Genomic DNA, 57,671 nt, shown 5'->3' on the forward strand with positions numbered 1-57,671 from the left:
GCCAAGCAGAAGCAGCAGAAAAACGCCAAGCGGAAGCAGAAAAACGCCAAGCAGAGTTCGACGCAAAATTAGAAAAACAACGAGCAGAGTTTGAAGAAGAAATGAAAAAAAGTAGAGAAGCAGCAGAAAAAAGCACTCAAGAACTTAATAAAAAGATTGCTGGTGTTACTGATACCTTAGGGAACTTTGCTGTTGAAATGGTAGAGCCGAAACTTATGGAATTATTGAGAGCAAAAGGAATACCAATAGAAACTATTTACGAGAGCATAAAGGGTTTTAAGAATGACCAACGGTATTATGAAGTGGACTTACTGATGGTAAATACCAATATCTTTGTGGCTGTAGAAGTAAAAACTACTTTAAAGCCAGAAGACGTTGACGAACATATAGAGCGATTAGAAAAGATAAAAGCAGTGGGACCAAAAGGAATGGACTTGAGTGGGATGAGCTTTTATGGTGCTATTGCAGGAATGGTCGTAAAAAATGATGCCGATATATATGCCTGCAAAAAAGGTTTGTATGTGCTATGTCAGAATGGAGAGAATGTAAAAGTTGTAAATGATAGTAAATTTCAACCAAGAACATGGAAAACGGATTATTAGAAAAAAAGGGTTATTTTAGGAACGGATCATTTAAAAATAAAATAGGATGAATACTCGTGAGCAAATTTATAAAGCATTACAAAAGGTAGAAGATCCTGATTTGAAAAAGGACTTGGTAAGCCTGAATATGGTAAAAAAAGTAGAAGTAAAAAATAAACACATATCTATAGAGATAGTACTTACTACACCCGCCTGCCCCCTTAAAGAGTTTATAAAAGGAAAAATTATAGATGCGGTAACAGAAGAAATAGGAAATGATTACGAATTAGAAATAGAAATGGGTTCCTCTGTAGTTGGAGGAGCCCCTTCGGCAATGCTTACTTCCTGTAAAAATATTATTGCTATAGCTTCGGGAAAAGGAGGCGTCGGGAAAAGCACTGTTACTGCCAATCTTGCTATCTGCTTAGCCCGCACGGGAGCAAAAGTAGGGCTTATAGATGCGGATATATTTGGACCGTCTATCCCTACCTTATTTCATTGCGAGTATGAACAGCCAGGTATCATCCAAAAAAATGGAAAAAATATGATTGTCCCTATAGAGCAATACGGAATAAAACTTATATCCATAGGTTTTTTATCTTCCCCTGAAAATGCAGTTGTATGGAGAGGACCTATGGCAAGCTCCGCATTAAAACAATTTTTTGGAGATACCGATTGGGGTGAATTGGATTATCTTTTTATAGACCTTCCTCCGGGGACCAGCGATATTCACATTACTTTAGTGCAAACCGTCTCTGTAACAGGAGCAGTTATTGTTACTACTCCTCAAAAAGTAGCAATTACCGATGCAAATAAAGCCGTAGCAATGTTTCAACAGCCACAAATACAAGTTCCTATATTAGGAATTATTGAAAATATGGCTTATTTTACCCCCGAAGAACTCCCTGATAACAAATATTATATTTTTGGAAAAAATGGAGGAAAACAATTAGCAGAAAAACATAAAATCCCTTTTTTAGGGGAAATCCCATTAGTCCAATCACTCCGCGAATCTGCCGATAGCGGTTATCCTCTTAGTATGAAAGAAGGGTTCATTTCAGATTGTTTTATGGAAATAGCAAAAAAAATTGCTCAAAATATATCTATTAAAAATACTACTCACAATAAATATAAACCTTAAGATAACAAATATGTGCGGAATAGTTGGATACGTAGGAAAAAGAAAAACATTTCCTATTCTGTTAAAAGGATTAAAACGATTAGAATACAGAGGTTATGACAGTGCCGGAATAGGAATATACGATGCAGAAAAAGAAGAATTGCTTTTATATAAAAAAAAAGGAAAAGTTTCGGACTTAGAGACATTTCTCATCGGAAAAAATACCAATGGGACCATTGGTATAGGACATACTCGTTGGGCTACACACGGGGAACCAAACGACGTGAATGCGCATCCGCATATTTCCCGTTCTGGCTCTATGCTTATCGTACATAATGGGATTATTGAAAATTATTATTCTATAAAACAAAATCTTACATCAAAAGGTTTTGTCTTTCAAAGTGACACAGACACAGAGGTTTTGATTCATTTTATAGAAGACATAAAATCAACCGAAAAATGTAACCTCTACGAAGCCGTCCGCCTTGCTCTTTGTCAGGTAGCAGGAGCATACGCCATAGTAGTTTTAGATAAAAACGAACCCGACACTTTAATAGCCGCCAGAAAAGGAAGCCCACTTCTGATAGGAGTTGGAAAAGATGAGTTTTTTATCGCATCCGATGCCTCCCCCATAATAGAATATACCAAAGAAATTGTCTATTTAGACGATGAAGAAGTCGCAGAAATAAAAAACAATATCTTGACTATAAAAAATTTAAAAAATGAAATACACACTCCTTATATAAATACCATAGAACTCTCCCTAGAAGCATTAGAAAAAGGGGGGTATGAGCATTTTATGCTCAAAGAAATTTTTGAACAACCCATTTCTATTGCTAACTGTATGAGAGGAAGATTAAAAATAGAAGAAGCAAGTTTATTTTTAGGAGGCATAAGAGAATATGCAGACCAAATTACCCAATCAGAAAAACTCACTATTGTAGCCTGTGGAACTTCTTGGCATGCAGGTCTCATCGCTGAGTATATTATAGAAGAATATTGTCGTATATGCGTAGAAGTAGAATACGCATCAGAATTTAGATACCGAAACCCTATCATCAAAGAAGGTGATATCATTATTGCTATATCACAAAGCGGGGAAACAGCAGACACCCTTGCCGCATTAGAATTAGCAAAATCAAAAGGTGCTATTATTCTCGGAGTAGTAAACGCAGTAGGCTCCTCCATAGCTCGTATTACTAATGAAGGGGTATATCTTCATGCGGGTCCAGAAATAGGAGTCGCCTCTACAAAAGCATTTACAGCGCAGGTACTAGTTTTAATAATGATAGCATTGAGAATCGCACACAGAAAAGGAACTCTTTTGGATAGTAAATACAGAGAGCTTTTGTATGAATTACACACTCTTCCCGATAAAATAAAAAACGTTTTACAAAATAATGATGCCATACAACATATTGCAAAACAATTTTATAATGCAAAAAACTTTATCTACTTAGGGAGAGGAACAAATTTTCCTGTTGCCTTAGAGGGAGCTTTAAAATTAAAAGAAATATCCTACATACACGCTGAGGGGTATCCCGCTGCAGAAATGAAACACGGACCTATTGCTCTTATTGATACAGAGATGCCCGTAGTTTTTATCGCACCAAAAGATTCTTCCTATCAAAAAATACTTTCCAACATTCAAGAAGTAAAAGCACGAAAAGGAAAGGTTATTGCCATAATAACAGAAAATGACAAAAATTTAGATACTATTGCCGACTATACCATAGAAATCCCAAAAGTACACGAAATATTCTCTCCCATCATATCCGTAATACCCCTCCAACTCCTTGCTTATCATATTGCTATTTTACGGGGTTGTAATGTAGACCAACCGAGAAATCTTGCCAAGTCAGTCACCGTAGAATAGCCTAAATAGTGTCTGCAAGCAAACTCTTCATTGTTAGTTTTCAGTCATTTTTGTTTTGTAGAGGTTTCTTAGTAATTTTTATATAAAGTATAATAAATGAGGGTATCCGAAAAGTTCTTTTTACACAAATATTTAATTTTAAACCTACTGATAATCAAAGGGTTACAAAACTACAAACGTACTAAAAGCAACTTTTCGGACACTCTCATTTTTCACCTAAATTATTTTCGTTTTCAAAAATATTTGTGATTATAGAGTATACTTTATATAAATAATAATATACATCTTATCTTTTTAATTTCATAATTAAAAAAAATCTAATCAACCTGTGTTTCGCATTGCTCCTGCAATAGCGTTGATACTGATAAGTATTTCTAAGAGGGTATTTTCTGCTTGCGGATTTCCTTCTTTTTTCTCCTGCCTCCATTTTTTGAGCAAAAGTATCTGCTTTGTATGGATAGGTTTCATAAGAGAAGCACGGAGTTGGCTGGAGTAATAGTGTTGTTCTCGTCTTTCTTTCATATCACGGTCTAACAATTCCTTTAATGCCTGTTTGGTTTTACTCAGTTCTTCTAAGAAAAGAGAAATAAATTTGTCTTTGATAAATATATCGGTAACCAAAGATGCGTATTGTTGCATAATGGTCTCATCACTTGCCGCCAAACTGGTATCTACGTTCGTAAATATATAACGGATAAAGTTATCTGTTTTGGCAGCATTTTTTAAAGTAGTGTATTCCGATGTGTTATTTATTTTCATATTATGAAGGGTAGTGCCTATGCCATACCAACTAGTCATGTTGAATCTTGCTTGATTCCAAGCGAACACCCATGGAATAGCTCGCAAGTCTTGGAGCGAGGCAGTACCTGTTCTTCTAGAGGGTCGGGAACCTATGCGAGACATTTCTATGGCATCTATGGGGGTAACTTCTCTAAAAAAATTAATAAATCCTTCTTCTTGGATGAGTTTTTGATAGTGTGCTTGGCTTTCTCTTGATATGATGTCTAATAGGGAAGCGAGTGGGTGCATTTTTTTTGGAGAATAGGTATCTAATATACTTTGGGCTACGGCACTGGATACTAATAATTCCATATTATACTCGGCATTGACTTTATTTGCATATTTTTGAGCGATGGTTTCCCCTTGTTCTGTCAACCGCACATCTCCGTTGAGAGTGCTATGAGGAAGGGCGTATATAAAATAATGAGTAGGTCCCGCACCTCTACTAATAGAGCCACCTTTTCCGTGAAAAAAGCGAATGGATACTTCTGTTTCTTGGGCTACTTGATGAAGGAGGAACTGTGCTTTGTATAGATTCCATTGACTAGCAATAATTCCTCCGTCTTTGTTGCTATCGCTATATCCTACCATAACTTGTTGCACAGGGCGAGTTTCTTTTTTTTGTTTTTGTATATAACGAATACTTCTTTGGGTAAAAGGGTGCTCCAAAAACTCTTTCAAGATACGGGGTCCGTTAGCAAGGTCTTCTATTGTTTCTAATAAAGGAACAACGGGGATGATACATACGGCACCTTCCTCGGTGTGAATAGTTAATCCCGCTTCTCGAGCTAGGATATACACTATGAGTAGGTCGGAGACACTTCTTGTCATACTCACAATAAAACTTCCTATTCCTGCGGTTCCGTATTTTTTTATGTGTTTTTCAACAACATTGTAAGAAGAGATGACCGCCTTGGAATGTTCTTGCAAAAGGGCGTTTTTATAAATAAAAGGGCGGAGAGTACTCAATTCATCGTTTATGAAAGCGATTCTTTTGGCTTCATTCCATGTCAAAAAGCTATTTCCGTTCAGTCCTGCTATGTTCATTATTTGAGCCATTGCGTTATCATGAAAGGTGCTATTTTGCCGAATATCTAACTCCGCGAGATGAAACCCAAATGTATCTACACATCTGATAACATTGGTCACTTCATCGTGAGCAGAAGATTTCGCTCCAAAATGGATCATGCTTTTTTTCAAAAGAAGGAGGTCATTATGGAGTTCATCGGCGTTGGTATATGCTCCTTTGAAGTCAGCAAGTTCTGTGGCATGGTCTCGTTTTGTATCTAAGGGGAGTTTAGCAATCATAAGATATATAAACTGTCGAAATGCTTCTCCATTATTTTGATAGATAAAGGTATGTGTTTTGTCTAAAGATTGCAGCATTTCCGTTACTCTTGCTTGCATTGGATGATAAGAATGTTCTAAACTACAGGCATAACTGGAATGCTTCAAAAGGGTGACCAATTTTCTTCTTATAACTACTAAGGCATTGAGTCGTAAAGTATACAGAGTTTCTTCGGTAACCTCATCGGTGACTAATGGGTGACCGTCTCTATCTCCTCCTACCCAATTACCAAAAGATATTTTAGGAAAGGCAAATGAATCATGGATAAGGGAGGTCTTATACCCTAAATATTTCCATGCTTGGAGCATTCTTCGGTCTAACATTGGGAGAATTTCAGGAAAAACATTGGTGAGATAATGAATAATATTACTAAGCTCTGATTTTACATCAGGTTTTATAATAAATATCTCCCCTGTTTTCCATAGACGGTAGAGAGTTAATTTAATATTATGTCTGATATTACCTCGTTCCCATGCATTATACATAGAGTTTTCTAAATCTACTATTAAGAGGTATAGTTCTCGATGATGTTCTAATACAGTAGAACGTTTTGCTTCCGTAGGATGTGCTGTTAACACAGGTGAAACTCGTACCTGAGCTATTTTATCTACTATTTCAGTGAGATCTATCCCCGATTCTTTTAATTTTACAAAATTACTTGCCCATAATCCTTTTATGCTGGAAAGAGAATCGCCTTCTTTTTGTCTTCTGGTTTGAACAGCACTATTTACCTCTACCATGTTTATTATTTCAAATACAAGAGAGTAGAGTTGTATGTGTTTCTCGGTTATATTATCATCTATTATTTCCACATTATGTATCAATGGGATATATTTGGCAATGGTTTCCTCTCCATTCTCTTCTAATACTTCTTGTAATGCGAGTAATATAAATTCTAAATCTTTATAGGGTTTCCCTAATTTTTTTTGTAAAGTAGATAACATTGTATGTATAAATCTTAATAATTATTAAAAAAATTTATTTTATTATTTTTATATCGGTATTCTCTTTCATTTCTATAGAGGAAGTGAGTATAGGAATCCAATTATCTAATGTATGAACGTGGAATGTTTGTATTCCTAATACTTGTGCGGCGTTGAGGTTTTCTAATTTATCATCAAAAAATAAGACAGATTCGGGGGAAAGATTATGTTCATTTAAGATGAGTTTATAAATCTCTTTTTCGGGTTTTCTAAATCCTGTGTGATGGGATAAATATACTGTATCAAAAAAAGAACGGAGGTCATTTTTTTGGAATGTATTGAAAACAATACGATTAAACGCTTGTTCATGAATAGAATTGGTGTTGCTGAGAACAAAGGTTTTAAAATACTTGCGGGATTTTTGAACAGTTTCTATTCTGTATGGTGGTATTTTTCCTAACATTGCGTTCCATGCGGTGTCAATTTCTGCATCGGTAGCACTTTGTTCTATTATATTTCTTATATTTTCTCGAAAAACAGCATCTTCCACAAGTCCTTTTTCATAGCGTAAGAAACACTCATCTGAATCCATTATTTTTTTCCAAAAATCTATGCTGTGTCGATGCTTTCCTAATTGCTGAAAAGAATGGAGGGTCGCATCTATATGCAAATCTATAATAACTCCTCCCAAATCAAATACTAATGCCTCTATTTTGTGTAAATCATTCATACAATCTGTGTTTATATAGGGTTTTTAGGCAGGGTATAAAGAGTAGTTTATATTCTTGTAGGTTTTTTTTATTGGTATAACAACATCTAAGAATATCTCAAAGTCCTCTGCTATTTCGGTAAGTGTAAGTTTTCCTCTTTTGATATCTTTTATGATTCTCTCTCTTTTCTCTTTTATTTTTCCATCTATTCTTGTAGTTCTCATGGCATCTTGGTTACGCACTCTGTTTATTATATTTTTTGTATTCTACCTCTGTGATGTTTATCTCTTCCAGTTTTTGTTTTAATTTTTCTATACTTTTAGAAGTAGACCTTTCTGCCATCTCACTATTTTTGAAAATATAAATCCACTCATCTCTTTTTTTTGGATAACGTTTTATCCCTATATCCTATTATATAATGATATTCAAGGAATATATTTTTTCTTTAAAATTATGTTTAGGAGATACGTTTGCTGTTAGTTCTGCTTTTTCTTTATCATTAATCGCTCATCATTATTTATTCCTGTAACCTTTGTTATATCTTTGTATAAGTAATCACTGCCGCTCCCAAATTAAAATATTAAAATACTAATTAGATATTACTTTACTAATATTTGTAAAATTATTTCTTAATTTTTGATGGTATACAATTATTTTAGAGGGAGTATATAATAAGCTTCTTAAAAAATCCATCTCAAGGGTGTTTTGCATTTCAATATATCTTTTGGTGTGGCTCTCTTCTACCAATAAATCCACTCGAATACATGTATCATTCTCATCTGTTTGGTTCATTTCATTATCTCATTTAGAACTTTCCTTATTCTAAACGTATTTTGGAAACGGATTCGCCTGAGGGAACCATTGGAAATACATTTTCTTCTTTTTCTACCACTATTTCAAGTAGGTAAGGGTTATTCGTTTGTAAGAGAGTGTCTAAGGCATCTGATATTTCTTCTCTTTTGGTTATTTTATTACAAGGTATTCCATAGCCTTGTGAGATGAGTTGGAAGTTTGGGTTTACTAATTCTGTGAAGGAATATCTTTTTTCAAAAAATAATTGTTGCCATTGGCGGACCATACCTAAAAAATTATTATTAAGGATTATTATTTTTACGGGAATATTATTTTGAAAAATAGTTCCGAGTTCTTGTATGGTCATTTGAAATCCTCCGTCTCCGATGATTGCGATTACTTCTTTTTCGGGTTTTCCGAGTTTTGCTCCTATTGCTGCGGGTAGAGCAAATCCCATAGTTCCTAAGCCGCCAGAGGTTACATTTGTTTTGGTATCAGCAAATTGGTAATAGCGGACTGCTACCATTTGGTGTTGCCCTACATCTGTGACGATAATTGCTTTTCCTTTTGTTTTTTCGGATAGTTGTTGTATAACTTCTGCCATTTTTATGTCTCCTTTTTTGGGAAAAACATCTTTTTCTATCACTTTTTGATGTTCTATTTCATAGCATTTTTTAAATTCTTGGAGCCAATTTTTATGCTCATTGGACATAACTAATTGTGTAAGAGGGACGAGAGCCGTTTTTATGTCTGAGTTGATAGCTACGGTTGTTTTTACGTTTTTATCTATTTCACTTTCGTCTATTTCTATATGAATAATTTTTGCTTGTTTTGCGTATTCTTTGAGGTTACCCGTTACCCTATCGTCAAACCGCATCCCTATAGCAATGAGTACATCGCATTCATTTGTTTTTATATTAGGAGCGTAATTTCCATGCATCCCTAAATATCCTACATACAGAGGATGATGAGTAGAGATAGCTGATAATCCCAAGAGAGTAGATGCAACGGGAATGCCTGTTTTTTCGATAAAAGCTTTGAGTTCTTCTTGGGCGTTTGAAATAAGGACACCTTGTCCTACTAAACAAAATGGTTTTTTAGCTGCGTTTATGATATTTGCGGCTTCTTCAATTTTAGAAATATTAATGAGAGGATAGGGGTGATAACTTCTAATTTTACTTATTTTTTTATAAGAAAATGCAAGCATTCCGAATTGGGCATTTTTAGTAATGTCTATAACTACGGGACCGGGTCTTCCACTTTTTGCAATGTAAAAAGCACGAGCTAAGGCATGTGGAATTTCAGATGGGATGGTTACTTGATAATTCCATTTTGTGACAGGCATAGAAATACCGATTACGTCTGTTTCTTGAAAGGCATCTGTTCCTAATAGATGAGACGGAACTTGCCCTGTTATACATACTAATGGTGTAGAATCTATTTGAGCGTCAGCAATACCTGTTATGAGATTTGTTGCACCTGGACCTGAGGTAGCAATGCAAACTCCGACTTTTCCACTTACTCTTGCATATCCTTGAGCCGCATGCACCGCTCCTTGTTCATGTCTGGTTAAATAGTGTTTTATTTTATCTGTATATTGATAGAGTGCATCATAAATAGGCATTATAGCGCCTCCTGGATATCCAAAAATGACATCTATGTTTTCTTCTATGAAGCATTTTAATACGGCTTCGCTCCCGCTTATTTTTTCCTCTGTGTTTTCCGCTTCTTTTATTTCTATTTCGAGTGTAGATGAATTTATATTCATAATGAGATATAATAATTTAAAATATGGATTAATTAAAATGTATGTATCTATTGAGTTACTTTTTTTAAGTCGGTTCTATAAAGGTGCGTCCTAAAATTGATTTTATTATTTTGAAATATACTCATTTATCTTAATAATATGGTACCACGTCGTAATTATTAATGCAAATGGGTATATAAAAAAATACTATAACCAACGATAAAATTATATACTTTAATGAGTACGGTGGGTAAAGATATAAAATATTGTTCTAAATAAAACAACTATTTAAGAACGTTACACTTACTAATCTCTTTTAACAATACTTTTAATAAAATTATGCCGTTATTTCCAAAAGCACGGGGCAGTGGTCAGAATGTTTTGCATCTGGGAGGATAGTAACTTTTTGAATCTGTTCTTTCATATTTTCAGTTACAAAATGATAGTCAATTCTCCATCCTAAATTTTTCTCTCTAGAGTTTGCTCTAAAGCTCCACCAAGTATATTGGTGAGGAGAAGGGTTCAGAACTCTCAGGGCATCTACAAAGCCAGTTGTAAGAAATTTTGTGAGCCATTCTCTTTCTTCGGGTAAAAATCCCGAAGAGTTTTTGTTAGATATGGGATTATGAATATCTATTTCTTTATGGCAGATATTAAAATCCCCGCAGATAATAAGATTGGGATATTTTTTTTTGAAATCAGCAATATAACGAAAAAAGTCATCTAACCAAGCCATTTTAAAATCTTGTCTTATATCGCCTGTTGTTCCGGATGGAGCATACACGCTCATAAGGGTAAAATTATGAAAATGAGCAGTTATCACACGCCCTTCCTCATCCGATAATGGTATTTGACATCCATATACGATTTGTGTTGGTTTTATTTTTGATAGTATTGCGACCCCGCTGTATCCTTTTTTTTGAGCGGAGAAAGTATAAGAATCGTATCCCAATTCTTGAAAACTTTGTATATCTATTTGTTCTTTGAGAGCTTTTATTTCCTGGAGGCAAATTATATCGGGATTTATTTCTTTTATCCAATGAATAAGCCCTTTCTCCATTGCTGCCCGTATTCCATTCACATTATAGGTGATTATTGTAGTACTACTCATTTTATGTGTTTTTGTGATACCTGTATTATAATTGCTGTTGTTTTTTTATTTTGTTCCTTTTTTGTTTAATCTCCAGTCATAGTTTAAATAGGATATTTTCGTCTTATCATGTATTGTATGGAAAGAATAGAGATTGAGAAACTGGTAAAGGGATCCTTTTCTTGTAAAGTCTTCAGCGAACCATTGAAATAATTCAGATATTTGTGCTTCTGTCTTGTTTATTTTATTTCTTTTCGGATCATTGATGAAAGAAACGGCTTGTTCTTGAAGTTGTGTCTCTAATGTAGCTGCGATAAATGCTTCATTACGAAGAGCAGGACATGAATAAGAAGCACAGTTGATGGCAAAATGTATTCGGGGTTCTTGAAATTTTTTTCGGAGTATAGAATGTTCTATAAAATTGAGGGTAATTTCTTGATTTCCTATTTTAATAGGAATATCCCATGCGGTGTTTATGAGAGGAATTTTTATAATACTACCAATATCTTTGATAGATTCTATGGGATAATAGTCCAATACAATATCAAGAGTGATGGCATTATAGGCATTTATCCAGTATGCCAATTGTTCATTTTTTGACCAATGGGTATCGTTTGGCGGATTTTTTTGAATACTGTTTATATAGTTTTTCAATATATCCCTCTGTTTTTTCAATCCGTCATAATCTACCCATCCTTCTGTATCTACGTATTTTAGAAGGAGAGAGTTATATTGCTCGTGACTTATGGGTTTTGTATTTTCCTGTTGTGGAATTTGCTGAAAAGACCCACAGAGTTCAAAAAGAGCGAGTGCAAAAGTGTATATATTCATAAAAGTAATGAGTAAGTAATTATTTGTTCATTGTAAAAGTATTTATTCTTCCACTAATCCTGTTTCTGATATTCTGCTGGATTCTTGGTATTCGTAATCTGTATTTATATTCCAAAGGTTATGATTTTCATTTTTGAGTATATTTTCGGATGCTAATATTCCCATAAGAATGGAATGGTCCTGGTTATTATATTTAAAAGATCCGTATCTTCCTATGAGTTGCAAGTTTGGAAGAGTGTTAAGATATTCTATTATAATATGTAAGTGTGGTTTATAATCATGAGAGTATACGGGATAACATTTAGGGATATTATATTTTTTGAAATCGGTTATATCTTCTTGTTTCTGTATGAATCCACAATGTATAAGGTCTTTTGTGGCAATATGTAATAAATCATGTTCATTCATTTTCCATATCTCATCTGATTCGAAGCACCAATATTCCATTGCGAGTATTGTTCCTTCACTCTTTTGAACGATTTCAGGAATCCAGTTATTAAAATTGGTTATTCTTCCTGTTTTAATAGATTCATCTTGTATGTAAAGCCATTGGTCTTGGAATATGTTTTTTTGTTTTATTTTTACATACAAAATAATAGTATTTCTAAATACTAATGATGTGGCTGCTTTTAGAACATTTTGAGGGGTATGTATATGTATTTTTAAAAAATCTGTTATGGGCATACTACTGATAAGGTGGTGAAATGTTTTTGTTTCACCGTTCTGAAAAGTTACTTGTATGTTTTGTTTGATGGATATTTGTGTTGCAAAAGTGTTTTTTAGAAATATTGATCCATTTTGAATAGATTTTTCTACCATTTTAGTATAAGGATAACCACTTCCCCCGATGGGATAAGCAAATTCATCTACCAATGTTTTATGTTTTTTTTTTGATAGTTTAAATGCAGATATAATTGCTTCGCCAAGAGAAAATTTTTTTATTCTCTGCTGTGCAAATTCTGCATTCAGCTCCGAGCAAGGTATACCCCACAATTTCTCAGTATAAGATTTAAAAAAAATAGAATATAATTTTTTTCCGAACCTATTGCTTACCCATCCTTCAAAAGTATGAATTGCCGCATGAGGAAATATTCTCGCATATATATAACTGATAACACATTGAATAGTAGTAAGTATTCCAAGTTTTAGGAGAGCATCAAAGGGCTTGAGAGGATAGTCAAAAAATTTATTTTTATAAAAAATTCTTGTCTTTCTGTTCACCATCTTATATTTTTTTTCCACTATTTCTAACCATAACTTATTCACTCGGGTATCAGTAGAAAAAAATCTATGTGGTCCCACATCTACTATTTGTTCAAACAACTCAAAAGATTGTGCCATACCCCCTATAGCGGAGGATTTTTCTATAAGAGTTACTTCTATATTGATGTCTTTTGATAAAAGGTATGCGGCAGTAGCACCCGCAGGACCAGCACCTATAACTAACACTTTACGTTTCATTTCGGGGAAAATCATAATACGATATCTTTTTATTTTTTGAAAACTTGTTTTGGTAAATTGTAAAATAGTATTTTTTAGAAAATACAATAATTTAAAGATAAATATCTCTTTTTTTACTTTCGTTTTTCTTAAAATATAAAAATATAATGGGATATGTATATCTTATTATTTTTTAATTAACCACCATTATAAAAGAGTGAGAAAAAACATACACCCATACGTGCAACTTTTCTCAATCTCCGATTGTCATTACATATAAATATATTTTTTTAACTTATTACATAAATAAAAAACCGATGAAAATAAATAAAACACGGATGGGAAGAAAAATTTTGTTTTTGCTCTTCTATTATTCCATTTCTTTTTGTATTACTGCAAGAGAAAACAAAATAGAAAGCACTTTCTTAGTAGATAGCATAAAATTATTGATTCCGGAACCAGTTCATAGTAACCAAGCGGTTATTATATCCCAACTCATGGCAGATAATCATTATAGAAAAACCTCATTAGATGATTCCCTTTCCAAAAAAATTTTTGAAATGTATTTAGATAATTTGGATAACCAAAAAAGTTACTTCTTAGAGTCCGATGTTCATTTTTATCAAAGATTTCAGTTTGCATTTGATGATTATATAAAAACAGGCAATTTAGACCTTCCCTTTGAAATGTTCCGTCTCTATCAACAAAGAGTATTAGAAAGAATAGAATATGTAAAAAAAGAACTGTTAGAAAAAGAACCTGATTTTACCATACAAGAAAATGTTCCCTTAGACCGTTCAAAAGAAAATTGGGCTAAAACAAACTCCGAACTTGATGAAATATGGAGAAAAACTATTAAAAATCAAATGTTAGGGATGAAATTAGAAGGCAAGGATTGGGCAGGCACAAAAAAAGTATTAGATGATAGATATTCTCGCATCAGAAAAAATATAACACAGTATAATAACGAAGATGCTTTTCAAATATTTATGAACGCTTTCACAGAAAACTTTGACCCCCATAGTAACTATTTTTCTCCCGCAAACTCAGATAATTTTAACATGGCACTCAATCAATCCTTAGAGGGTATAGGTGCCCGTCTTACACAACAAGCGGACCATACAGTCATTTATGAAATAGTAACCGGTGGCCCCGCTTATAAAAGCAAAATGATACACAAAGACGATAAAGTTATTGCTGTTGCACAAGGTGATACAGGAAAATTTATAGATGTAATAGGATGGCGTTTAGACGAAGTAGTGCAGCTTATCCGCGGTCCTAAAGGCACTAAAGTTCGTCTCAAAACAATACCCGTATCTAATCCTACTACTACAACAGAAATAGAACTTATCCGAGAGAAAATTACCCTAGAAGACGAATCCGCAACAAAAAAAATAATACCCTACACAGAAAATAATACCCATTATAAAATAGGAGTGGTATCTATTCCTTCTTTTTATATTGATTTTGAAGATTATAGAAACGGTGTTCCCAATTATAAAAGTGTAACCAACGATGTAAAAAGAATTCTCACAGAATTAGAATCTGAAAAAGTAGATGGCATAGTCATAGATCTACGATTCAACGGGGGAGGAGCTCTATTCGAAGCCGTCAATCTCACCGGTTTATTTATCCCCCAAGGACCTGTCGTTCAAGTAAAAGATAGCTATGGGAACATAGACATAAATAAAGACAAGGATAATAAAGTATACTATGATGGACCTCTTTGCGTTCTCATAAACAGATTCAGTGCATCAGCAAGTGAGATTTTTGCAGGTGCAATACAAGATTATAAAAGAGGAATAGTTTTGGGAGAAAATACATACGGAAAAGGAACAGTACAACAAATTATCGGATTAGAAGAATATATCCCCGAGGAAACAAAAAAACAAATAGCCCAAATGTCTCATATACAATTCAATAATAGAGTAAAATTTGGACAAATAAAACTCACCCTTTCTAAATTTTATAGGGTAACCGGAAGTAGTACTCAACACAGGGGTGTAAAACCAGACATAGAATTTTTATCCCCTTATGACGCAGAGACAAATGGCGAAAGTGCTCAAAAAACAGCACTTCCATGGGATCAAATTCAAAGTACCACATTTACCCCTCAAAATAAATTAAACGGACAAATGATTCAAAAATTGCAAAAAATTTACGCATCAGATGAAAAAAAAGACCCTCTCTTCCAAGAATTAAAATATGATATAGATATATCAGAAAAAGAAAAAAATAAAAATTATCAATCTCTTCACTACGAAATTAGAAAACAAGAAAAAGATAAAATAAATAAAGAAAAACAAAACTTGAAAGACCTAACAAATTCTCTGAAAAAGAAAGAAACAAAAGAAGTCATCACCCCCGAAACAACAGAAAACCCTATAGAAAAAGATGCCTACCTCAAAGAAAGTGTAAAGCTTCTCTCTCTCTATCTCCAATGGATGAAAAAACAATAAAATTAGTAACTCATTGATATCATAGAAATTAATCTTTACTCCATTTTACATAAGCGGCCCCCCATGTAAATCCTCCTCCAAAAGAAGCAAATATAAGATTATCACCTTTTTGCAAGTGTTTTTCGTAATCCCATAAACAAAGAGGTATAGTTCCGCTGGTTGTGTTCCCATATTTATAAATATTGAGCATTACTTTTTCCATCCCGATACCCATTTTTTCTGCTGTTGCGTCTATAATTCTTTTATTTGCTTGATGAGGAACCAGCCATGCAATATCTGATGAGGAAAGGTTATTTTTTTGCATAATCCGAGATGCCACATCTGCCATATTATAAACAGCATGTTTAAAGACAGCCGTACCATCTTGGTATACAAAATGCTCTTTGTTATTTACTGTTTCCAAACTAGCGGGTCTTCTACTACCACCTGCTTTCATATGTAAATACTGTTCACCCGCACCATCGGAATGTAAAATAAAATCTTGTAATCCCGTCCCATCTGTCACGGGCTCTAATAACACTGCTCCGCCACCATCTCCAAAAATAATACAGGTTTTTCTATCTGTATAATCAATAATAGAAGACATTTTATCAACACCCACTACTATTATTTTTTTATACCTCCCTGTTTCTATAAATTGAGATGCGGTAACAAAAGCATATAAAAAACCTGAGCATGCCGCTTGAATATCATAACTAAAAGCGTTTTTTAATCCCGTAGCATGAGATATGATATTAGCTGTAGCCGGAAAAAGCATATCAGGGGTTGTAGTTGCACATAAAAGAACATCTACTTCCAAAGGATTTGTATTTGTCTTCTCTAATAAACCCTTTACTGCTTCTATTCCCATAACAGAACTTCCTTTATTCTCTCCTTTTAATATTCTTCTTTCTTGAATTCCCGTTCGGGATACTATCCATTCATCCTTAGTATTTACTAAAGTTTCTAATTCAGAATTAGTAAGAATATAATCGGGAACGTATCCATTTATCCCTGTAATACCGGCATAGATTTTATTCATATCTTTTTTTCTTTTTTTGAGAGAAAAAATCTATGCTTTATTTTTGTCTATAACTACTTTCCCTTTATAATAAAGCTTATTGTCTTGCCAAAAAGCTCTGTGAGATAGATGGGCTGTTTTAGTAGTAGGACAAATAACAAACTGCATTTCTTTTGCTTTATAATGAGTCCTTCTTTTATCTCTTCTGGTACTAGAATGTCTTCGTTTAGGATTAGCCATTGTATTGTTTTTTGAGTATGAGTGTATAATTTATTAAGTATTTCCCATTGGGAATTTTATTTTTTCTTTAAAAGTATTTGTTGTATACACAAGCGTTACTTCTTCAGCGGAAGAATCTTCTTCTAATTTATAACGAGGGTGTATTTTTTTTAATGGAACAGCCAAGACCATATAATAGTATATATATTGAGCAATATTAATTTTATAAGTACTATGTAAAATGGTAATAGAATCGTCTTCTAATTCTTTTTCTTCTTCACCAAAATATATGAACATATATTCATTAATATCTATAGGATATAAAAATGATTCCAAACTTCTATCACAAGTAAATGGTAGGTTTCCTCTTATGAAAAAAGAAGATTTTATGTAGTCATTTGTTTTATGAAGCACTACTTCTACACTTGCGTCTGCTTTATGAAGAATACCATTTTCAAAGTGCTCAAAAAAAGAGTTTTGTATGGTATATGAAAAGGTATTATCTCCTCTATGGAGTTTTCTTATGTCAATATCAAAGGTGTTTAAAAAATGTAATTCCACTTATTATTTTTGGTTTTTACTTTGAATGTATATTCTTATTTTTTTGAATGCTATTATTATTTGATTTTCTACTGTTTTAATAGATATATTAAGTTCTTTTGCTACCAGTGCGTATGTCATATATTCTTCTCTACTCAAAAGAAATATTATTTTACATTTTGGTGGTAGTGTTTCTATGGCTTCTTGCACTATTTCGTATGTATTTTGTAATTCATTTTGCTTTAATATATCGGATATATCTTCTGATATATTCATGTTTTCATATATTTTTTCTTTTTTTTGCTCTCGTTGAAATAGAAGCTTTAATTGGTTTATGGATCTGTTTCTGACCGAAGTATAAAGATATGATTTTATAGAAATAGCTATATCTATTTTATTTCTTTTTTCCCACAGATTCACAAAAACTTCTTGCACCACATCTTCGGCTAGTTCTTCTTTTCTTACTATTTTAAGAGCATATCTACATAATGCGGGATAATACTCTTGAAATATATCTGAAAATTCTTTTTCTAGATCCATATTATCTTTTGAAAGAAATAAGTAAAAAGCAAGTTATGTAGTTTTTTAAATTTGATCCCTCTCTGAAAACTCTTTTTTATATACCTATAAATTAAGATATGTTTGCCCTAAAAATGTATAATTTATTTATACTGTTTATTTTTGTTCTTAAAATTACTTCAAAATTAGTTTTAAATAAGAATAAAAAGCATTTTTTATAAATTTTTCTAATCCGAGAATGGGTTTTTCAACTTTTTCGGCATTTCATGTTTTACTAATCTTTTATTATACATGCTCTTAGAGTTTGAATACCGGTAGGATAGTTAAAAATTGTTGCTTCTACATTATTTTGTTTCTGTAAAATTTCGAATTGTGCTTTTTTGATTTCTTATCTTATCAAATAAATATTCTATTCTTATAATATATCCTAATCCGAACACTTTTGTCTCTTATCTGAAAACAAATGAACAATTGCTCCTTAACAAGGATATATAAATATTAATGTTGCTCATTATAATACTCATTTTGCTAATTGCCAATATAGAAAAATAAGCAACTATTTAGTATCTTATAAAAAAATTGTTATAAACAAAATAATAATTTAGTTATATTTTAGTATATTTGTAATAAAATATTCAAAAAATGGAATTGCCTGAAAATATAGTGAGATAAAAAGCATTGAGCACTCACCTTTGTAGTAATAAAAAAATATTAAATCAAAACGAACGAGCGTATACTGCTCATTTTCATGTGAATAAAATAAATAAACACACAATGATAATAAAAATTGGAAAAAATACTTTCTCAACCACACTCTATAAAAATGAAACAACCAAAGCTCTCAAAGCACAGTTACCTCTCGTATTATATATGATAGAATTACATAGTAATGAAAAATATGCTCAGCTACCAACTCCCTTACCAACAAACACAGAAGCAGTAAGAACTATTCACATAGGGGATATAATGCTATGGGAAACGAATACTCTGGTTATTTTCTATAAAACTTTTGAAACGACATACCAATATACACAAATCGGACATATTGATAATCCTCGTCATCTTGTTCAAGCACTCGGTAAGGGAAATGTAACGATATCCTTTTATGAAGAATAAAAAATACCAAAGAGAGTATTTATAAAAAAATAATCTGTTTTTTATTTTTTTATTCCATAAAAAACATCAAAAAATAAAATAAATAGTATGTGTTTCTATTCATAAATACATATTTTTGAAAACAAAAGTATTTTATCGCTTGTATGCTATTCCATTATCATACTATAAGTTAATTTTCAAAATTCAAATGGTAACCATACATCCATTATGATTGGTTTCCTCATTCTTATTTTATATGTATATAATAAAAACAAAAGGAACTCATAAAATACCCGATTGTGTGCAGATAAGAAATGATGATATGAGTATTCTTGTCTATTTTAGAGCGGATAGAATTATTGACAATTTAGGGAAGTATGGTTTTTCAGGGAAAGAAAAACAATTGAAAGAGATTATAGACACTATGCCTTTTGGCAAACTACAAAAACTTACTATTTAAAGAAATGATTTTTTCAGATGCACCTGTTGTTTCAGTATCCCATGTAAATATCTATCAAAATGAAAAAAATATTTTGGAAGATGTTTCTTTTGAAATACAAAAAGGAGAATTTGTATATCTTATAGGGAGAACGGGATCGGGGAAAACTTCCCTTCTAAAAACATTATATGCGGACTTGCGTTTAAAAAGTGGCCAAGTAAAAGTAGCTGATTTTTCGCTTCATAACATAAAAAAGTCTCAAATACCTTTTTTACGAAGAAAAGTAGGGATAGTATTTCAAGATTTTCAACTTCTATACGATAGAACTGTTTCAGATAATCTTGTTTTCGTAATGAAAGCAAGCGGTTGGGAGGATACTCAAAAAATAAAACAGAGGGAGCAAGAAGTACTTCACGAAGTAGGATTAGGTAACGTAGGGAATAAATACCCACATCAACTTTCGGGAGGAGAACAACAAAGAGTAGTAATAGCAAGAGCTTTACTTAACGAACCATCTATACTTTTTGCAGACGAGCCGACAGGAAACTTAGATCCATACGTATCAGAATCCATCTTTAACCTTTTTATAGATATAAATAATAGAGGAACTGCTATTTTTATGGCAACTCATAATTATCAGATTATTAAAAAATATGCTTTTAGAGTGCTTCAATGCGAAGGAAAAACATTGAAAGATTCTCATAAAGAACCAATAGATATGTTTTTTTTTTAAGAGGGTTTCTAAAAATTCAAATCCTAAAAACTGTATCCTTTAAAAATCAATAGTTACCAACACTTTTTTTGAATAAATCAATTTTTAGAACCCACCTTTAAGTATATGACAAAGATTTCTCTATGCGAATAGTAGAAAAATAAAAAATGTTTCTCTTTTTTAATATATGAATAATTACAAAAAAATCAATAATACTTATACTTTCATATGAACAACATATCAACGGAGAAGAAATTTTTAGGACACCCTTGGGGTTTATTTTATTTGTTTTTTGCAGAATTATGGGAGAGGTTTAGTTTTTATGGGATGAGAGCATTGCTTACACTGTATATGGTGGAGCAAATGTTCGTAGCTTTAGAAAAAAGAGATTCTATAGCCATCATTATTTATGCCTCGTATGGCTCGTTAGTATATGCGGTTACTGTTTTGGGCGGAAAGATTTCAGATTCTCTCTATGGATATAGAAATTCTATTATTTTGGGAGGTATTTTCATTGCGATAGGGCATTTTATCCTTGTTTTCAATGCGGAATGGACATTTTTTATCGGTTTATCTTTCATTGTTGTTGGTACGGGTTATTTTAAATCCAATATTTCTACTTTTGTAAGCACTCTGTATTCTAAGGGGGATATTCGTCAGGACAGCGGTTTTACCATTTTTTATATGGGTATAAATATTGGGGGATTTATAGCTCCCCTTCTCTGTGCTTACCTTGCAGTTAACTACGGTTGGCATTACGGATTTGGAGCAGCAGGAGTAGGTATGATTTTAGGTCTTTTTTGTTTTCTTTTTGGTTTAAAATCAGGGGTATTCGGGGACAAAGGTCTCCCTCACTATCCGGAAAAACTCCAAAAAAAATATATTGGTATACCAATGAGAGTATGGATACCCCTTCTTTCTCTCTGTATAGTTCCTTTTATAACGATGCTTATCTCCAATTATGAAATATATACCATCGGAAATATATTTGAAGGGTCTGTAGTAAAGCTTTTATTCTTTGTTCTCCTTGCGTCTATTTTACTCTATCTGTTCTTTCTTATAAGAAAACAAACGAAGGAATATAGAAATAAGCTCATAGTAGCCGTTTTACTCACTTGTTTTATGTCTTTTTTTTGGGCATTTCACGAGCTATCGGGGAGTATAATAACTCTTTTTGTGGGAAGAAATGTAAATACTTCGGGATGGATGAGTGCCGCCTCTTCTAATGCCTTAAATCCATTTTTTATTATTCTTCTGAGTTTTACAGCACCGTTTTTCTGGGGATGGCTTTCAAAATACGGAAAAAATCCTCGAACACCTTATAAATTTGTAGGAGGACTAGCACTCATCGGCTTCGCTTTTCTCCTCATAAGCACCTCTCGTTATTTTGCAGATGAACAAGGATACGTGCCTTTTGTTTTTGTCATCATTATGTATTTTTTTATATCAGCAGGAGAAATTTTTATGTCCCCTGTTGGCCTCTCTAAAATAAACGATCTTTCTCCAATACGTATCCGCTCCTTTATGATGGGAGTATGGTTTTTATCCTCCTCATTCGCTTTTATGATAGGGGGTATCATTGGAAAATATTTTACCATAGAGCATTCTCCTGATACTAACAATACAAACGGAATATATACCTTAGATATATATCTCAATGGGTTCGAAAAAATAGGATATGCATCACTCGGATTTGCCGCTCTTATATTTATTCTCTCCCCTGTTATGAAAAAATGGATGAAAGAAATACATTAGCAAGAGATTCCGAAAGAGTAAATAAAGAAGCAACAATAAAATGGAAATAAAAAATTTGGACCATTTGATACCTTACAGTTTCACATCAATAAAGACTTGCACCTTATCTACAGACAAAATGCCATAGTTACAAATTTAGAACATTGAATATTTAAGATTTTTTTATCTCATTTTTGCAAGGAATGCTGAGGTCTCTTAAACATCAAAGTATTTTCCAAAAGATGTCCCCATGCTCAAATGGGAACACAACAAAAAAAATATCCCACAATTTCAATCATTGCCTCTTTGGAAAATATATTTCTCAAAAATACGCAGAAAAATAAGAAAAAAATAGAGGAAATGAGAAAAATGTATTGCTTTGTATTATCATTGTGAAAAAGAGTAAAAGATTTCTTGTATTCTTTTCAAAATCATACACATTAATTTTTAGACCCTACCATTATACTAAAACAAAAGAGATATTTATGGCAATAATGATAACAGATGACTGTATTAACTGCGGAGCATGCGAACCCGAATGTCCCAATACTGCAATCTATGAAGGAGGATCGGAATGGGCTTGGTCAGACGGAACAAGTCTTCAAGAGGTAACCCTTCCCGACGGAAGCATTATAAATGGAAAAACCAATCAATCCCCTGTTTCCAAAGAATTTTATTATATAGTCCACGAAAAGTGTACCGAATGTACAGGTTTTCATGAAGAACCACAGTGTGCAGCTGTTTGCCCTGTGGATTGTTGTATTCCTGATCCCGAACACGTGGAAACGAAAGGGGATCTTCTTGCAAAGAAAATATGGATGCATGGTTCTTGATTTAATTTACGAACGCAAAAAATTTGCACACATACAAAACTGAACGAATATACATGCAAACATTACCATTGATGGAGTCATTTTATTCTATTCAGGGAGAGGGTGAATTTCAGGGAGAAGCCGCTTATTTTATTCGTTTAGGGGGCTGTGATGTAGGATGCTTTTGGTGCGATGTAAAAGATTCGTGGGAAGCAAAAAAACATCCGCTTACATCTATAGAAAGCATTCTCAAGAAAGGAGAAGCATTTCCTACAAAACTATCTATTATCACGGGAGGTGAGCCGCTTATGTACGATATGCTACCGCTCACCACTGCTCTTCAAACTTTACGATATAGAACACATATAGAGACCTCAGGTAGTTACCCTCTCACAGGAATATGGGACTGGATATGCCTTTCGCCAAAAAAATTCAAAAAACCTCTCCCCGAAATTACTAAAAAAGCAAACGAACTCAAAATAATACTCTACAATAAGTCCGACTTTCAATGGGCAGAAGAATACAAGAAATTGGTGAATCCACAATGCAAACTCTTTCTCCAACCCGAATGGTCTGCGAAAGAAAAAATGCTCCCCCTACTCATCGAATATGTCAAGCAAAACCCACAATGGAAAATTTCCATTCAGATTCATAAATATATTAACGTAGAATAAGATATGAAAACCTATTACTCCGAGGACTTAAAAGGATTCCTGTTTTTCCAAGTAGCCCCTATATTTTCTAAAAACCAACTACTCAAAAAGTTAAAAGTAATACGTGCTAATCCAATTCTTATCCATATATAATTATATTTCTCAACAGGCACCGCTCCTAAACTTGCTTTTGCTTCCAGAGCAGTTCTTCCTAATTCCACTATTCTATAATTCTTATGAATGGCTGTTTTCAAACCGTCGAATAATATCGCAAAATACAGGGAATGTGTATTATTTACCTCCTCGCTATATCCAATATAATGTATCTCCATTTTTTGTTTTTCGGGATAATAAATATGTGAGGCGAAACCAATCAAAGTATTATCCAAAAAATAACCATATATACAAAAATTCTCTCGTAATAAATACTTCATCTGAATGAAATATGTCTCATTCAAAATTCCTAAAGTAATAGTTTGCTTTCTTACTATATGAAGATACATTTCATATATTTGTTTTTGATAAAAGATAATTTCTTGTTCGCTCATATCTCTCAACAATACAGGTGCAGAATCTTTTAGAATTTTTGTGGCTCTTTGTCTATATTTTCTTGATAATTTTTGCAAATACAATTCAAAAGTTTTCCACTCTTCGGAAACGTGTAGTTCCATAGAGATGTCTTGTTGAAATGGTTTATATTGGGATGGAATTGTGGATTGAGAAAAACTAAATCCATACGAGCAATCTTTCACTAATATGCCTGAAAAATTTTTTTTCCTTCGATGGTCCATCCTGTAGAGAGACAAAAAATCAAATAATTTTTCTTCGTCTGTTTTATTTTTAAAATAAAATCCCTGAAAATTTACTCGAAACAAATTTCCACAAATGAGTAAATTATGATTTTGTCCTTCTATGAAACATTGGAACATCCGAACGTATTTTTTCTCAAATACCCTTTTATTATAGTGTTTTTGACTAAAAACAAATTCTTGTAAATAGAGAATCCCTATACATTCTTTGTCTTCGTAAAGATTCAAATACTTATATTGAATATCATCTATATTGCTTTTTTCTAAAACTAACAAATCATCATTGCGTAAATGATGTGCTTGCGGTAGTAGTTCCTCCCACTTTTCTCGCACTTCATCAAAACGAGAAAAGACCTCGTAGCTTCTTTTATTTTTTTCCAATCTTAATGCTGTGTTATAATTTCATTTGTTAATTTTATTGATTGTACACCAAATAAAATCTCTCCCATAAAGATATTTTTATGAGAGAGATTTGTTTGTCTTGATGAGTAAGAATTATTTATTAACAATTATTTCTTTGTTAATACCTTATAAACTTTATCTCCAAGCACTCAAAATTCCACACATAAGCATTACTGTAATACTCCAGTATCCCCAATTAACAAATACCCATGCCCATTTTCTCATTTCAAAAATTTTCATAGTAATAAATATTGGTAATAATACTGTGATAGAAAAAATAATACCATGTGCTACCCCATGCTTGAAAGTTACGTAGCTATGTCCATCTATTGGGTCAACGACTTGTAATTGCTCTTGACCACCAACCCCTGTAGTCCAAGCCCATAAAAAAGAGGTAAACAGACAAGATACTAATAGTGCCAATAAATAAAGCACAGGTTTAGGACCATTCCCTAAACTCTCTTTTGTAAAACCATTCGCTTTCATCCATACATTTCCTAATAAAGCGGGATGATAATAAATATACCCCATAACTAAGGGAACAAACACTGAAATAAAAAAAGATATATAATTCATTTTTTTGATTAGATAAATAATTAATTTGTAGGTTGTAATGTATTGTCTGTAAATATAGATTTTAATTCACAGTGACGCAAAAGCAAAAATATAATAAAAATTTTATACCTTTCCCTTTTACATTGTGAATACACTTTTTGAATATAATGTTTGCATAAGCTGAGAGCGTTATTCTCGGTGTTAATGGTGAATTATAATTTCCATCGGTACTCATTTTAAGTATTTTGAAAATGTATGGGAAGCAATAGAATAAATTTTTTTGGAAAAAAAGAGAGTATTGATAGTATGCTCTCTTTGAGTATTCCAAATTATTCTCCCTCTGCTAATAAAATATCGGGGTGATATAGTTTTTTGTTATGGGAGTTAAATTCATATTTCACATCGCATTCTAAATAACAAGCATCTATTATCATCCATCTCTTTACTTTATAGAGATTTTGAGATTCTATTTGCTTTTCTACAAATACTTCAAAACTTATAATAAAATGTAATGCATCATAATTTACTTTAAAATTATTTGAAGGGGAAAGAAAAAAAGATCTTTGAGTAGAATGAATATTTTCTTTATTGTAGGTTTTACATTCTATATAACAAAAAGAATTTTTTGCATATTGAAGTTCTATATCAGGGTATCCTGCTGATTGATGTATACTCCTGATGTTTTTGGAACTTGAGAATGAAAGGAATCTATTTGATTGAGAGAATTTTTAAGAAACGGTTCTATTTTATTTCCTACTTCGTTAGGTCTTTTTTCTATAATTCCTTTTTCATTTATGGATTGAAAAGCAGATTCTACTGCAATAATAATGTTTTTTAAAAGATGTATATGAATTTGGTTTTTTTTATCAAATGTTATAACCTCCTTTTTACTGATAGCTTCTATAATAAGCTTGAGAGGAATATTTTTTACAGGAGTTAACATTTGTTTTATAATGTTTTCTAATGTATGTATGTAATGCTCGTTCATTTTTTTAGTATAACAATTCTGTTAGAGTTCGTGCCTTTATTATTATTATCTACGCCCCAAATGTTTGATGTCTTGGTAAATACTTGCTCATTTATCAGTATCCCTAAACATATAAATCCCGCCTTTATACCTATATCTACTATATGTTCATCTAATTTTATAGTGCCATTCCTTACTTCGCCTACCTCAAATGCTACATATCCTTCCTGTTTTGTAATGCGATAAAGCTCTTTAAATACCTTCGTCATAATAATAATCCAGTCACTTAATTTTTTAGTAATGGTAATATGTTTGGCAATTTCTTCTGTGTCAATACCATTAAACCAGCATCGTAACCAATTATCATCCGTATACTGAACTACATCTAAAAATGGAGGCGAGGTTACCGTGAGTTGGATAGATTCATTTGGTATTTCGGGGGTATCAGAGGCATCTTTTGTTAAGAATAATGATGCCTCCGCTTTGTTTTTGAGAATTTGTATTTGAGGGGTAGTAATGTCTCTGAGCAGTTGCTTCGATTTCTTAAAAATAATTTCTTTCGTATTTCTATATTCGGGGATTTGGTTCTTTTGTTCATTTATTTTCAATTGCCTCTTAGGGCTTACCGCTTGATTAGGGGGGAGAGTATAAACAGAAAAGAACCCTTTGGAATGCCCCGTCAATCTATTGGTAGCAACCATTTGTATCCAAAAATCCAGAGCATCTGCTTTTGCGTTTATAATTCTTTCTTGAATAGAGTGCTTCAAAGAAAGTATCTCTTTCATCGTTTCTGTATGATAAAACATAGAAAGGTCTCTATCGGGCAGTATATTTTTATATATAGGTATGGAAAAAAGCCGTTCTTTCAATTCAAAAACATGGGGGATATGGAGCCGTCCCCTACAGAATATCTTGCTGATGGGATTTATATCATTAGAAATAATGTTTCTATTGAGCAAAGCCGCTTCTATAATAGTAGTTCCCCTGCCTGTAAAAGGATCGTAAACAATATCGTTTTCTTTTGTAAATCTTTGTATAAAAAATCGTGGAAGCTGTGGCTTAAAGCAAGCCCTGTAAGATATTTCGTGGAGAGAGTGTGCCTGCCTTTGCTGAGAAGTCCAAAACTCATTGATAATCTTTTTGATAGTATGCCCATTTATCAATATACTTTCTTCCCTTGTTTCTTTGGGGTAGAAATTGGATTGGTTTGTATTCAGAAAAGAATTGTTTTCTAATAAAATATTTGTGAGCATATGGGATTCGGTTTTTTTTTAGTAAGAACCCTGATAATAAAAAATGAAACTATACAATAATACATATTGTAACCATTTGAAAACTATCAGGAGCAAAAAACAAATTTACTACTTTTTTCATTCTTACTAATATCGTAATAATTATCTGCAAATTATTCTCAATTTCTATTCCTTTTTTTGTAATAATACATAGAAAAAGAGAGAGCTGCTTTTTACAGCCGCTCTCTTTATTGGGCTGACCAAAAAGTATTCCTAAAAAATTATGAGAATATATTTAGAAACTATATTAAAACACAAAGCAATTCATTACTACTATTCTATTATATTTTTCGCTCTTAATAGAATTTAGACTGGTAAAAAAATAAAAATAATAACATAAGAGGGGTTCTAAAAATTCAAATCCTAAAAACTGTATCTCTTAAAAATGAATAGTTACCGACACTTTTTTTTTGAATACATCCATTTTTAGAACCCTTCTATTGATATTTATTTACAGTGGCTGTAGATGTAGCTTCTCTTATTCGGGTAGATACTACGCATATTTTTGTGTTTAACACTTGAATTCAAGCGAAGAGTATCTGAGTAGTTAGGAATAATTATAAGGTTTTACCAATGTAAGTTTTTTTTGTTCGGCTATTGTAAGCATAAAGTTATAGGCATCGTGAAAGTTATTTTGGATTATTCCTTCTAATATGGCTTCTTTTATGGCTTCTTTTATTTCGCCGATGATTTTAGAGGGTGGTAAATTATATACTTGCATAATAATTTCTCCTGATATAGGGGGTTGGAAGTTACGTATATGGTCTTTTGCTTCTACCTCGATAATTTTTTGTTCTACGTATTGAAAATTTGCAAGGTATTTTTGAACTTTGTTATGGTCTTTGCTGGTAATATCTGCTTTGCAAAGTTTCATAAGGTCATCTATGTCTTCGCCTGCTTCGAATAAGAGTCGTCTGATAGCAGATTCTGTTACTTCTTTTTTTACGAGAGCTATCGGGCGGAGGTGAAGGCGGACTAGTTTTTGGACGTATTGCATTTTAGAATCCATGGGTAATCTCATTCTGTGAAATAATTTTGGTACCATTCTTGCTCCTTTTTCTTCGTGTCCATGGAATGTCCATCCGATTCCGGGATAGAATTTTTTAGTGAGAGGTTTTGCAATATCGTGTAATAAGGCAGCCCATCGGAGCCATATACCATCACTTACTTTTGATATATTTTCTACCACTTTGAGGGTATGGTAAAAATTATCTTTATGTCCTTTTCCTTCTACTTCTTCTACTCCTTGGAGGTTTGCCATTTCAGGAAATATAATTTGTAAAACACCGGCGCTGTATAATAGTTTGAATCCTAATGATATTTGGGGTGATAGAATGATTTTATTGAGTTCTTCTGTTATTCTTTCAGCAGATACAATTTTTAATCGTTCTTTATTATGAATGATACCGTTCATAGTTTCGTGGGATATATCAAAATTGAGTTGTGAGGCAAATCTTATAGCACGCATTATTCTGAGAGGATCATCGGAAAAAGTGATATTAGGGTCGAGGGGTGTTTTTAATATTTTTTTTTGTATATCTTCTATTCCGTTGAAAGGATCTATAACCTCTCCGAGTGTTTTTTTTTGTAGGCTGATAGAAAGAGCATTTATAGTAAAATCGCGTCTTTTTTGGTCATCTTCTAATGTTCCAATTTCTACTGTTGGTTTTCGGGAGTTTTTTTGGTAGCTTTCTTTTCGGGCGGTTACGATTTCTAATTGGTATTCTTTCCATTTTATTTGTGCTGTTCCGAAGTTTTTAAATATAGAAATATGGACATCTTTTCCTAATTGTTTTGCTATATTTTCTGCTATTTTTATACTGTTTTCGGTGCATACCAAATCAATATCTTTAGATCCTTTATTAAGGAATATATCTCTTACATATCCGCCTATTATGAAACATTCTTCTTCGTCTATAGCATTTGTTATAATTTCAAATATGGGGTCTTGTTGTATTCGTTCTCTCAGGTTCATTGAGTATTTTTTATTTTTTATTAAGCATTTTTATTTTTTCTGCTTCTTTAAAAAATTGATTTGCTTTTTCGGATTCTCCTTTTTCTAAATAAATATTTCCGATGTTCTTATGAGGGTCGGGATAATTTTTTTTTATTTGGATAGATTTATTAAAACATTCTATTGCGTTATAGTATTCTTTTTTTTTATGGTAAATAAGTCCTAATTGGTTATATGATTCCGCAGATTTAGGATCTGTTTCTAATATTTTTTTATAACATTTTATTGCTTTATCATATTCTCCTTTATAAAAATGTATTAACCCTATATTAAATATAGGGAGTATAAGGTTTTGTTGGTTGTGGGATACTTTTTTAAGGTACTCCATAGATTTATCATATTCTTTCGTAAGTAAAAGAATATTTCCCATTTTTAGTGTGATGGATTCGGAGTTTGGAAATAGTTCCATGCCTTGTGTGTAATATTTTATTGCATTATCATAGTCGGATATAGTTTCGTATATTTCTCCTATTTTTTCTAATATTTCGTAGAAAGTAGGGTCTAATTCTATTGTTTTTTTATAATACAAGAGAGCTTTATGTGGTTCTTTTTTCTGTTCGTATGTTTTTGCAATTTGAAAAATGGATTCTTTATGATTTGGATTTATGGATACTATTTTTGTAAAAAACTCTATTGCTTTATCGTATTCAGATTTTTCTAGATGTATTACTCCTAATGCAAAAAGTGTATCTACATTTTTAGGATCTATTATAATGCTTCTTTTGCAATACCTCATAGCATTAACATAATCTTGTCTTTTAAAGTAAGCGATTCCTATTTTACTTATGGCGGAAATATTATCGGGAGATATATCTAATATTTTTTTATAAAAGTTTATTGCATTGCTTGGGTCGGACATTTGAAACATATACATATTTCCTATTTCTTGTAGTATTGTTATATTTTTAGGTTCTAATACTATTATTTTTTTATAAGCAATAGTAGCTTTCTCATACTGTTTTTGTTGGGTGTATATAAAGGCAATATCTTTGAGTACTTCTTTTGCATCGGGTCTTCGTTCTACGTAGTTTTCTAGATATTCTATGGATTTTTCATAATCTTGTTTTTTAAGATAGAGTTTACCAACGTGGCAGTATGTTTCGTGAAGATTAGGGTTAAGAGATATTATTTTGAGGTAGTATTCTATTGCTTCGTCTATTTTATCATTTTGAGAATATATCTGTGCTATAGAATATAAAATATCATATTTATAGGTGTTGAACTCTAAAAGTTTTTCGTAAAAAAAGAGTGCTTTTTCTTGTGTTTCTTTATCTTGTGAAAAGACGAGAGCAAGTTTTTGATATACTTCGTGTAATATTGTTTCCTTTGAAGTAGGGGGTATGCTTATATCTGTATCTTTTGGGGATTCTGATAGTTCATAAAAGTATTCTCCGAAGCCAAGAGTAGTATTTCCTATTTTTTTATAGTATCCTAATGCTTTTTGTTTGTATCCTTTTTCAAAAAATATGTTTCCTAGATAAAAAAGTGCTTCGGTGTTTTCAGGTTCTATTTCTAATGATTTTTCAAAGAATTCTATTGCTTTATCATACGACTTAGATCTATAATAAATAAACCCAATTTTATTATAGGCATCGTAAAAATTGTTTTTTTGCTGAATAGATGTTTCATAAGAGGCAATGGCTTTTTCAAATTCTTTTTCTTTTAAGAAAATACTTCCTATATTAAAAGAAAGTATGTGCAATTCGGCGTGCATTTTAATATGAGTGATATACTCTATTGCGTGAGCATAATCTTGTTTTTCTGCGTATACAATGCCTATTGTATTCCATATAAAAATATTTTGTGGGTTTGTGGATAAGTACTTTACATAGCATTCGATGGATTTTTCGTGGTTTTTAGACAAAAAAGCCATCTTTCCTATCTTTCGGAGAGTGTTCGAATGATTATTTGTGATATAGTATTTTTCCATCCATTCTATTGCTTGTTTATATTCTGCTTTTTCCCAATATACTAAAGATATATAGTAGTAAGATTCGGTCAAGGAAGGGTCTAATAAGTAGCTTTGTTCTAAATTTTTGTAGGCATCTTCATACATTTTTTTATAAAAATAGATAGTGCCTATTTGAAAAAAAACAAAAGGAGATATTTTTGATTCTTTTATTTGCTCATAGAAATATAATGATTCTTCGTATTGATTGAGCTTGTAGTAACAAAGTGCTATTTGTATTTTTGCATCTATGTGGTCTGATTTTTGCTCTAGTATGGTTTTATAATAATCTATTGCTTCATTATATGTTTCTTTATGAAAGCATATCATTCCCATATAGTACGCAGCGGAATAAAAAGTATTATTTAAACGAAAAGTTTCTTGAAAATAAAAAAACGCTTTATCATATTGATTTTTTTTATAATAAAGTAATCCGATGTAAAAAAAAGCACTGTAGAAAGTGTCATTGAGAGATATAATTTTTTTAAACTTTTCTAATGCCTGGTCATTCATTCCTTTTCTAAAAAAAGAAAAACCCATATAGTAGAGGCAATCCACGCTGTTAGATTTTATTTCTAGAGCTTTTTTATAATAAATAAGTGCATTATCGTCATCTTCTTTTTTAAAATATATAAGCCCAATGCTATAAAGAGCATCGTAGTTATTAGGTACAATATCTATAACTTTTTTGAAACATTCTAAAGATTCCTCATAATTATTTTGATTGAGGTGTGCGAGTCCCTTTTGAAAATACGCGGAATAAAAAACAGGGCTTATCTCTATCACTTTATCAAAATAGTATATCGATTTTGAATATTCGTTCAATTTTATATAGGAAGTTCCTAAATGATAGTATGCTGGGTAGTGTCTTGGTTTATGGCTTATGACTGTTTGGTAGTATTGTATAGATTTATCATATTCTTGTTTTTTAGAGTATACTAATCCTATTTGGTAGAGAGTATCTATGTTTTTAGAAATATCATATGATTTTTGAAAATATTCTATCGCTCGGTCATAATCTTTTTTTTGAAAATAAGTACTGCCAATGTGGTAAATTGCTTCAGATTCTTCAGGCGAATAGTGGAGGATTTTTATATATATATCCATTGCTTCATCTAATTTGTACATATCAAAATAGATAAGCCCTATTGCATAGAGAGCTGGTAAAAAATTAGGAGTATTTTTAACAATGGTATGGAGTACATCTAAGCTTTTATTTGTTTGTCTAAGTTCAAAAAGACATATACCTATACCATAGCATGCTGATGGAGAATGAGGATAATCTTTTATTATTACCTCAAAACAACCCATAGCTTTTTCATACTCTCGCTTACGCATAAGATCCATTCCTTGATTATATTTTGGGTCAAATATACGCAGCTCAGATTCTAAACCCTGTTCGTTTTTTTCTAAATATAATGCAGGCATTTTTGGAAAATATACTTTTCTATTTTTATTTTTTTTGAAGGAAGTGTCTTCAAAAGACATTGTTTTTTCATTCCCTATAGATTTAATAGAAGCATCTTCTAGTTTGTCAGTTTTTGTTATATCGTTTTTTTTAGAGTATGTTTGGTATTTTGAAGTAACGACTGTTGTATTACTCTTTACTCTTTTTAATACATTTTTTTCTTCTTTTTCTGCAAAGGGAGTATCAGAACTATTAGTAGGATATTGATTATTATTTGTAGAAATTTGTTTTGCATCATTTTCTTTGATAGAGTTTTTCCTAAAAAAGAAATGATAGAGCATAATAAGCGCTATGCATAAAATTCCGGATATTATTATAGTTGTCATCTGTTGTTATTTTATTAAAAAATTAAATGTATAGAGATATGGTTATTTTGTTAAAAAAAAGTTTTTTACTCTTTTATGTTCTCATGCGTGAAATGAAAACATGGATTTGATGCTATAAGTTTTTAGATTCAATGGAATATAATTAAAAATTGACCGAGAGTATATTTTTCAGAGAAAATATAATTGAGCCACCCCGAAAAGTCAATTTTACAGAAATAATATTGAGTTTTAAAACTATTGATAATCAAACAGTTACAAAATTATAAATGTGTCAAAATTGACTTTTCGGGGTGGACTCATAATTAATAAGCTATTTACAGCTAAATATTCTTACTCCTTAGAATTTTCAAAATGTATACTCTCGGTCAAACTTATGGGTTTAAAACAAAAAAGAATCTAAAAGTGAGATGGTATCATGACTACCTTATTTTTTATATATTTTGGTAAATTATTTTTCTAAAATTACTTTGTTAGCAATAATTCTATTTATTGCATTTGCATTTTTTATTGATAAATTGCAAAATATATAAAAATAATATTTTTTCTCATTATTATGCTATTTACTTGCATAAAATCATAAAATTTATCAAAATACTATTAAAATAGATCTAAGAAAAAAATGAATTTTAGAAAAATAATTCTTATCACAGGGGGGGCGGGATTTATCGGATCGCATGTAGTTCGTCATTTTGTCAAAAAGTACCCTGACTACCTTATTATAAATGTAGATGCATTAACATACGCAGGAAATTTAGAAAACCTAAAAGATATAGAAAATGAACCACATTATAAATTTATAAAAGCAGATGTAAGAGATGAAGAGAAAATAAATCAAATATTTGAGATTTTTGAAATAGACGGCATTATACATTTAGCCGCAGAAAGTCACGTAGATAGATCTATTTCTGACCCTCTTATTTTTATAAATACGAACATTATTGGAACCGTTACCCTCTTAAATATCGCTAAAAAACATTGGACGCATTCTTCAAAAAAAAAACTTTTTTATCATATTTCTACAGACGAGGTCTTTGGTTCCTTAGGAAATGAGGGTTTTTTTACAGAAGAAACCCCCTACAATCCTCAATCGCCTTACTCTGCTTCCAAAGCAGCTTCCGACCATTTTGTAACATCATACTATAATACTTATAAAATACCTGTTGTTATATCCCATTGCTCTAATAACTACGGACCGCATCATTTTCCCGAAAAACTTATCCCCCTTTGCATTCATAATATTAAAAATATGAAGCCCATCCCTATTTATGGAAATGGAAAAAACATCAGAGATTGGTTATTTGTAGAAGACCATGCGAAAGCAATAGATATTATTTTTCATTTTGGAAAAATAGGAAGTTCTTACAATATAGGTGGAAATAACGAATGGACAAATATAGATGTAGTGCGTCTGCTCTGCTCTATTATGAATAAAAAATTGGGAAGGGCAGAAGGAATATCAGAATCTCTGATTACTTTTGTGAAAGACAGAGCAGGACATGATTTACGATATGCAATAGATTCTTCTAAAATTCAACAAGAATTAGGATGGGAACCACAAGTACCTTTTGAAGAAGGCATAGAAAAAACAGTAAATTGGTACTTACAAAATGATGAGTGGCTCAAAAATGTAACATCAGGAGAATATCAAAAATATTATAACGAATACTATCAGAAATAAAAAACATACAACCATGTTCAACGGAAAAAAAATTGTAGTAGTAATGCCCGCTTATAATGCTGAAAAAACACTCAAGAAAACTTATGAAGAGATTCCATTCGATATAGTAGACGATGTCATATTAGTAAATGATGCCAGTAAAGACAGCACCGATGAAGAAGCACGAAAAATAGGAATAAAACACATTATTAATCACGCTGAAAATAAAGGATACGGAGGAAATCAAAAAACCTGCTATAAAAAAGCTTTAGAAATCAATGCCGATGTCATCATAATGCTTCATCCTGATTATCAATATACCCCGCTTCTTATACACGCTATGGCAAGTATTATAGCCACAGGTTTATACCCCGTAGTTTTTGGATCCCGCATACTAGGAAAAGGTGCTTTACGAGGAGGAATGCCTCTTTACAAATATATTTTTAATAGGTTTCTTACCCTTACTCAAAACATCCTTATGAATGAAAAACTCAGTGAATATCATACAGGTTATAGAGCGTTCCACAGAGACGTTCTATTAAAAGTAAATTATGAAAATAATAGTAACGACTTTGTCTTCGATAACGAAATGGTAGCACAGATATTTGCTGCGGGATATAATATTGCAGAAGTAACTTGTCCCACTAAATACTTTGAAGATGCCTCCTCCATCAGCTTTCAAAGAAGCATAAAATATGGAATGGGTGTATTAAATGTTTCTTTTGGGTATTTTCTCAAAAGATTGAGAATATACACTCCCGCCATTTATAAACCTGCCCACTCTCAAAAGTAAGTGGGGAGTATTTATCGTTTATTACAAAAAAAGCCCGCAGAGTAACCCGAAAACAACTATAAAATATATGCGGACTTTTGTGTATTTAAGGAGTATAAAAGTAGAAACTATAATACAAGGATCATACCATACAAATAAAAAAGGATTTTTGAGTAAAAAAATAGAGCTAATGAGAATCCCCGTACTGGTAGCATTAATTCCCTCTATAGAAGCACGGACGAATCTATATTTTTTTAATTGTTCCCAAAAGGAATAGATAAAAAAAATAAAAAAAGTACCTGGCAAAAATATCCCCATAGATGCCATAAAACCTCCTACTATCTGCCAATATATGTTTTCTCCTCTCATAGAGAGCGTTCCTATAAAAGCACTAAATGAAAAAAAAGGTCCAGGAAAAATTTGTTGAAGAGCATATCCCGTTAAAAACTCATCCGATGTTATATATTTTTTTAATTCTACAAATTCAGAGAATAAAAAAGGTATAAGTACGTGCCCTCCTCCAAAAACCATACTTCCATTTCTGTAAAAGTTTTCAAACAAAAGTATCGGTAATGAATTCGTTGCATTTCCAGTAATTGCCACAATTATTAACACTACTACCCATAGGATAAAGTTTTTCCAAGAAATATGTACGTGCTCTTTTATCTGTTTTTCATAATTTTTATACTTCAAACCTGTAAAAGCACCTCCTAATAATAATAAAACGGGAAAAACATACGGCGAACCGAAGAAAAAAGATATGAGAATAGATACCAGAGCAAGACAGAAAGATGACTTTGTGGTAATAGTTTTTTTTGATATTTCTACAGCAGTGTAGGATACCATCCCAATGGCTATTGGTTGCACAAACCGAGTAAAATGCAGAGCATCTGCCGTTTTTATTTGAATAAAGGTAATGCAGATTGCCGAACAAATCATCAAAAATACCGCAGGAAAACACCAGATGAGCAAGCAGAGGTAAGAAAGTTTTGCTTTCCCAATTTTATATGCTATTAATACGAGAGTTTGTGTGGAAGTGGGACCGGGGACAAGCTGACAGAGAGCATTTATTTCTAACAATTCTTTTTCAGTCAGATATTTTTTTTTTATAACTAATTGATTGAGAAATAAAGAAAGATGGGAAGAAGCCCCGCCAAAAGAAAAAATAGATAGATACAAAATATCCTTTAAAAAAGAAAGAGATTTTATCGGGATGGGAAGCATACATTAAAAATATCGAGAGAGAACCTCTCCTACGTAATATGCTATTGCAGCAGCTAAGCCCCCTAATAATAAGGTCTGCATAACACATATAAATCTATTTGTTTTAGTAGCTATGCCCCGTAAATAACCCACAAATAAAAGAGCGAAGCCCGTAGATACACATGATAAAGAGAATAAAAAAGAACTCTCTTTCATATCCATTAACCACGCTCCAAGATACGCCAACAAAGGAATCAACCCTACTATATTGAAAGAAAAAAAGGTCATAAGTGCGTTCTTAATCGGAGTCTTTGATTCCTGTGTCATCTGTAGTTCTTCCTTCATCATAGTATCCACCCAAACTTTTTTATTGGAAATAATAACTTCCACCACCTGCTCTAATAATTTCCCCGAAAACCCTTTGTTTTCATAAATTTCCCTGATTTCTTGTATTTCTTTCTCTCGCAGATGCTCCACTTCCCAATATTCAATATCCTCATGCTTTTTGTAGTTATCAATATCCGATTTGGTAGAAAAAAAACTCCCCACAGACATAGAAAAACCGTCTGCTATCAAATTAGCAAAACCAAATATCAGCACCCATCTGATATCCGCTCCAGCTCCTGCCGCACCCGCCACTACCGCAAAGGTTGTAACCGCTCCGTCTACTCCACCATATACGAACTCTGAAATATACTCTTTATCAAAAAAGAATACCTTTGTAGAATGTAGTTTTTGCTCTATCATTATTAAAAAAAATTATTTGAAATATGAATCCTCCCCGAAAAATCGTTTTTACAGAAATATTGAGTTTTAAAACCATTTATAACCAACTATTCACAAAATTATAAATGTATCAAAAGTATTTTTTGGGTGGACTCACCATTGTATTCAAAAATAACATTTAAAATTACCAACACGCATTTAAAACACATTTTTAAAAGCGAAATCTTTTGTTTTATAAACAGTAAAAATTAAAAATCATACGTATCAATCAAAACCAGAATATTTATAAAATGGTTACAAAAAAAATATCATTTTAGGACAACCCCTTTTTTGGTATTCTTTCTCGCACAAAAAATCATTTTTTAGAATCAACTTTTAAATACGTATTTTGTTGTTCTACCCACGATAATTTTTTTAAAAAATAAATAAGAGATGCTACCATAAGAATACTCCCGATGAAAGATAAAACATATCCCGATGAAATAAAAAAATGTAACCAGCTCGTATTTCTCTGTCCGAATTGTTTATAAAAAAGAACATTCACACTTGCTAAATATCCAAAAGCATCTGCAAGGTATATCAAAAAACCCACATTACTTACATAACGAAATGCTGCTATTATTCTTTCAAAAAAGATACTGTTAAAAGGAACGTATCCCATATAAAGTCCCATCCCTATGAGTGTCATCCACCAAAATGAATTTATTACACCATATTCAAAAGCAACATTAGAAATCCCTACCAAAAAAATCCCAAAAATAACAATAAGATGGTTTATTATCATTGCATTCTTATTATTTTTTATGAACATAACACTTCCGCAGATAATAAGAGTTCCTATAGCAATTATAGTTTCTGTATATGCAAAGAGAGAAGTATCATTTTCTCCTAATTCTTTCCATATCTCTGCCATAAAATTATCTCTAAATTCTCTAAAAGCTGTTAGAAGCATATATGCTATTATCAAAAGGATAAGCCCATGTGAGAGAGAAACGAAAAAATCTTTTCGGCTTTTTTTGTTCATCGGGATCCTTTTAGTTCTTTCTTTTTCGTCTAACTCATCGGGTGGCGGCAACAAATTCAACATGAATAAAAAAACACAAAGTGGCGCCATAAACAAAAGCGCTACGACAAAAGGCATCCAGAATTCATCCACACCCCAATTTACTATTACAAATTTTCCGATACTTTTTGCCAGCCCTGATCCAAATATAAAACTTGCAGAAACCCCCGCTCCTAATATTTCAGTACTTCGTCTTCCTTCTAAATATCCAAATACTAATCCCCATACCATTCCAAGGGGTAATCCATTAAAATACATAAAAATAATATTATACGGAGGTGGGGTAATAGCAAACAAAAAGAGAGATAACATTGCTATTATCATCATAAAAAGAATGGTAAATGCTCTTTTTTCAGGGGGAGACTCGGATACGTATTTTATTCCTAAAAACTTAGAAGTCATATAACCAACTACTTGAAAAGTAATCAGCCATACTTTATAATCAATATTCCAATACATGAGGCCTTCATACGTAGAAACAGAAAATGCTTTTCTAAAAGCAAAAGCACAAGAATATAAACAAAAAGAAGAAATCACTGCATATATAATAAACCATACGCCGCGGTCTTTCCCTATGTATTTGGTTATATCTATTTTCATTTTCTAATATATGGTTATGCTTGTTTCATTTTCTAATATATGGTTATGCTTGCATCTTTAGTATTGTTAAAATACACTTGCATGAAAATAAAAAGGTATTGTTAATGTAATATAGATTTTATAAAATTAGTGTTTTTTATGTTTTAAAAAGTTTGGTTTTCAATTGTTTAAACAATGGAAGCTCTACTAAGAATTTACTAAAACTATATCAAATTAAGAATACCAAATAAAAAAGTATTTTGTAATTATAATCTAAAGTGGGAGAAAGCTTTATTGGCTTCCGCCATTTTATGAACATCGTCTCGTTTTTTGACAGATGCTCCTTCTTTTTTAGAAGCAGCTATTATTTCAGCTGCAAGTTTATCGGTCATGGTTTTTTCACCGCGGGACCTTGCGTATTTAATAAGCCATTTTATGCTCAGGGATATTTTTCTTTCGGCTCTTACTTCCACTGGTACTTGAAAGGTAGCTCCTCCTATTCTTCTGCTTTTTACTTCTACAGAGGGTGTTACATTATTGAGAGCTTTTTTCCATACCTCTATTCCATTTTCATTTGTTTTTTTTTCTATTATACTGATAGCATCGTAAAAAATGGAGTAAGAGATGCTTTTTTTTCCATCATACATAAGGTTATTTACAAATTTTGTAATCAGTGTATCACCAAACTTAGGGTCTGGTAGTACGTATCTTTTTTTTGGTTTTGTTTTTCTCATGGTTTATTTTTTAGTTTTTTTATTATCTTTAGTTTTAGTGTCCGGTGTGTTTTTTTTTGCTTTAGGTTTTTTAGCACCATATTTAGAACGGCTTTTGTATCGTTTTTCTACACCTGCTGTATCTAAGGTTCCTCTAATGATGTGATATCTTACACCTGGTAAATCTTTTACTCTTCCTCCTCTTATGAGAACTATAGAGTGCTCTTGCAAATTATGTCCTTCACCTGGTATATAAGCATTTACTTCTTTTTTATTTGTTAAACGAACTCTTGCAACTTTTCTCATTGCAGAATTTGGTTTTTTAGGAGTAGTAGTATAAACTCTGGTACATACTCCTTTTCTTTGCGGGCAAGATGTTAATGCAGGGGATTTTGATTTCCATTTTAATCCTGCTCTTCCTTTACGAACTAATTGTTGAATAGTAGGCATTTAGTATTTATTTAGTATTATTTTATCTATAAATTATGCTTCGGCTATTTCCCCGCCGAAATGAAAAGGTATCTTTGATATGTCTTCTGTATTGTCTATTTCTCCAAATGTATATTCATATTTTTTGATGTTCTCTTGGAGAGCATGTAAAAGTCTTTTTGCATGTTCTGGTGTAACTATTATTCTAGATTTTACTTTTGCTTTAGTAACACCTGGCAAAAGAGAAATAAAATCTATTACAAACTCTGTTTGAGAATGGGATATCATAACAAGGTTAGAATATATGCCACCAGCAATGTCTTCACTTAATTCAATAGTTATTTGCTGTGATTGATTTATTTTTTTTTTATTTTCTTCCATTGTTTATTGTAAGTTATGTGTTTTTGTATTATATTCTTTGTTATAGAGGTAGAGATAAGTACTGTTAGAGCCAACGGCGTATTCGTTAAATTTTTTAACTCCTGTTCCTGCAGGGATGAGATGTCCAATCAACACATTTTCTTTTAACCCATTTAAAGTATCTGTTTTAGATTTTATAGCGGCTTCACTTAATACTTTAGTAGTTTCTTGAAAAGATGCGGCAGATAAGAAGCTTTCTGTATCTAAAGAAGCTTGGGTTATTCCTTGTAGTATTGGTCTAGAAACAGCAGCATTAACATTTCTTACTGTAACAGGTTCGAGTTCTTTACTTTTAAGAAAAGTGTTTTCATTTCGTAACATTTTTAATGAAATTATTTGTCCCGCTTTTAAATTTGTAGAATCTCCCGTATCTACTACTATTTTTTTATCCATAATAGATTCATTTTCTTTTCTAAAAAGTATTTTATCTATAATTTGGTTTGGTAAAAGTGTAGTATCTCCAGAATCTACTATTACAACTTTTTGCATCATCTGTCTAACAATAACCTCTATGTGTTTATCATTTATCTTTACTCCTTGTAATCTATATACTTCTTGGATTTCATTTACTAAGTATTCTTGAACAGCTGTAGTGCCTTTTATTGCTAAAATATCCGCCAAACTAATAACTCCGTCTGTAAGCGATCCTCCAGCTTTTACAAAATCATTATCTTGAACTATTATGTGTTTTGTAAGAGGAACCATGTATTTTTTCTTGTACCCATCCTTAGATTCTACAATTATTTCTCTGTTTCCCTTTCTGAGTTGTCCATAAGATATTACTCCATCTATTTCGCTTACTACTGCAACGTTAGATGTATTTCTGGCTTCGAATAGTTCTGTTACACGTGGAAGTCCTCCGGTTATATCTCTGTATTTAGAAGTAACACGAGGTATTTTGGCTATAATTTCTCCTTTGTATATGATTTGTCCATCTTCAACTGTAAGATGGGCACCCACTGGCAAACTGTATTCTTTTGTGACCTGTTCTTCTTTTAATATGAGTATTGTAGGAGTTTTATTTTTATCTTTTGATTCCGTTATTATTTTTTCGGTTCTTCCGGTCTGCTCATCATAATCTTCTTTAAAAGTTATTCCTTCTTCTATGTGGATCAGTTGTACCTTTCCATTATATTCTGAGAGAATGACAGCATTGTACGGATCCCAGTAACAAAGTTCTTGCCCTTTTTCTACTTTTTCGTTTTCATTTACTCGTAATATAGTACCGTAAGGTACATTTTGACTTATGAGTATTTTACCCGTTTTTTCATCTTTAATTTTTATTTCACCTGAACGTCCTAATACTACTGTATTTTTTTGATTCCCTTTATCTAACACGACAGATCTCAGTTCTTCAAATTCTACAATACCAGGGAATTTTGCTTTAATAGTATTTTCTACAGCTATATTGGATGCAGCTCCTCCCACGTGAAATGTTCTTAGTGTAAGCTGAGTACCTGGTTCCCCTATAGATTGTGCGGCGATTACTCCAACAGGTTCTCCTATTTCTACCATTCTTCCACTTGAAAAATTTCTTCCATAGCATTTACTACATACTCCTTTTTCACTTTCACAAGTAAGAACAGATCTTGTTTCCACTTCTTCTATATTAGATTTTTCTATTTGCATAGCAATATCTTCTCTTATTTCTTGTCCTGCAGATATTATAAGTTTACCTGTTAATGGTTCGTAAATATCATGGAGAGATACTCTTCCTAAAATTCTATCTGAAAGTGATTCTATAACTTCGTCATTTGTTTTATCTACCACTGCAGAAATAGTGATACCCCTCAGTGTGTCACAATCTACTTCATTTATAATAACATCTTGAGTTACATCTATAAGACGGCGTGTAAGATAACCCGCATCCGCTGTTTTTAAAGCAGTATCGGCTAATCCCTTTCTTGCTCCATGTGTAGAAATAAAATATTCCCAAACTTCCAATCCTTCTTTAAAATTAGATATGATAGGGTTTTCTATAATTTCTCCTATGGCTCCTTGTATATTTTTTTGAGGTTTTGCCATTAATCCTCGCATTCCTGCTAATTGTCTTACTTGTTCTTTACTTCCACGAGCTCCGGAGTGCATCATCATATATATGGAGTTGAATCCTTGGTTATCTTCTTCTAAATTTTTTAAAAGTTTTGCCGTAAGATCAACATTTACCCGTGTCCATATATCTATAACTTTATTATATTTTTCATTCTCACCAATAAGACCTCCATAATAATTGGTTAAAACATTTTCTATTTGTTTTTGAGCATTTTCTATAAAATCTTTTTTCTCATTTGGAATATTAATGTCACTCAATCCTATAGATAAGCCACCTTGGTATGCATACTTAAATCCTAACTCTTTTATATCATCTAAAAACTGTGAGGTGCGAGACATTCCACATACCTTGAACACTAAGCTAATAATTTGTTGGAGTTTCTTTTTTGTTAATAATTCATCTAAAAAACCAACTTCTTCGGGGATGCATAAATTAAATAATACTCTTCCAGCAACTGTTTCTATAATACTTGTTTTGAGTTCTTCATTTTCATCTCTCACTTTTACCCGTACTTTTATATAAGCGTGCTTAGATAATTTTTTCTCGTTAAAAGCTATAACAACTTCTTCGGGGGAATAGAAAGTTATTCCTTCCCCTAAAATTTTTTCATTGGGAGTACTTTTACGCCCTTTTGTCATGTAGTACAGCCCTAGTACCATATCTTGCGATGGAACACAAATGGGAGCACCATTAGCCGGATTTAAAATATTATTAGAAGCTATCATTAAAAGAGATGCTTCTAATATAGCTTCTTGCCCTAATGGTACGTGAACAGCCATTTGATCCCCATCAAAATCAGCATTAAAAGCGGTACAAACCAGGGGATGTAATTGAATAGCCTTGTGTTCTATAAGTTTTGGTTGAAATGCTTGGATTCCCATTCTATGAAGCGTGGGAGCGCGATTGAGTAAAATTGGATGTCCCTTTAGTATATTTTCTAATATATCCCAAATACGAGGATCTTTTAAATCTATGATTCTTTTAGCATCTTTTACTGTAGTAGTTATTCCTCGTTCTATTAATCTTCTTATAATAAAAGGTTTAAATAATTCAGCAGCCATTTCTTTTGGTAATCCACATTCATGTATTTTGAGCTCCGGACCTACTACTATAACAGATCTACCTGAATAGTCGACTCTTTTTCCAAGTAGGTTTTTTCTAAATCTTCCTTGTTTTCCTTTCAGCATATCTGAAAGTGATTTTGTTGTACCTCCTCCTTCTGATCTGCCCGAGGTTCCTACTTTTCTAGAATTATCTAATAACGCATCTACTGCCTCTTGGAGCATTCTTTTTTCGTTTCTTAAAACAACTTCTGGAGCTTTTATATCTATAAGTTTTTTTAATCTATTATTACGAATAATAACTCTTCTGTAAAAATCATTCAAATCAGATGTTGCGAATCTACCACCGTCCAAAGCTACCAAAGGCCTCAGCTCAGGTGGAATAACCGGAATAACTTTTAGTATCATCCATTCTGGTTTATTTTGTCTTTTCCCTTTGGAAGTACGAAATGCTTCTATAACTCGTAATCTTTTTAGAGATTCTATTTTTTTTTGCTGTGATGATTCAGAATGTATACTTTGCCTTAATGTATAAGAAACACTATCTAAATCAACTTTTTTTAAGAGAGTTTCTATTGCATCAGATCCTGTCTTAGCAATAAATTTATGAGGATTAGAATCATCAAAGGTCTGGTTATCAGTTGGAATATTTTCCATTATATTTATATACTCATTTTCGGTTAAAAAATCTAGTTCATTTAATCCATTTTGAGCACATACACCTGGTTGTATGACTACATATTTTTCGTAATAGATAATTTGATCTAATTTTTTAGAGGGTATTCCTAAAATATAGCCTATTTTGTTTGGAAGACATTTAAAATACCAAATATGAGCTACAGGGACTACCAACTCTATGTGTCCCATTCTTTCTCTACGAACTTTTTTTTCCGTAACCTCTACCCCACACCTATCACACGTTACTCCTTTATATCTTATTCTTTTATATTTTCCACAGTGGCATTCCCAATCTTTTATAGGTCCAAAAATCCGTTCACAAAAAAGACCATCTGTTTCAGGTTTATAAGTTCTATAATTAATAGTTTCGGCTTCTTTCACTTCTCCAAAAGAATTTTCTAAAATAGATTCTGGGGAAGCAATGCCTATCGATATTTTTGTAAAATCGGTATTTATACTTTTATTTCTTTTGAATATCATAACAAATAATTTATTTTTGAAATTATATTATTTTTATTTCTCTAAATTTATTTCTAATCCCAATCCTCTTAATTCTTGAATAAGAACATTGAAAGACTCAGGGATTCCAGGAGTACGTAAACTTTCACCTTTTACAATGGATTCGTATGCTTTAGCACGGCCTACCACATCATCAGATTTTATAGTTAATATTTCTTGGAGTATATGTGATGCTCCAAAAGCTTCTATAGCCCATACTTCCATTTCTCCAAAACGTTGCCCCCCGAATTGTGCTTTACCACCTAAAGGTTGTTGTGTAATAAGTGAGTAGGGACCTATAGATCTTGCATGCATTTTATCATCAACTAAATGTCCTAATTTAAGCATATAGATAACACCCACTGTAACAGGTTGTTCAAACTTTTCCCCGGTCAGTCCATCATATAGATAATCTCTCCCAAAGGGAGGTAACCCTGCTTTTTTTAATTCATTTGACACTTCTTGCAATGTTGCTCCGTCAAATATATGGGTTGTATATTTTATTCCTAATTTCAATCCGGCCCATCCCAAAACAGTCTCGTATATTTGACCTATATTCATACGAGATGGAACACCAAGTGGATTTAAAACTACATCTACAGGGGTCCCATCTTCCATAAAAGGCATATCTTCCTGTCTTACTATTTTTGCTACTACGCCTTTATTTCCGTGTCTTCCTGCCATTTTATCTCCTACTTTTAATTTCCGCTTTTTGGCAACATATACTTTTGCTAATTTTACTATTTCCGTGGGAAGTTCGTCTCCTGTTTCTAAAATATATTTATTTTTTTTAAAATTTGCAGATATTTCAGCCCATTTTTTAGAATAATTATTTAGTAGCGTAACTATTGCTTTGTTTGTTTCTATATCATCTGTCCAATTTTCAAAAACAACATCTGCTATAAGATTTGTTTCCTCAGGAACAGAATAACCGCTTTCATCTCTATAATTATTTTTATTAGGGAATAGCATTTCTGTTATTAGATTTCCATTCAATTTTACACCATGTGAAATCACATCATTACTATATCTATGTTTTATTCCTTGGCAAATTTTACCATCAAGCAATAATGTTAATTTTTCTATGCATGCACGTTTTAACTTCGATAGATTTTGACTGTACTTATCTTTCAATAAATCCATATCTTTTTTTATCTTAGTTTTATTATCTTTCTTTATACGTGAAAAAAGTTGAGTATTTATCACCACTCCTCTTAAAGAAGCAGGGGCTCTAAATGAAGCATCTTTCACATCTCCTGCTTTATTGCCAAAAATAGCTTTTAGTAATTTTTCTTCCGGAGAAGGATCAGATTCTCCTTTTGGGGTTATTTTTCCTATAAGTATATCACCTTCTTTTACAGGGGAACCAACCCTTACTATTCCGTTTTCGTCTAAATTTTTTATAACCTCATCGCTCATATTCGGTATCTCAGAAGTTAATTCTTCTTCTCCTCTTTTCATATCTTTTACTCCTAATCTAAATTCTTCTATATGAACAGAAGTAAAAATGTCTTCTGAAACAACTTTTTCTGATATAACAATAGCATCCTCAAAATTATAACCTTGCCATGGCATAAACGCAACTTTTAGATTGCGTCCTAAAGCAAGCTCTCCTTTTTCGGTAGCAAAACCTTCGCATAAAATTTGTCCTTGTTTCACTTCATCTCCTTTAAAAACAATAGGTCTCATATTTAAGACAGTATCTTGGTTAGTCCGTCTATATTTAGGTAGAGAATAAACCTGTTCATCATCATCAAAAGAAACTTGTTTTTCGAAATCAGTTCTATAATTTTCTATAATAATTTTCGTAGAATCTACATATTTTACAATTCCATCTTTTTCAGATATTATAAAATTTTTAGAATCCATGATAAGCTTATGTTCAAAACCGGTAGCAACAATAGGGGCTTCTGGTAATATTAAAGGAACTGCTTGCCTTTGCATGTTAGACCCCATAAGTGCTCTATTTGCATCGTCATGTTCTAAAAATGGAATAAGAGACGCACCTATAGAGACTATTTGATCGGGAGCAATATCCATATAAGAAATTTTATCTGGGGATACTAATGGAAAATCCGCACCGTATCGTGATTTGATTTTCCCATCTAAAAAGAACCCTTTATTATCTAATTTCATGTGGGACTGGGCAATATAACAATTTTCTTCTTCTTCTGCAGATAAATAAACTATATCATCCGTGACCTTACCATTTTTTACCTTTCTATATGGGGTTTCTATAAATCCCATAGGATTAATTTTTGCATAAACACAAAGAGAAGAGATGAGTCCTATGTTAGGACCTTCGGGGGTTTCGATGGTACATAAACGTCCATAATGTGTGTAATGAATATCACGCACCTCAAACCCAGCTCTATCTCGAGAAAGCCCACCAGGCCCCAAAGCCGTTAGTCTTCTTTTATGTGTGATTTCTGCTAAAGGATTGGTTTGATCCATAAATTGAGAAAGCTGACTCGTACCAAAAAAAGAATTTATAACCGTGATAAGAGTTTTAGGGCTTACTAAATCAATAGGTTTAAACTCTTCAACATCTTTCATATTCATTTTATCCGCAATAATTCTTGCCATTCTGGATAATCCTACATAAAAAAGATTATATAATTGTTCACCAACAGTTCTTACTTTTCTATTCCCCAAATGATCTATGTCATCAACTATTGCTCTAGAGTTTACTAATCCTACAAGATACTTTATTATTTCAATAATATCATGAACAGTAAGAACAGATTCTGAATGTTTTTTTGAATCCATTTTGAGTTTTTTATTAATTCTATAGCGACCTACTTTGCCCAAATCATATCTTTTTTCGCTAAAAAACAAATTATGGATTATATCTTTTGCAGTTTGTTCATCTGGCGCTTCTGCATTTCTCAACTGTCTATATATTTGTTCAACTGCTTCTTTTGTAGAATTAGAACTATCTTTTTGTAAAGTATTATAAATAATAGAATATTCACTCAAGTTTATATCTTCTCTATGAACGATAATATAAGAAACTTTTGATTCTAATATTATAGATATGTCTTCTTCCTTTAGTATATAATCTCGTTCTAATTTAATCTGGTTCCTTTCAATAGAGATTACTTCGCCTGTATCTTCATCAATAAAGTCTTCCATATAAGTGTGTATAACTCGTGCTGCAAGCTTTCTTCCTATATTTTTCATCAAATCATCTCTCGTTGCAGGAACATCTTCAGAAAGTCCAAAGATATCTAATATACTTTTATCCGTACTATATCCTATAGCACGTAATAGAGTAGTTATTGGAAACTTTTTTTTTCTGTCAATATAAGCATACATTATATTATTGGCATCTGTAGCAAATTCTATCCATGCTCCTGTAAAAGGTATAACACGAGCAGAATATAATTTTGTTCCATTCGTATGTCTGCTTTGAGCAAAAAACACACCAGGAGATCTGTGTAATTGTGAAACTATGACTCGTTCAGCTCCGTTAATAACAAAAGATCCTCTCTGAGTCATGTAAGGTATGTTTCCTAAAAAAATCTCTTGTTCATAAATAGTAGGTTCTTTATTGTCAAAAGAATAAGAGGTTACTTTGAACTTGACTTTGAAAGGAACAGAGTAGGTCAGCCCTCTATCTATGCATTCCTCTATTGAATATCTAGGAATGTCAATAGAATAATCTACAAATTCTATAGTAAAATTTTTCCTTGCATCAGAAATGGGAAATATATCACAAAAAAGCTGGTATAAACTTTGCTTTTTTTTATCTTGATTTGCTATGTCTAATTGAATGAATTCTTGAAACGAGGAAGTTTGAATATCTAAAAAATTAGGGTAGTTAAATTCTGTTTCTTTCGGAATCTTTACTTTAGCAAAATTTATTCTTTTAGTGTTATGTAATGTATTCAAAACAATGTTATTTTAGAAGTATGAGTACTAATTTCTCTATAATTTTATAGTGAAAATAAAATATATTTCACAAACGCAATAATTCAATAAATATTTTTGACCTTTCACAACATTTAGTTAAAAGATCCGTATTATTCGGATCTTTTAAACTAAAAAACACATTATTATTTTACTTCTACCTCAGCTCCTAATTCTTCTAATTTGGTTTTTAGTGCAGCGGCTTCGTCTTTTTGTACTCCTTCCTTTAAAGGTTTAGGAGCATTATCAACAAGATCTTTTGCTTCTTTTAATCCTAATCCTGTCAGATCTTTTACTAGTTTTATAACACCTAATTTATTCGCTCCCGCTGCTTTTAAAATCACATCAAAAGATGTTTTTTCAGGTACTGCTGTCGCTGTATTACCACCAGGTGCAATGCCTCCTGCCATTACAACTGGAGATGTAGCTGCCTCTATGCCATATTCGTTTTTAAGAATTTTTGCTAATTCATTTACTTCTTTTACTGATAAATTTACTAATTGTTCAGCTATTGCTTTTAAATCTGTCATTTTAATTATTACTTATATTATTATTATTTAAAAATTATTATTTTTCTGACAGTGTTTTTAAAACTCCTGTCAATGTATTATTACCACTCTGAATAGTGGTAACTAACTTTTTCATCGGGGATTGTAAGAGTGTAACAATATCTCCTACTAACTCATTCTTAGATTTAATATTAAGGAGTATTTCTAAATTTTCTTCCCCAATAAAAAAATCTGATTCTATGGAAGCAGCCTTAAACGTAGGTCTTTTATTTTTATCTTTCTGTTGAAATTCTTTTATCACTTTTGCAGGTATTTTTGCAGAACTATTGCAAAAAATAATCCCAGAAAATCCTTTTAACACTTTTTTATTCCATGAAGAATAATCTACATTTTGTGTATCTAATGCTTTTTTTATAATAGTATTTTTAAATACTTTATATTCAAGACCATTTTGAAAACAAATACGTCTAAAAGAATTTATTTCTGATACTGTAAATCCTGAAGTATCTGTTACATAAAAATAAGGTGTTTTTGCAAATTTTTCTTTGAGTTCTTCTATCAAAACTCCTTTTTTTTCTCTGTTCATGTTTATTATATTCCTATTATTGTGTTTTTATCTATTTGAATACTCTTACTCATAGTACTAGATAAGTAAATACTTTTAAAATATATACCTTTAGAAGAAGATGGTTTTAATCGGGCTACTGTTTGAAGTATTTCTAATGCATTTTCTTTAATTTTTTCAGATTCAAAGGATGTTTTCCCGATACTTGTATGAATTATTCCTGCTTTATCTATTTTAAAATCTATTTTTCCTGCTTTTACTTCTTTTACTGCTTTTCCTACCTCTAATGTTACCGTTCCTGATTTAGGATTTGGCATCAGTCCCCTTGGTCCTAGTATTTTTCCAAGTTTTCCTACTTTTGCCATAATAATAGGCATAGTGATTATAACATCTATATCTACCCATCCCCCTTCTATTTTCTTTATATATTCTTCTAATCCTACATAGTCGGCACCAGATTCCCTCGCTTCATCTTCTTTTTCTGGAGTACATAAAACTAATACTCTTACAGATTTTCCTATTCCATGCGGTAAAGAAACAACTCCTCTTACCATTTGGTCAGATTTTTTAGGATCCACACCTAATCTCATATCTATATCCACAGAAGAATCAAATTTTGTAAATGTTATTTCTTTTACTATTTTGCAAGCTTCTTCAAGAGAATATATTTTATCGGCATCGTATTTTAGAATAGATGTTTTTTGGTTTTTTGTTAATTTTTTCATTATTTTTAAAGTATCTATTTAATTCCAAGGTGCTTTTCCGGTGACAGTAATTCCCATGCTTCTAGCTGTTCCACTTATCATTTTCATAGCAGATTTAAGAGTAAAAGCATTGAGATCGGGCATTTTTATTTCTGCTATTTTTTGCACTTGATCCCATGTAATGTTTCCTACTTTATTACGGTTTGGTTGCGCAGAACCTAATTTTGATTTACTTGCTTCTAGTATCAGCAGTGGTGCTGGTGGTGTTTTTACAACAAAATCAAAGGTTTTATCGTTATAAACAGTTATAAGAACTGGTATTAAACTCCCTTTCTTATCCTGAGTACGAGCATTAAATTGTTTACAAAACTCCATTATATTTAATCCCTTGCTCCCTAAGGCAGGCCCTACGGGTGGAGATGGGTTTGCTTCTCCTCCTTTTACTTGTAATTTTATATATCCTGTTATTTCTTTTGCCATATAATTCTTTGGTTTTATGATTCTTTTTCTGCTTGTGAGTAATTTAATTCTACTAATGTATTACGTCCAAAAATTTTTACAGTAACATTTATTTTTTTTCTTTCTTCAAATACTTCTTGCACGGTTGCAAAAAAACCGGTAAAAGGTCCATCTATCACTTTCACAGATTGGCCAGGAGAAAATGAGATATTTTGTTTTACCAGGGCTTCCTCTGCTTCTTCCATTTTTCCTAGTATACGATTAATTTCATTTTGTCTTAGTGGAGTTGGATTTTTATCTGTTTTATCTTTAGATCCAACAAATCCTAAAACGCCAGGTGTATAATTTACTGTATGCAACACCTCGCCATGACTTACATCTGCAAATATAAATATATAACCTCCAAATATTTTTTTTTCTCTTACATATCTTTTTCCTTTTCTTTCCTCATATACTTTTTCAACTGGTATAAGTATTTCGGAAATATAATTTTGCAATTTTTGTCTACTAATTTCTGTTTCCAAAAATGTTTTTATTTTCTTTTCTTGCCCTGTAATTGCTTTTATTGCATACCAATTTAACTGCATCGTAATTATAGTTTACATTAAACGGTGTTATAAATAAATTGTAAAATTTGTTCAAAAACTCTATCTACAATACCTACTAATATTGCAAAAATTATAGCAGATATAAGTATCATAGTAGCGTTTTTTCGTAAAGAAATATAACTAGGCCAAGTAACTTTTGTCATCATTTCTTCGTATGAAGATATAACAAAAAATTTTATTTTATTCATATTTTTTTTAGTAACCAATATATTGAAAGAGAAGCACGGGAGGAGGGACTCGAACCCCCAACCTACGGTTTTGGAGACCGGCACTCTACCAATTGAGCTACGCCCGTATCTCAGATTTTATACCGAGTATATATCTCTTTTTTAGTCAAGTATTTCCGTTACTTGTCCTGCACCTACTGTCCTTCCTCCTTCTCGTATTGCAAACCTAAGACCTACTTCTAATGCTATTTTACTGAGTAGTTTTACGTCTATAGTAAGATTGTCTCCTGGCATAACCATTTCTCTTCCACTTGGAAGTGTTATTTCTCCTGTAACGTCTGTGGTTCTAAAATAAAATTGAGGTCTATATTTGTTAAAAAATGGAGTATGTCGTCCTCCTTCTTCTTTAGACAAAACGTATACTTCTGCTTTAAAATGAGCATGTGGTTTTACGGATCCTGGCTTACATATAATCATACCGCGGCGTATTTGAGTTTTTTCAATACCACGTAATAATAATCCTACATTATCGCCTGCTTCACCTCTATCTAATATCTTACGAAACATTTCTACCCCAGTAACGGTAGATTTTAATCCTTCTGCTCCCATTCCTACTATTTCTACTGTTTCCCCACTATTAATAACTCCTCTTTCTATTCTTCCTGTTCCTACTGTTCCACGACCTGTTATAGAGAACACGTCTTCCACAGGAAGTAAAAAATCTTTTTCAGTAGAACGAACTGGTTGTGGAATATAAGAATCTACTTGTGCCATGAGTTCTTCTATTTTAGAAACCCAATTTGCATCTCCATTCAGTCCTCCTAAAGCAGAGCCGCGAATAACAGGTATTTTATCCCCGGGGAACTTATAAAATGTAAGAAGATCTCTTATTTCCATTTCTACGAGGTCCAATAATTCGGGGTCATCTACTAAATCTACTTTATTCATAAAGACAACTATTGCTGGTACTCCTACCTGTCTTGCAAGAAGAATATGTTCCCTTGTTTGAGGCATAGGTCCGTCTGTTGCTGCTACTACTAATATTGCTCCGTCCATTTGTGCAGCTCCAGTAACCATATTTTTCACATAATCAGCGTGACCAGGACAGTCAACGTGTGCATAGTGTCTATTATTTGTTTGATATTCTACGTGAGCAGTATTGATGGTAATACCTCTTTCTTTTTCTTCGGGTGCATTATCTATAGAGGAAAATTCTCTTACTTCTGCTAATCCTTTTTTTGCTAATACTTTAGTTATAGCGGCGGTAAGGGTAGTTTTACCGTGATCTACGTGTCCTATTGTTCCGATGTTGACATGCGGTTTATTTCGGTTAAAATTTTCTTTAGCCATTATTTGATATTTTGATATATGTTAAAATATGAATTGAGTTATAATAATTTAAAAATATATTTATATATTTATAGTAAAAAAAATACAAATATTTAAATATGAGCCTTCAAGGGGATTTGAACCCCTGACCTCTTCCTTACCAAGGAAGTGCTCTACCCCTGAGCTATAAAGGCATTCATCTTACAAAAAGATATAAAAATGCTCTTTTATTAGTATTAAGAGCGGACAACGAGGTTCGAACCCGCGACCTGCAGCTTGGAAGGCTGCCGCTCTACCATCTGAGCTATGTCCGCCTTTATTTTATTTTTTTATTTTGTCTACTCCGAAAAGTGATTTTACAAAAATCAAAAGTACTTAAAGTTTTAAAACTATTAATAATCAACTTTTTACAAAATTATAAATGTATCAAAAGTGATTTTTCGGAATGGATTCATTTTTTGATATTATAATCATAATTATTTAGGTTATAACTAAAATATAATCTTTGCAATTATATACTTTTTTTAAAATTATAGTTTTTTTTAAAATTATTTGCTTTTTTACAAAGCTATTTTGCACTTTTTATTAAAATAATGATTATTTTATTGAGTGTTTTAATGAAAAATTTATTTCGTGCATATTTTTTGTTTTTTTATATCATTTCAGGCATAAAAAATAAAAGTATAAGTAATATTGTCAAAATATATAAAATATAATCTTTTTCAAAAGAAAGAGGGATTTTTTTTACAGTATCTTCTGTTTTTTTTAAAAAAAGATAATAAGGGATTTTTATGTAATAAAAAAGAGAAAGTATCGTATTTAAAACAGCTGCAAAAAATATAATAAGTGAAAAAATATCTCCGTGTATATAATTTTTCCAAAGAAATAAAAACACGTAGAGCTTTGCAAAAAAACCAGCTGTGGGTGGTAACCCTGTCAAAGAAATAAGTACTATTATAAAGAATAGAGAAAGTAATATATTTTTTTTTCCAATCCCGCTTATAGATTCAAAGGTTTTTTTATGGAAAAGTTCCAATTTATCTATTAGTAAAAAAAAAAGAAAGTTCATACCTATTAATGCTATGGAGTAATAGCAAAAAATATGAAAAGAAAAGTTACTTATAGAAGAAAGAAGTAAGAATAAAAAGCCCGAATGGGATATAGAAGAGTAAGCGAACATTTTGCGAATATCTGTTTGAATAAGTGCTAATACATTTCCGCTTGTTATACTTACGATACCGATAAGAAGAAGTATTTGGGAAAAATATGGTATCGCTAAAAAAATAGAAAGGATTCTGAAAAGAACTAAAAAGCAGGCGATTTTAGGAATGGTAGATAATATAGCAACAAATGGAAGAGAAGAATTTTGAAATACATTTGGCATCCATATATGGAATGGGAATATTCCTATTTTAAAAAATAATCCTACCAAAAAAAGTAATGTAAAAAATAAAACTACTTTATAATTTTGACTACTGAGAGATGTTATAAATTGATAATCCATATAGTACATACTGCCTGCCATACCGTATAAAATACTCATCGCATATAGCATAACTCCTGAAGCAAGAACGCCGTATAATAAGTAATTAAAAGCGGATTCCGTACTTTTTTTATTATCAGAAAAACATGCTAATATATAAGAACAAACGGATAGCATTTCTAAAGAAATAAAAAGAGAAATAAAATGAGACGAGGTGATTAATAAAAGGGACGAGGTTAATAGGGCAAGAAAAACATAAAAATATTCGTGCTTTGTTTTTAAAAAAGAGTAGGAGAAAAAAACACTCAAAAAGCAACATATTGTTATAGAAATAAGTCCGAACTCTGTATATATGTCGTATATAAAAGTTCCGTCAAAAAGTATATAAACGTCTGTGGTTTTTGTTTTTGTGAGGAAAAAGAATCCAGAAAAAATGCAATTCAATACGAGAATAGAAAGATTTATAAAAAGAGAATATTTATTTTTTGGGATGGAAATATCTATGAGAAAGAGTAATAATATTCCTAGTATGCTTATTATTATAGGGGTAAAAAAGAATAAATCTTTGATAATTGAGGGGTAAAGGTTCATTATTATTACTTTTTTTAAGTGTGATTATAATATAAATATAGGTCTATAAGCCGGATTCTGTTCTCTTGAGAGTTTCTATCATTTATCTGGGTTATTTGTTGCCAAACAACTCTATCGACCTACCCAATCCGAATTTATTTGAAACAAATAAACAAGCGAGCAGCTTTTTTTCGGATCCTATTTGGTCTTTCAACTCGTAAGGTTTATCATGCTTTTGATATCACTATCAAAACGGTAAGCTCTTACCTCACCTTTTCACCCTTATCTTAAAAAGACGGTTTTCTTTTCTGTGATACTGTCTGTTATTTTGTTTTGATGACAAAATACCTTCCCGTTAGGAAGTACGATGCTCTGTGTTGTCCGGACTTTCCTCTTCATTTATGAAGCGATAGAACGACCTATATTTAATATTATATGTGAATAATGTTAGTATCTATTGAGTGTATGGAAGAAAACTATGTTTTTTTTAGTTTAAGTTTCTTGTGGTGGTATGGTGGTGTTTTTAAAATTTACTTTATTATAAGAGGGTATTTATATTACAAATATATTTTGAAAACGAAAATAATTGGGGTAAAAATTATTTCATTGAGATGTAAGTATTTATATTTTATAAGTAAATCAATTATTATGGTTGGTATAAATTAAGAATTGCTTGTGTTTTAAATGAAAGTATACTTTACTGATGGATTCAAGAAATATTTCTCAATATTTTATTTTATATCTATTAAAAAAATCAATCAGAATCAAAATATTTATGAAAAAATTGTGTAAAAAAGATCCGTTTTTAGGAACCCCTTTCTGTAGTTTGTAAGCGTTTTATTTAATTTTTTTTATGCTATAAATAGATGCTACGGCTCCAAATGAGAGAGTTGCTAAGTTCACTCTAAAGGTATCATCTACATAAGATCCTTTTTGTATCAGAGTTTGATTATTGTATCTCTCACTAGGGTTCATAAAATCAGTAGTCATATGTTGGTATTGAAATTCGGTAAACAGATGCCATTGTTTATTGATGGGTATTTTTATCCCTATTCCTGCAAAAATGCTGATATTTATAGATTTTCTGAGGGTGGCTTCTTGTTTCAGTAAGTTTTCTCCGAATATATTTTGGATTTTTCCTCCGCCTGCTCTGTTTTGTAGGTCTGCTGTTGATGCGAATAGGTAATTAAGGTTTGCTCCGATGTTTATATAGGGTTGTATTTTTTTAAGACTTATAGTATATTCTAAAAATAATGGGGTTTGGAGTATATAATCTGTTTCTGTGAGGTCTGTTTTGTAATCTATAGGTATTGATATGATAAATTGTTGCCACATAAATCCTATTCCTGTTCCTATGGTGATGTTTTTTAGAATATCTTTTTTTATGAAAAGATTTATTCCTGCTCTGAAAGAAGGTTGAATTTGTTTTTGAATTTCGTTGGTGTTGTGTAATCCGAAAGAAGCGTATGAAATGATATGTGGATAGTTTCCTATGGCTTTCATTCCTACCTTGAGTATTGGTTTGTATCTAAAAGTTTCTTTTAAAAAAAAGAGTTCTTTTTTATCTATATCGGGATTAAATTCGTGTTCTTTATCCCTTTGGAGGATTTTTTTCATCCATTTGTCTGCTTCTGCATATTTGTCTTCATATAAAAGAGACATTATTACGATTTTAGTGGCATTTATAAGTTCTTCTTTTGTTAATACATTTTTAGAATCGTTGAGGCAGTTTTCGAGTTTTTTAGGTATTTCAGATATATGTCCAGTGATATAAAGTTTTTCTGCGTCTTCTATTGTTTGAATGCAAGATATTTGTTCTTGTGCAAATGCATTATAAATAAAATGAAGGGATAGAAATGTTATTGCTAATGTTCTCATATAGTTTATTTATTGTTTATTAGGACATGTTTTTTCGTATAAAATATTTTCTCCTACATATTGTTTCCATTCATTTTGGGTGAGGTTTCTGGATTTTGCACAGAGTTTATCTGCTATAAAATCAGGTTCTATCGGCCATACTTTCATAAAATCATCGTTACTTCCTGTGATAATTTGTTTTGTTTTTTCATGAAAAATTCCATCGAATACCCATTCTTCTGATTCTTTTAATACTATTGGTGGGTCAGATATGTATTGCAACACCCATAGTTTTGTAGTATGATCTAATCCAGTGCTGATTAATAACGAGTTGTCAGAATTAAATTCTATATTGCTTACTCTGCTGGAGTGAGCATTTATATCAGAAAATAATTTATTTGTTTCCATATCCCATATATATATTTTTCCGGATTTATCACCAAAAGCGATATATT

The 57,671-nt window shown here is 31.8% G+C and carries 47 protein-coding genes, 3 tRNA genes and 1 other RNA gene (1 of these 51 running past the window's edge); 12 read left to right on the top strand and 39 right to left on the bottom strand.

The features are described 5' to 3' along the window. The 3 genes from QM536_00190 to glmS form a co-directional block, all read left to right on the top strand. A partial coding sequence (locus tag QM536_00190) for a small VCP/p97-interacting protein (protein ID MDI9355435.1) occupies positions 1 to 602 on the top strand: 602 nt, incomplete at its 5' end. Positions 603 to 648: 46 nt separating this feature from the next. Further along, positions 649 to 1,722: an Mrp/NBP35 family ATP-binding protein gene (locus tag QM536_00195; GenBank protein MDI9355436.1), complete on the top strand. Its 1,074-nt coding sequence runs from the start codon at positions 649 to 651 to the stop codon at positions 1,720 to 1,722. 10 nt (positions 1,723 to 1,732) lie between these two features. Next, positions 1,733 to 3,577 (top strand): glutamine--fructose-6-phosphate transaminase (isomerizing), encoded by a 1,845-nt coding sequence (gene glmS / locus QM536_00200; GenBank protein ID MDI9355437.1) that lies wholly within the window; start codon positions 1,733 to 1,735, stop codon positions 3,575 to 3,577. A gap of 321 nt (positions 3,578 to 3,898) precedes the next feature. Here the strand turns inward: glmS and QM536_00205 are convergent, their stop codons facing one another. From QM536_00205 to QM536_00235, 7 genes are all read right to left on the bottom strand, one after another. Next, a complete protein-coding gene (locus tag QM536_00205) occupies positions 3,899 to 6,649 on the bottom strand; it encodes a phosphoenolpyruvate carboxylase (GenBank protein ID MDI9355438.1) in 2,751 nt (916 codons plus the stop codon). Between the two features lie 34 nt (positions 6,650 to 6,683). Continuing rightward, positions 6,684 to 7,358: an HAD family phosphatase gene (locus QM536_00210; protein MDI9355439.1), complete on the bottom strand. Its 675-nt coding sequence runs from the start codon at positions 7,356 to 7,358 to the stop codon at positions 6,684 to 6,686. Between the two features lie 24 nt (positions 7,359 to 7,382). Next, the gene (locus QM536_00215) at positions 7,383 to 7,580 is read right to left on the bottom strand and encodes a hypothetical protein (GenBank protein MDI9355440.1); all 198 of its coding nucleotides are present in this window, start codon (positions 7,578 to 7,580) and stop codon (positions 7,383 to 7,385) included. A gap of 575 nt (positions 7,581 to 8,155) precedes the next feature. Next, positions 8,156 to 9,898, bottom strand: coding sequence for a biosynthetic-type acetolactate synthase large subunit (gene ilvB / locus QM536_00220; protein MDI9355441.1), 1,743 nt, complete (start codon positions 9,896 to 9,898; stop codon positions 8,156 to 8,158). Positions 9,899 to 10,214: 316 nt separating this feature from the next. After that, positions 10,215 to 10,988 (bottom strand): exodeoxyribonuclease III, encoded by a 774-nt coding sequence (locus tag QM536_00225; GenBank protein MDI9355442.1) that lies wholly within the window; start codon positions 10,986 to 10,988, stop codon positions 10,215 to 10,217. 45 nt (positions 10,989 to 11,033) lie between these two features. After that, positions 11,034 to 11,798 carry a DUF547 domain-containing protein gene (locus QM536_00230; protein MDI9355443.1) on the bottom strand — a complete coding sequence of 255 codons (765 nt, stop codon included), beginning with the start codon at positions 11,796 to 11,798 and terminating at the stop codon, positions 11,034 to 11,036. 42 nt (positions 11,799 to 11,840) lie between these two features. Next, positions 11,841 to 13,346 carry an NAD(P)-binding protein gene (locus tag QM536_00235; GenBank protein ID MDI9355444.1) on the bottom strand — a complete coding sequence of 502 codons (1,506 nt, stop codon included), beginning with the start codon at positions 13,344 to 13,346 and terminating at the stop codon, positions 11,841 to 11,843. 209 nt (positions 13,347 to 13,555) lie between these two features. Between QM536_00235 and QM536_00240 the strand changes: the two genes are divergently transcribed. Further along, the gene (locus QM536_00240; GenBank protein ID MDI9355445.1) at positions 13,556 to 15,697 is read left to right on the top strand and encodes a carboxy terminal-processing peptidase; all 2,142 of its coding nucleotides are present in this window, start codon (positions 13,556 to 13,558) and stop codon (positions 15,695 to 15,697) included. Between the two features lie 28 nt (positions 15,698 to 15,725). Here QM536_00240 and QM536_00245 read toward each other — a convergent pair whose 3' ends face one another. From QM536_00245 to QM536_00260, 4 genes are read right to left on the bottom strand one after another with little or no spacing between them, the layout of a single operon-like run. Beyond that, positions 15,726 to 16,718 carry a beta-ketoacyl-ACP synthase III gene (locus QM536_00245; GenBank protein MDI9355446.1) on the bottom strand — a complete coding sequence of 331 codons (993 nt, stop codon included), beginning with the start codon at positions 16,716 to 16,718 and terminating at the stop codon, positions 15,726 to 15,728. Positions 16,719 to 16,748: 30 nt separating this feature from the next. Continuing rightward, positions 16,749 to 16,937 carry a 50S ribosomal protein L32 gene (rpmF, locus tag QM536_00250; GenBank protein ID MDI9355447.1) on the bottom strand — a complete coding sequence of 63 codons (189 nt, stop codon included), beginning with the start codon at positions 16,935 to 16,937 and terminating at the stop codon, positions 16,749 to 16,751. Between the two features lie 33 nt (positions 16,938 to 16,970). Then, a complete protein-coding gene (locus QM536_00255) occupies positions 16,971 to 17,477 on the bottom strand; it encodes a DUF177 domain-containing protein (GenBank protein ID MDI9355448.1) in 507 nt (168 codons plus the stop codon). Between the two features lie 3 nt (positions 17,478 to 17,480). After that, a complete protein-coding gene (locus tag QM536_00260; GenBank protein ID MDI9355449.1) occupies positions 17,481 to 17,996 on the bottom strand; it encodes an RNA polymerase sigma-70 factor in 516 nt (171 codons plus the stop codon). Between the two features lie 753 nt (positions 17,997 to 18,749). Between QM536_00260 and QM536_00265 the strand changes: the two genes are divergently transcribed. From QM536_00265 to QM536_00290, 6 genes are all read left to right on the top strand, one after another. Continuing rightward, positions 18,750 to 19,091, top strand: coding sequence for a cyclophilin-like fold protein (locus QM536_00265; GenBank protein ID MDI9355450.1), 342 nt, complete (start codon positions 18,750 to 18,752; stop codon positions 19,089 to 19,091). 235 nt (positions 19,092 to 19,326) lie between these two features. Next, a complete protein-coding gene (locus QM536_00270) occupies positions 19,327 to 19,530 on the top strand; it encodes a hypothetical protein (protein MDI9355451.1) in 204 nt (67 codons plus the stop codon). 4 nt (positions 19,531 to 19,534) lie between these two features. After that, positions 19,535 to 20,242: an ATP-binding cassette domain-containing protein gene (locus QM536_00275; protein MDI9355452.1), complete on the top strand. Its 708-nt coding sequence runs from the start codon at positions 19,535 to 19,537 to the stop codon at positions 20,240 to 20,242. 207 nt (positions 20,243 to 20,449) lie between these two features. Beyond that, entirely contained in the window at positions 20,450 to 21,976 is a 1,527-nt protein-coding gene (locus tag QM536_00280; GenBank protein MDI9355453.1) for an oligopeptide:H+ symporter, read from the top strand. Positions 21,977 to 22,440: 464 nt separating this feature from the next. Continuing rightward, on the top strand, positions 22,441 to 22,788 hold the full coding sequence (locus QM536_00285) for a 4Fe-4S dicluster domain-containing protein (GenBank protein MDI9355454.1): 348 nt from the start codon (positions 22,441 to 22,443) through the stop codon (positions 22,786 to 22,788). A 53-nt stretch (positions 22,789 to 22,841) separates the two neighbouring features. After that, positions 22,842 to 23,441: a 7-carboxy-7-deazaguanine synthase QueE gene (locus tag QM536_00290; protein MDI9355455.1), complete on the top strand. Its 600-nt coding sequence runs from the start codon at positions 22,842 to 22,844 to the stop codon at positions 23,439 to 23,441. Between the two features lie 14 nt (positions 23,442 to 23,455). Here QM536_00290 and QM536_00295 read toward each other — a convergent pair whose 3' ends face one another. The 6 genes from QM536_00295 to QM536_00320 form a co-directional block, all read right to left on the bottom strand. Further along, entirely contained in the window at positions 23,456 to 24,610 is a 1,155-nt protein-coding gene (locus tag QM536_00295; GenBank protein ID MDI9355456.1) for a hypothetical protein, read from the bottom strand. A gap of 156 nt (positions 24,611 to 24,766) precedes the next feature. Then, positions 24,767 to 25,207: a DUF1761 domain-containing protein gene (locus tag QM536_00300; protein MDI9355457.1), complete on the bottom strand. Its 441-nt coding sequence runs from the start codon at positions 25,205 to 25,207 to the stop codon at positions 24,767 to 24,769. 619 nt (positions 25,208 to 25,826) lie between these two features. Beyond that, on the bottom strand, positions 25,827 to 26,174 hold the full coding sequence (locus QM536_00305; protein ID MDI9355458.1) for a hypothetical protein: 348 nt from the start codon (positions 26,172 to 26,174) through the stop codon (positions 25,827 to 25,829). After that, a complete protein-coding gene (locus tag QM536_00310) occupies positions 26,171 to 27,406 on the bottom strand; it encodes a DNA methyltransferase (protein MDI9355459.1) in 1,236 nt (411 codons plus the stop codon). Before QM536_00310 ends, QM536_00305 begins: the two co-directional genes overlap by 4 nt. Positions 27,407 to 27,992: 586 nt before the next feature. Continuing rightward, positions 27,993 to 29,420: an HD domain-containing protein gene (locus QM536_00315; protein MDI9355460.1), complete on the bottom strand. Its 1,428-nt coding sequence runs from the start codon at positions 29,418 to 29,420 to the stop codon at positions 27,993 to 27,995. A gap of 10 nt (positions 29,421 to 29,430) precedes the next feature. Next, positions 29,431 to 33,201, bottom strand: coding sequence for a tetratricopeptide repeat protein (locus QM536_00320; protein ID MDI9355461.1), 3,771 nt, complete (start codon positions 33,199 to 33,201; stop codon positions 29,431 to 29,433). A 619-nt stretch (positions 33,202 to 33,820) separates the two neighbouring features. Between QM536_00320 and rfbB the strand changes: the two genes are divergently transcribed. Together rfbB and QM536_00330 are read left to right on the top strand one after the other, a co-directional pair. Continuing rightward, a complete protein-coding gene (gene rfbB / locus QM536_00325; protein MDI9355462.1) occupies positions 33,821 to 34,879 on the top strand; it encodes a dTDP-glucose 4,6-dehydratase in 1,059 nt (352 codons plus the stop codon). A 13-nt stretch (positions 34,880 to 34,892) separates the two neighbouring features. After that, complete coding sequence (locus tag QM536_00330; GenBank protein ID MDI9355463.1) at positions 34,893 to 35,651, top strand: glycosyltransferase family 2 protein; 759 nt, start codon at positions 34,893 to 34,895, stop codon at positions 35,649 to 35,651. 21 nt (positions 35,652 to 35,672) lie between these two features. Here QM536_00330 and chrA read toward each other — a convergent pair whose 3' ends face one another. The 22 genes from chrA to QM536_00440 all read right to left on the bottom strand — a co-directional run. Continuing rightward, complete coding sequence (gene chrA / locus QM536_00335) at positions 35,673 to 36,854, bottom strand: chromate efflux transporter (GenBank protein MDI9355464.1); 1,182 nt, start codon at positions 36,852 to 36,854, stop codon at positions 35,673 to 35,675. A 3-nt stretch (positions 36,855 to 36,857) separates the two neighbouring features. Then, complete coding sequence (locus QM536_00340) at positions 36,858 to 37,580, bottom strand: VIT1/CCC1 transporter family protein (GenBank protein ID MDI9355465.1); 723 nt, start codon at positions 37,578 to 37,580, stop codon at positions 36,858 to 36,860. A gap of 334 nt (positions 37,581 to 37,914) precedes the next feature. After that, positions 37,915 to 39,222 (bottom strand): DUF5690 family protein, encoded by a 1,308-nt coding sequence (locus QM536_00345; protein ID MDI9355466.1) that lies wholly within the window; start codon positions 39,220 to 39,222, stop codon positions 37,915 to 37,917. Positions 39,223 to 39,467: 245 nt separating this feature from the next. Continuing rightward, a complete protein-coding gene (gene rpsG, locus QM536_00350) occupies positions 39,468 to 39,935 on the bottom strand; it encodes a 30S ribosomal protein S7 (protein ID MDI9355467.1) in 468 nt (155 codons plus the stop codon). Positions 39,936 to 39,938: 3 nt separating this feature from the next. Next, the gene (gene rpsL, locus QM536_00355; protein ID MDI9355468.1) at positions 39,939 to 40,364 is read right to left on the bottom strand and encodes a 30S ribosomal protein S12; all 426 of its coding nucleotides are present in this window, start codon (positions 40,362 to 40,364) and stop codon (positions 39,939 to 39,941) included. A 33-nt stretch (positions 40,365 to 40,397) separates the two neighbouring features. After that, positions 40,398 to 40,724 carry a DUF3467 domain-containing protein gene (locus QM536_00360; protein ID MDI9355469.1) on the bottom strand — a complete coding sequence of 109 codons (327 nt, stop codon included), beginning with the start codon at positions 40,722 to 40,724 and terminating at the stop codon, positions 40,398 to 40,400. A gap of 3 nt (positions 40,725 to 40,727) precedes the next feature. Next, complete coding sequence (rpoC, locus tag QM536_00365; protein ID MDI9355470.1) at positions 40,728 to 45,035, bottom strand: DNA-directed RNA polymerase subunit beta'; 4,308 nt, start codon at positions 45,033 to 45,035, stop codon at positions 40,728 to 40,730. Positions 45,036 to 45,068: 33 nt separating this feature from the next. Beyond that, positions 45,069 to 48,947 carry a DNA-directed RNA polymerase subunit beta gene (gene rpoB, locus QM536_00370; protein ID MDI9355471.1) on the bottom strand — a complete coding sequence of 1,293 codons (3,879 nt, stop codon included), beginning with the start codon at positions 48,945 to 48,947 and terminating at the stop codon, positions 45,069 to 45,071. Positions 48,948 to 49,111: 164 nt separating this feature from the next. Further along, positions 49,112 to 49,495: a 50S ribosomal protein L7/L12 gene (gene rplL / locus QM536_00375; protein ID MDI9355472.1), complete on the bottom strand. Its 384-nt coding sequence runs from the start codon at positions 49,493 to 49,495 to the stop codon at positions 49,112 to 49,114. 37 nt (positions 49,496 to 49,532) lie between these two features. Next, positions 49,533 to 50,060 (bottom strand): 50S ribosomal protein L10, encoded by a 528-nt coding sequence (rplJ, locus tag QM536_00380; GenBank protein MDI9355473.1) that lies wholly within the window; start codon positions 50,058 to 50,060, stop codon positions 49,533 to 49,535. 5 nt (positions 50,061 to 50,065) lie between these two features. Continuing rightward, complete coding sequence (gene rplA, locus QM536_00385; protein ID MDI9355474.1) at positions 50,066 to 50,764, bottom strand: 50S ribosomal protein L1; 699 nt, start codon at positions 50,762 to 50,764, stop codon at positions 50,066 to 50,068. An 18-nt stretch (positions 50,765 to 50,782) separates the two neighbouring features. Then, positions 50,783 to 51,223, bottom strand: coding sequence for a 50S ribosomal protein L11 (rplK, locus tag QM536_00390; protein ID MDI9355475.1), 441 nt, complete (start codon positions 51,221 to 51,223; stop codon positions 50,783 to 50,785). A gap of 14 nt (positions 51,224 to 51,237) precedes the next feature. Next, a complete protein-coding gene (gene nusG / locus QM536_00395; GenBank protein MDI9355476.1) occupies positions 51,238 to 51,789 on the bottom strand; it encodes a transcription termination/antitermination protein NusG in 552 nt (183 codons plus the stop codon). A gap of 17 nt (positions 51,790 to 51,806) precedes the next feature. Next, positions 51,807 to 51,998, bottom strand: a complete 192-nt coding sequence (gene secE, locus QM536_00400) for a preprotein translocase subunit SecE (protein MDI9355477.1) — start codon at positions 51,996 to 51,998, stop codon at positions 51,807 to 51,809. 34 nt (positions 51,999 to 52,032) lie between these two features. Continuing rightward, a tRNA-Trp gene (locus QM536_00405) sits at positions 52,033 to 52,105 on the bottom strand. A 34-nt stretch (positions 52,106 to 52,139) separates the two neighbouring features. Then, complete coding sequence (gene tuf, locus QM536_00410; protein ID MDI9355478.1) at positions 52,140 to 53,327, bottom strand: elongation factor Tu; 1,188 nt, start codon at positions 53,325 to 53,327, stop codon at positions 52,140 to 52,142. Positions 53,328 to 53,428: 101 nt separating this feature from the next. Continuing rightward, a tRNA-Thr gene (locus QM536_00415) sits at positions 53,429 to 53,500 on the bottom strand. Between the two features lie 47 nt (positions 53,501 to 53,547). After that, a tRNA-Gly gene (locus QM536_00420) sits at positions 53,548 to 53,620 on the bottom strand. Between the two features lie 338 nt (positions 53,621 to 53,958). After that, complete coding sequence (locus tag QM536_00425) at positions 53,959 to 55,380, bottom strand: NADH-quinone oxidoreductase subunit N (GenBank protein ID MDI9355479.1); 1,422 nt, start codon at positions 55,378 to 55,380, stop codon at positions 53,959 to 53,961. Positions 55,381 to 55,410: 30 nt separating this feature from the next. Further along, positions 55,411 to 55,785, bottom strand: an RNA gene (gene rnpB, locus QM536_00430) — RNase P RNA component class A. A gap of 411 nt (positions 55,786 to 56,196) precedes the next feature. Continuing rightward, entirely contained in the window at positions 56,197 to 57,237 is a 1,041-nt protein-coding gene (locus QM536_00435; protein ID MDI9355480.1) for a hypothetical protein, read from the bottom strand. Positions 57,238 to 57,246: 9 nt separating this feature from the next. Further along, positions 57,247 to 57,671: the 3' end of a hypothetical protein gene (locus tag QM536_00440; protein MDI9355481.1), read on the bottom strand. The gene runs 2,731 nt beyond the window's last position; the window shows 425 of its 3,156 coding nt (coding positions 2,732-3,156); its start codon lies beyond the right edge, outside the window; its stop codon occupies positions 57,247 to 57,249.

The sequence above is a fragment of the Chitinophagaceae bacterium genome, from assembly GCA_030053935.1.
Classification (GTDB): domain Bacteria; phylum Bacteroidota; class Bacteroidia; order Cytophagales; family JASGCU01; genus JASGCU01.

Excerpts from the sequence above, each read along its gene's own strand:
- QM536_00195 (MDI9355436.1), top strand. The coding sequence starts at position 649 with ATGAATACTCGTGAGCAAATTTATAAAGCATTACAAAAGGTAGAAGAT.
- glmS (MDI9355437.1), top strand. The coding sequence starts at position 1,733 with ATGTGCGGAATAGTTGGATACGTAGGAAAAAGAAAAACATTTCCTATT.
- QM536_00205 (MDI9355438.1), bottom strand. The coding sequence starts at position 6,649 with ATGTTATCTACTTTACAAAAAAAATTAGGGAAACCCTATAAAGATTTA.
- QM536_00210 (MDI9355439.1), bottom strand. The coding sequence starts at position 7,358 with ATGAATGATTTACACAAAATAGAGGCATTAGTATTTGATTTGGGAGGA.
- ilvB (MDI9355441.1), bottom strand. The coding sequence starts at position 9,898 with ATGAATATAAATTCATCTACACTCGAAATAGAAATAAAAGAAGCGGAA.
- QM536_00225 (MDI9355442.1), bottom strand. The coding sequence starts at position 10,988 with ATGAGTAGTACTACAATAATCACCTATAATGTGAATGGAATACGGGCA.
- QM536_00230 (MDI9355443.1), bottom strand. The coding sequence starts at position 11,798 with ATGAATATATACACTTTTGCACTCGCTCTTTTTGAACTCTGTGGGTCT.
- QM536_00240 (MDI9355445.1), top strand. The coding sequence starts at position 13,556 with ATGAAAATAAATAAAACACGGATGGGAAGAAAAATTTTGTTTTTGCTC.
- QM536_00245 (MDI9355446.1), bottom strand. The coding sequence starts at position 16,718 with ATGAATAAAATCTATGCCGGTATTACAGGGATAAATGGATACGTTCCC.
- rpmF (MDI9355447.1), bottom strand. The coding sequence starts at position 16,937 with ATGGCTAATCCTAAACGAAGACATTCTAGTACCAGAAGAGATAAAAGA.
- QM536_00260 (MDI9355449.1), bottom strand. The coding sequence starts at position 17,996 with ATGGATCTAGAAAAAGAATTTTCAGATATATTTCAAGAGTATTATCCC.
- QM536_00265 (MDI9355450.1), top strand. The coding sequence starts at position 18,750 with ATGATAATAAAAATTGGAAAAAATACTTTCTCAACCACACTCTATAAA.
- QM536_00270 (MDI9355451.1), top strand. The coding sequence starts at position 19,327 with ATGTATATAATAAAAACAAAAGGAACTCATAAAATACCCGATTGTGTG.
- QM536_00275 (MDI9355452.1), top strand. The coding sequence starts at position 19,535 with ATGATTTTTTCAGATGCACCTGTTGTTTCAGTATCCCATGTAAATATC.
- QM536_00280 (MDI9355453.1), top strand. The coding sequence starts at position 20,450 with ATGAACAACATATCAACGGAGAAGAAATTTTTAGGACACCCTTGGGGT.
- QM536_00285 (MDI9355454.1), top strand. The coding sequence starts at position 22,441 with ATGGCAATAATGATAACAGATGACTGTATTAACTGCGGAGCATGCGAA.
- QM536_00290 (MDI9355455.1), top strand. The coding sequence starts at position 22,842 with ATGCAAACATTACCATTGATGGAGTCATTTTATTCTATTCAGGGAGAG.
- QM536_00300 (MDI9355457.1), bottom strand. The coding sequence starts at position 25,207 with ATGAATTATATATCTTTTTTTATTTCAGTGTTTGTTCCCTTAGTTATG.
- QM536_00305 (MDI9355458.1), bottom strand. The coding sequence starts at position 26,174 with ATGAACGAGCATTACATACATACATTAGAAAACATTATAAAACAAATG.
- QM536_00310 (MDI9355459.1), bottom strand. The coding sequence starts at position 27,406 with ATGCTCACAAATATTTTATTAGAAAACAATTCTTTTCTGAATACAAAC.
- QM536_00315 (MDI9355460.1), bottom strand. The coding sequence starts at position 29,420 with ATGAACCTGAGAGAACGAATACAACAAGACCCCATATTTGAAATTATA.
- QM536_00320 (MDI9355461.1), bottom strand. The coding sequence starts at position 33,201 with ATGACAACTATAATAATATCCGGAATTTTATGCATAGCGCTTATTATG.
- rfbB (MDI9355462.1), top strand. The coding sequence starts at position 33,821 with ATGAATTTTAGAAAAATAATTCTTATCACAGGGGGGGCGGGATTTATC.
- QM536_00330 (MDI9355463.1), top strand. The coding sequence starts at position 34,893 with ATGTTCAACGGAAAAAAAATTGTAGTAGTAATGCCCGCTTATAATGCT.
- chrA (MDI9355464.1), bottom strand. The coding sequence starts at position 36,854 with ATGCTTCCCATCCCGATAAAATCTCTTTCTTTTTTAAAGGATATTTTG.
- QM536_00340 (MDI9355465.1), bottom strand. The coding sequence starts at position 37,580 with ATGATAGAGCAAAAACTACATTCTACAAAGGTATTCTTTTTTGATAAA.
- QM536_00345 (MDI9355466.1), bottom strand. The coding sequence starts at position 39,222 with ATGAAAATAGATATAACCAAATACATAGGGAAAGACCGCGGCGTATGG.
- rpsG (MDI9355467.1), bottom strand. The coding sequence starts at position 39,935 with ATGAGAAAAACAAAACCAAAAAAAAGATACGTACTACCAGACCCTAAG.
- rpsL (MDI9355468.1), bottom strand. The coding sequence starts at position 40,364 with ATGCCTACTATTCAACAATTAGTTCGTAAAGGAAGAGCAGGATTAAAA.
- QM536_00360 (MDI9355469.1), bottom strand. The coding sequence starts at position 40,724 with ATGGAAGAAAATAAAAAAAAAATAAATCAATCACAGCAAATAACTATT.
- rpoC (MDI9355470.1), bottom strand. The coding sequence starts at position 45,035 with ATGATATTCAAAAGAAATAAAAGTATAAATACCGATTTTACAAAAATA.
- rplL (MDI9355472.1), bottom strand. The coding sequence starts at position 49,495 with ATGACAGATTTAAAAGCAATAGCTGAACAATTAGTAAATTTATCAGTA.
- rplJ (MDI9355473.1), bottom strand. The coding sequence starts at position 50,060 with ATGAACAGAGAAAAAAAAGGAGTTTTGATAGAAGAACTCAAAGAAAAA.
- rplA (MDI9355474.1), bottom strand. The coding sequence starts at position 50,764 with ATGAAAAAATTAACAAAAAACCAAAAAACATCTATTCTAAAATACGAT.
- rplK (MDI9355475.1), bottom strand. The coding sequence starts at position 51,223 with ATGGCAAAAGAAATAACAGGATATATAAAATTACAAGTAAAAGGAGGA.
- nusG (MDI9355476.1), bottom strand. The coding sequence starts at position 51,789 with ATGCAGTTAAATTGGTATGCAATAAAAGCAATTACAGGGCAAGAAAAG.
- secE (MDI9355477.1), bottom strand. The coding sequence starts at position 51,998 with ATGAATAAAATAAAATTTTTTGTTATATCTTCATACGAAGAAATGATG.
- tuf (MDI9355478.1), bottom strand. The coding sequence starts at position 53,327 with ATGGCTAAAGAAAATTTTAACCGAAATAAACCGCATGTCAACATCGGA.
- QM536_00425 (MDI9355479.1), bottom strand. The coding sequence starts at position 55,380 with ATGAACCTTTACCCCTCAATTATCAAAGATTTATTCTTTTTTACCCCT.
- QM536_00435 (MDI9355480.1), bottom strand. The coding sequence starts at position 57,237 with ATGAGAACATTAGCAATAACATTTCTATCCCTTCATTTTATTTATAAT.